The 50,312-nt window shown below is 63.8% G+C and carries 40 protein-coding genes and 1 pseudogene (1 of these 41 cut by a window edge); 13 read left to right on the top strand and 28 right to left on the bottom strand.

What is annotated here, in order from left to right:
* Positions 1-181 (bottom strand): annotated as a pseudogene (locus BUA05_RS01275) (IS630 family transposase); the annotation flags it as partial.
* Between the two features lie 527 nt (positions 182-708).
* On the opposite strand from BUA05_RS01275, the gene BUA05_RS01270 reads away from it, so the two are divergent.
* Entirely contained in the window at positions 709-2,244 is a 1,536-nt protein-coding gene (locus BUA05_RS01270; RefSeq protein WP_245790035.1) for a mechanosensitive ion channel domain-containing protein, read from the top strand.
* A gap of 181 nt (positions 2,245-2,425) precedes the next feature.
* Here the strand turns inward: BUA05_RS01270 and BUA05_RS01265 are convergent, their stop codons facing one another.
* Complete coding sequence (locus BUA05_RS01265) at positions 2,426-3,250, bottom strand: Nmad3 family putative nucleotide modification protein (protein WP_072672842.1); 825 nt, start codon at positions 3,248-3,250, stop codon at positions 2,426-2,428.
* 149 nt (positions 3,251-3,399) lie between these two features.
* On the opposite strand from BUA05_RS01265, the gene BUA05_RS01260 reads away from it, so the two are divergent.
* The 3 genes from BUA05_RS01260 to BUA05_RS01250 are packed head-to-tail and all read left to right on the top strand — an operon-like array spanning position 3,400 to position 6,075.
* Positions 3,400-3,765: an ArsR/SmtB family transcription factor gene (locus tag BUA05_RS01260; protein WP_072672841.1), complete on the top strand. Its 366-nt coding sequence runs from the start codon at positions 3,400-3,402 to the stop codon at positions 3,763-3,765.
* A 13-nt stretch (positions 3,766-3,778) separates the two neighbouring features.
* A complete protein-coding gene (locus tag BUA05_RS01255) occupies positions 3,779-4,459 on the top strand; it encodes a carbonic anhydrase (RefSeq protein ID WP_072672840.1) in 681 nt (226 codons plus the stop codon).
* A gap of 47 nt (positions 4,460-4,506) precedes the next feature.
* Positions 4,507-6,075, top strand: a complete 1,569-nt coding sequence (locus tag BUA05_RS01250) for a SulP family inorganic anion transporter (RefSeq protein WP_072672839.1) — start codon at positions 4,507-4,509, stop codon at positions 6,073-6,075.
* A 15-nt stretch (positions 6,076-6,090) separates the two neighbouring features.
* On the opposite strand, the gene BUA05_RS01245 is transcribed toward BUA05_RS01250, so the two are convergent.
* The 3 genes from BUA05_RS01245 to BUA05_RS01235 form a co-directional block, all read right to left on the bottom strand.
* Positions 6,091-6,456, bottom strand: coding sequence for an ArsR/SmtB family transcription factor (locus BUA05_RS01245; protein WP_072672838.1), 366 nt, complete (start codon positions 6,454-6,456; stop codon positions 6,091-6,093).
* A gap of 12 nt (positions 6,457-6,468) precedes the next feature.
* Positions 6,469-7,644, bottom strand: coding sequence for a hypothetical protein (locus tag BUA05_RS01240; protein WP_072672837.1), 1,176 nt, complete (start codon positions 7,642-7,644; stop codon positions 6,469-6,471).
* A 312-nt stretch (positions 7,645-7,956) separates the two neighbouring features.
* Positions 7,957-9,369 carry a M20/M25/M40 family metallo-hydrolase gene (locus tag BUA05_RS01235; RefSeq protein WP_072672836.1) on the bottom strand — a complete coding sequence of 471 codons (1,413 nt, stop codon included), beginning with the start codon at positions 9,367-9,369 and terminating at the stop codon, positions 7,957-7,959.
* A gap of 118 nt (positions 9,370-9,487) precedes the next feature.
* Here BUA05_RS01235 and ettA point away from each other — a divergent pair, with 118 nt between their 5' ends.
* Together ettA and BUA05_RS01225 are read left to right on the top strand one after the other, a co-directional pair.
* Positions 9,488-11,161 (top strand): energy-dependent translational throttle protein EttA, encoded by a 1,674-nt coding sequence (gene ettA / locus BUA05_RS01230; RefSeq protein WP_072672835.1) that lies wholly within the window; start codon positions 9,488-9,490, stop codon positions 11,159-11,161.
* 112 nt (positions 11,162-11,273) lie between these two features.
* On the top strand, positions 11,274-11,939 hold the full coding sequence (locus BUA05_RS01225) for a GGDEF domain-containing protein (protein ID WP_072672834.1): 666 nt from the start codon (positions 11,274-11,276) through the stop codon (positions 11,937-11,939).
* A gap of 9 nt (positions 11,940-11,948) precedes the next feature.
* On the opposite strand, the gene BUA05_RS01220 is transcribed toward BUA05_RS01225, so the two are convergent.
* A complete protein-coding gene (locus BUA05_RS01220) occupies positions 11,949-12,530 on the bottom strand; it encodes a PNPOx family protein (protein WP_072672872.1) in 582 nt (193 codons plus the stop codon).
* 188 nt (positions 12,531-12,718) lie between these two features.
* Here BUA05_RS01220 and BUA05_RS14830 point away from each other — a divergent pair, with 188 nt between their 5' ends.
* Complete coding sequence (locus tag BUA05_RS14830) at positions 12,719-13,846, top strand: RcnB family protein (RefSeq protein ID WP_245790034.1); 1,128 nt, start codon at positions 12,719-12,721, stop codon at positions 13,844-13,846.
* Positions 13,847-13,916: 70 nt separating this feature from the next.
* A complete protein-coding gene (locus BUA05_RS01210; protein WP_072672833.1) occupies positions 13,917-14,597 on the top strand; it encodes a prolyl hydroxylase family protein in 681 nt (226 codons plus the stop codon).
* Between the two features lie 15 nt (positions 14,598-14,612).
* Here the strand turns inward: BUA05_RS01210 and BUA05_RS01205 are convergent, their stop codons facing one another.
* On the bottom strand, positions 14,613-16,232 hold the full coding sequence (locus BUA05_RS01205) for a lysine--tRNA ligase (protein ID WP_178139124.1): 1,620 nt from the start codon (positions 16,230-16,232) through the stop codon (positions 14,613-14,615).
* 414 nt (positions 16,233-16,646) lie between these two features.
* Here BUA05_RS01205 and BUA05_RS01200 point away from each other — a divergent pair, with 414 nt between their 5' ends.
* Both BUA05_RS01200 and BUA05_RS01195 read left to right on the top strand, forming a co-directional pair.
* Positions 16,647-19,286 (top strand): ATP-dependent DNA helicase, encoded by a 2,640-nt coding sequence (locus BUA05_RS01200; protein ID WP_245790038.1) that lies wholly within the window; start codon positions 16,647-16,649, stop codon positions 19,284-19,286.
* Positions 19,283-19,822 carry a SixA phosphatase family protein gene (locus tag BUA05_RS01195; protein ID WP_072672831.1) on the top strand — a complete coding sequence of 180 codons (540 nt, stop codon included), beginning with the start codon at positions 19,283-19,285 and terminating at the stop codon, positions 19,820-19,822. Before BUA05_RS01200 ends, BUA05_RS01195 begins: the two co-directional genes overlap by 4 nt.
* Before the next feature lie 24 nt (positions 19,823-19,846).
* On the opposite strand, the gene BUA05_RS01190 is transcribed toward BUA05_RS01195, so the two are convergent.
* The 14 genes from BUA05_RS01190 to BUA05_RS01125 all read right to left on the bottom strand — a co-directional run bounded on the left by BUA05_RS01190 (position 19,847) and on the right by BUA05_RS01125 (position 40,557).
* Entirely contained in the window at positions 19,847-21,943 is a 2,097-nt protein-coding gene (locus tag BUA05_RS01190) for a M3 family metallopeptidase (RefSeq protein WP_425429502.1), read from the bottom strand.
* A 322-nt stretch (positions 21,944-22,265) separates the two neighbouring features.
* The gene (locus BUA05_RS01185) at positions 22,266-25,619 is read right to left on the bottom strand and encodes a TonB-dependent receptor domain-containing protein (RefSeq protein ID WP_072672830.1); all 3,354 of its coding nucleotides are present in this window, start codon (positions 25,617-25,619) and stop codon (positions 22,266-22,268) included.
* Between the two features lie 303 nt (positions 25,620-25,922).
* Positions 25,923-26,624, bottom strand: coding sequence for a hypothetical protein (locus BUA05_RS01180; RefSeq protein ID WP_072672829.1), 702 nt, complete (start codon positions 26,622-26,624; stop codon positions 25,923-25,925).
* 31 nt (positions 26,625-26,655) lie between these two features.
* Positions 26,656-27,663 carry a sterol desaturase family protein gene (locus BUA05_RS01175; RefSeq protein ID WP_072672828.1) on the bottom strand — a complete coding sequence of 336 codons (1,008 nt, stop codon included), beginning with the start codon at positions 27,661-27,663 and terminating at the stop codon, positions 26,656-26,658.
* Positions 27,664-28,027: 364 nt separating this feature from the next.
* On the bottom strand, positions 28,028-28,933 hold the full coding sequence (locus tag BUA05_RS01170) for a response regulator transcription factor (protein ID WP_072672827.1): 906 nt from the start codon (positions 28,931-28,933) through the stop codon (positions 28,028-28,030).
* Positions 28,930-30,450, bottom strand: coding sequence for an ATP-binding response regulator (locus tag BUA05_RS01165; protein WP_143150223.1), 1,521 nt, complete (start codon positions 30,448-30,450; stop codon positions 28,930-28,932). The genes BUA05_RS01170 and BUA05_RS01165 overlap by 4 nt, the downstream gene beginning before the upstream one ends.
* A 50-nt stretch (positions 30,451-30,500) precedes the next feature.
* Positions 30,501-32,267, bottom strand: coding sequence for an allophanate hydrolase (atzF, locus tag BUA05_RS01160; protein ID WP_072672825.1), 1,767 nt, complete (start codon positions 32,265-32,267; stop codon positions 30,501-30,503).
* Positions 32,264-35,848, bottom strand: a complete 3,585-nt coding sequence (uca, locus tag BUA05_RS01155) for an urea carboxylase (RefSeq protein ID WP_072672824.1) — start codon at positions 35,846-35,848, stop codon at positions 32,264-32,266. Before uca ends, atzF begins: the two co-directional genes overlap by 4 nt.
* The gene (locus tag BUA05_RS01150; protein WP_072672823.1) at positions 35,845-36,480 is read right to left on the bottom strand and encodes an urea amidolyase associated protein UAAP2; all 636 of its coding nucleotides are present in this window, start codon (positions 36,478-36,480) and stop codon (positions 35,845-35,847) included. The genes uca and BUA05_RS01150 overlap by 4 nt, the downstream gene beginning before the upstream one ends.
* 19 nt (positions 36,481-36,499) lie before the next feature.
* Complete coding sequence (locus BUA05_RS01145; RefSeq protein WP_072672822.1) at positions 36,500-37,339, bottom strand: urea amidolyase associated protein UAAP1; 840 nt, start codon at positions 37,337-37,339, stop codon at positions 36,500-36,502.
* On the bottom strand, positions 37,336-37,833 hold the full coding sequence (locus BUA05_RS01140) for a CopG family ribbon-helix-helix protein (protein ID WP_072672821.1): 498 nt from the start codon (positions 37,831-37,833) through the stop codon (positions 37,336-37,338). Before BUA05_RS01140 ends, BUA05_RS01145 begins: the two co-directional genes overlap by 4 nt.
* Positions 37,834-37,845: 12 nt before the next feature.
* Entirely contained in the window at positions 37,846-38,619 is a 774-nt protein-coding gene (locus BUA05_RS01135; RefSeq protein WP_072672820.1) for an ABC transporter ATP-binding protein, read from the bottom strand.
* Positions 38,620-38,622: 3 nt separating this feature from the next.
* Positions 38,623-39,438 (bottom strand): ABC transporter permease, encoded by an 816-nt coding sequence (locus BUA05_RS01130; protein WP_072672819.1) that lies wholly within the window; start codon positions 39,436-39,438, stop codon positions 38,623-38,625.
* Between the two features lie 33 nt (positions 39,439-39,471).
* Positions 39,472-40,557, bottom strand: a complete 1,086-nt coding sequence (locus tag BUA05_RS01125; RefSeq protein WP_072672818.1) for a putative urea ABC transporter substrate-binding protein — start codon at positions 40,555-40,557, stop codon at positions 39,472-39,474.
* Between the two features lie 208 nt (positions 40,558-40,765).
* Between BUA05_RS01125 and BUA05_RS01120 the strand changes: the two genes are divergently transcribed.
* The gene (locus BUA05_RS01120; RefSeq protein ID WP_245790033.1) at positions 40,766-41,680 is read left to right on the top strand and encodes a Vgb family protein; all 915 of its coding nucleotides are present in this window, start codon (positions 40,766-40,768) and stop codon (positions 41,678-41,680) included.
* A gap of 7 nt (positions 41,681-41,687) precedes the next feature.
* Here the strand turns inward: BUA05_RS01120 and BUA05_RS01115 are convergent, their stop codons facing one another.
* From BUA05_RS01115 to BUA05_RS01105, 3 genes are read right to left on the bottom strand one after another with little or no spacing between them, the layout of a single operon-like run.
* On the bottom strand, positions 41,688-42,317 hold the full coding sequence (locus tag BUA05_RS01115) for an SOS response-associated peptidase (RefSeq protein WP_072672817.1): 630 nt from the start codon (positions 42,315-42,317) through the stop codon (positions 41,688-41,690).
* Between the two features lie 6 nt (positions 42,318-42,323).
* Positions 42,324-43,232, bottom strand: coding sequence for a 4-hydroxybenzoate octaprenyltransferase (ubiA, locus tag BUA05_RS01110; RefSeq protein WP_072672816.1), 909 nt, complete (start codon positions 43,230-43,232; stop codon positions 42,324-42,326).
* Positions 43,229-43,615, bottom strand: coding sequence for a hypothetical protein (locus BUA05_RS01105; RefSeq protein ID WP_072672815.1), 387 nt, complete (start codon positions 43,613-43,615; stop codon positions 43,229-43,231). Before BUA05_RS01105 ends, ubiA begins: the two co-directional genes overlap by 4 nt.
* 39 nt (positions 43,616-43,654) lie before the next feature.
* Here BUA05_RS01105 and BUA05_RS01100 point away from each other — a divergent pair, with 39 nt between their 5' ends.
* Positions 43,655-44,413: a 16S rRNA (uracil(1498)-N(3))-methyltransferase gene (locus tag BUA05_RS01100; protein WP_072672814.1), complete on the top strand. Its 759-nt coding sequence runs from the start codon at positions 43,655-43,657 to the stop codon at positions 44,411-44,413.
* An 85-nt stretch (positions 44,414-44,498) separates the two neighbouring features.
* On the top strand, positions 44,499-45,869 hold the full coding sequence (locus tag BUA05_RS01095) for a glutamate--cysteine ligase (RefSeq protein ID WP_072672813.1): 1,371 nt from the start codon (positions 44,499-44,501) through the stop codon (positions 45,867-45,869).
* Positions 45,870-45,879: 10 nt separating this feature from the next.
* Here the strand turns inward: BUA05_RS01095 and BUA05_RS01090 are convergent, their stop codons facing one another.
* From BUA05_RS01090 to BUA05_RS01075, 4 genes are all read right to left on the bottom strand, one after another.
* Positions 45,880-47,292 carry a methyltransferase family protein gene (locus BUA05_RS01090; RefSeq protein ID WP_086616478.1) on the bottom strand — a complete coding sequence of 471 codons (1,413 nt, stop codon included), beginning with the start codon at positions 47,290-47,292 and terminating at the stop codon, positions 45,880-45,882.
* 71 nt (positions 47,293-47,363) lie between these two features.
* The gene (locus tag BUA05_RS01085; protein ID WP_072672811.1) at positions 47,364-48,710 is read right to left on the bottom strand and encodes a PQQ-like beta-propeller repeat protein; all 1,347 of its coding nucleotides are present in this window, start codon (positions 48,708-48,710) and stop codon (positions 47,364-47,366) included.
* A 24-nt stretch (positions 48,711-48,734) separates the two neighbouring features.
* A complete protein-coding gene (locus BUA05_RS01080; protein WP_072672810.1) occupies positions 48,735-49,514 on the bottom strand; it encodes a tetratricopeptide repeat protein in 780 nt (259 codons plus the stop codon).
* A gap of 183 nt (positions 49,515-49,697) precedes the next feature.
* Positions 49,698-50,312, bottom strand: the 3' portion of a protein-coding gene (locus tag BUA05_RS01075) for a glycosyltransferase family 4 protein (protein ID WP_072672809.1). The gene runs 528 nt beyond the window's last position; only the last 615 of its 1,143 coding nucleotides appear in the window; its start codon lies off the right edge, out of view; it ends in the stop codon at positions 49,698-49,700.

The raw sequence follows: 50,312 nt of genomic DNA, 5'->3' as shown, positions 1-50,312 counted from the left end.
AGTCGCGCACGATCTGCAGCCCCACACCGCCGATCCGCGCCGCCGCACTCCGACTGCCGCCGTCATAAATCTCGGCCAGGGCCAACAGCCTCCGCGCCTGGTTCGCGCTCCTCGTCATCCGCGACAATCGTCGCAGCGCAGCGCCGTCAAAATCTTCCCGCAAGCCAATCGCTTTTCCCATGGCGCCGATCTCCAATGTCACAGCGCCATTGAGTCAGATTTCCGCAGCCTTGGGAATCCCCGTGAGTCAGAAATTATGCAGGTTGGTATTATCCACCTTGTGACGCTGGCGGTAGAGCACGGCTTTGCGGGGGGACGCCGTGCGAGAGAGCGAAATGCGGCGCAATCAGGCGCATCAGCGCCGCGCTCAACATCCACACCCTGAATATAAGCCGCGCCTTCTCGATACCATCCTTGATTGACCCGATTGACACCGTTGAAAGCGATTGAATAAAATCCCGCGTTGATCTGGTGCAAGGGCGCGCAATACGGCGGTTGGCGGATCCATGCATGACTGCGGCACATGTCAGGGCATGGCGAGCCCTGCGATGGTCGTCTGAATGCCGCCTGCCGGTTTCGCGCAGTTTCACGACAGGATTCGCCAACCGGCCCGGTGGCGGACGTCCCGCTCGACGGCAGCGATCTTGTGCCAAGCTATAAATTCGCAGGAAAAAGCGTTACAATTTTCCGACGTAGATTGGCGATTGGTTGAAGCCTTCGACGCAGGTGGCGCAAGCTGACGCGAGTTCAGGCTCGTGCACTGCGCATTTACAAGGGGAGCAACCCGCCTTGGCACAGCCGCGACTGTTAAAGTTGCTCAAAGATAGGCAGCCGGACAACCGGCCCATCCCTTCGCTTCATTCGCTTGCGGCGTTGGTGGCCGGGCTTGCCTTTGCCGCGTGCATATTGATCATCCCGTCGACCGCGCTGCATGGCCAGAGCCTTCCCGATCCCGCATCCCTTGCCGGAATAGAACAGGACGCGGCCCCAGAATCGGAGCCGATCGACATTGCGGCCCTTACGCAGGAATCCGATCGCGATATCGCGGGCGGTCTGATGGACATCTTCGCTCAGATCGACGGGCTCAGCGATGTCGATGTGACCGTCCAGTCAGGCGTCGTCACCCTTGAAGGGACTGTGACCAACCAGGCAGACCGGGAACAGGCATCGAATATCGCACGGCGTATCGCAGGGGTCGTGACCGTCGAGAATTCCATCGAGCGTACGTTTGAATTGGACAGCAACCTGTCACCTGCAATTCAGGCGTTGAACGATGATCTTCGGACGTTCGTGGGTTCCTTGCCGCTGTTCGGGGTAGCGGTGCTGGTGGCCTTGCTTATCGCTGCTGCGGGATACCTGCTCGCCGCCCAGCGCTGGCTTTGGAAATGGGTTGCGCCCAATGCCTTTCTGGCCGAACTGCTTTCCGGCGCGATCCGGGTCATAGCCATCATTGCGGCGCTGATCGTGGCGTTGCAGATTCTTGATGCCGCCACCTTGCTCGGCTTTGTCCTGGGCAGCGCGGGTATCATCGGCATCGCCTTTAGTTTTGCAGTGCGCGATACCGTGGACAATTACGTGTCGAGCCTGATGCTCAGCCTGAGGCAGCCGTTCCGTGCCAACGACCACATCCTGATCGACGATCTTGAAGGCCACGTGATCCGGCTGACCTCTCGTGCCACGGTTCTGATGACCCTTGATGGCAACCATCTGCGGATTCCCAACAGCACGGTCTTCAAGGCGAACATTCTCAACTACACCCGCAACCCCCAGCGCCGCTTTGAATTCGATCTCGGCGTTGACTCGGCCGACGATCCGCTCGGCGCGATGGAAGTAGGGCTGCAAGCGATCAGGGCCCTGCCCTTCGTGCTGGACGACCCGCCCAGCCATTCGGTGATCTATGCTGTGGGGGAATCCAGCATCGTGCTGCGCTTCTTTGCATGGGTTGATCAGCGTTCGACCGATTTCCTGAAGGGCCGCAGTCTTGCCATTCAGGCGGCCAAGCATGCGGTGGAAGAGGCTGGCTATGAACTGCCCGAGCCGATCTACCGGATCCGTATGGACGATCGCGGAAGACAGCCGACACTGGCCGAAGAAGGCCGGGCCGGAACCCGAAAGCCGCGGCCCGCGCCCGCCCCTATGGACGAAAACGCCGCGCCCGACCGCGCGGTGGAGAAGCTGGTCAGCGAAGAGCGCGGCTTTACGCAGGAGGAGGACTTGCTCGACAACAGGAAGCCCATCGAATAGCGTCTAGGGCCTGTTGAACAGGCGGACGGCAGGCGAACGGGAGTCATCACGGCCTGCCGGATCATCCTGGATGTCGGGGTAAGGTTGCCGAACGCGCTGGCGGGCTGTCTGGCTCAAGGCATGGCAATTGCTCGCCCCTATGGATCGCCGCGATCAATCGCGACGGCCAGGATGTGAAGGCTCAAGCGTGAGCCTGCAGCAGATCGGCAATCCAGGTCGCGGCATCATCGCGCGCGGCAATATCGGCAACAAATTCCTGCCCGCGCGCGGCTGATCGCAATTGTCCTTGCCCCAGCCAGCGGCCCGGCGGGTGGTAGGTCAGGCCGACCCCGCCCGCTGACGGATCAAGCCAGCCGGGCACCTGCCAGATGCTTGGCAGGCGGCTGTCCGGCGCGGTCAGACTGAATGCCCGGGACAACACACCGCTTCCGGGAAACCGGCGTCCGGCCAGCCCAAACCAGTCCGAGGCGACATAGACAGCATTGGCTGCATTCCAGCCTGCACGGACATGCGGATGATCGCGCAGCCAAGGGTGCCGCCGGAGGGCGTCGATCCCGTCATCGGTGATCCTGCAGACCTCTGCGACATGGAGCCAGCCAAAGATCGCGTGGCGGCGCGGCCCGCAATATCGCCACCTGCCAGCGACCTGCTCGACCGGACGATACAGGCCCCAGAACAGGAACAGATCGCCCGCATCAACGCCCTGATTATCGAGGTGTCCGAGTGACGCGGAAGCCTGCCCAAGGGCGCCGCGCCAGCCTGCCGGGCGGGCGGACAATGCGCGATGATCGAGATCGGGATCGAGATGGCACGCCCGGCCCGCTGCGAGCTTACCGCGACTGAGATCATGCGCCATTGCCGCCAGGTCGGACCGCAGATCGCCATAGGTCACCGGAGCCGGCTCGTGCGTCGGGATCGGCAGGCTGACAGGCACCGCTCCGATTAGCGCACTGGCGCACCCGCCGGCTGCGCTATCGACACCTTTCCTGCTGAAAATCACTTTCATGACGGCCCTGATAGCATTGCTCCGGGCACACCGGGCAAGGCTGAAATCGGACAAGAACTGGTCGGGCCGCAAGCAGTCTTGACAATTCTTTGTGTGCATATAGGTTCACACACATTAATCTGCATATATACGCAGGTATGGAGAGAAAAATGCCGAGCCGGATTGTCGTATCCCGCGAACTGGCCGAGCTGCTCAAGCTGCTTGCTCACCCCGATCGTCTCCGCATGATCGAAGAATTGCGGCACGGCGAAAAGGACGTGACCAGCATCGCCGCTGCGCTCGACCTTCCGTCCACCCGCATTTCCCAGCATCTGGCCCCCTTGCGCGCGCACCGCCTGGTCGAAGACCGGCGCGAGGGGCGCAATCATTTCTATCGCCTGACCCAGCCGGCCATCGCCGCGTGGATCGTTGAGGCGCTTGAGTTTCTCGATGTCCGCAGCCGTCTGGACGAAAGCGCGCATATCGAGCGAGTCCGCGAATTGTGGACCGCAGACACCCCAGCCAGTTCCAGATGAGAGGACCATCCCCATGTCGCGATTTGCCCTAGGCGTCATCAAGTTCCAGCGGGAGGTCTTTCCCGAGAAGAAGAAGCTGTTCGAACGACTGAGCACCGGGCAAAGCCCCGAGGCGCTGTTCATCACCTGCTCTGACAGCAGGATCGAGACCGCGATGATCACCCAGACCGATCCGGGCGAATTGTTCATCTTGCGCAATGCGGGCAACATCGTGCCCCCGCACACCAACCAGACCGGGGGGATGACTGCCTCGATCGAATTCGCGGTCGGCGCGCTGCAGGTGCCCAATATCGTGATCTGTGGTCACACCGAATGCGGGGCAATGAAGGGCGCGATGCACAGCGAGGGGCTGACCAATCTGCCGCACGTGCGCGAATGGCTGGGCTTTGCCAAGGGTGCGGTCGACATAGTCGAGACGCTGGGCGCCGGCCTGTCCGAAGAGGCAAAGATGCGTTTGCTGCTCGAACAGAACGTGATGCTGCAATTGCAGCACCTCAAGACCCACCCCACAGTGGCGGTCGCGCTGGCACAGAAGGCAGTGCAGCTGCACGGCTGGGTCTACGACATCAAGTCCGGCGGGGTGTCCGCCTATGACGAGGCAAGCGAGAGCTGGGTTCCGATCGAGGAACGCTACGCCGCCGAAGTCGCCGCGTCGGCGCTGGCCGACCATGCCTGCGGCCACGCGGCCGGTTGAACCGGGCCAGTCCCTCTTCCTCCCTCTCCCGTCGGAGCCAGAAACGCATGAGCATCCTGTCCGCCAATCGCATGACTTCTGACATTGCAGGGAGGGATTTCCTCGCTTCAATTGTGGTGTTCCTGGTCGCCCTGCCGCTGTGCATGGGGATTGCGATCGCCTCGGGCGCTCCACCCGCGCTGGGACTGATCACCGGGATCGTCGGCGGACTGGTGGTGGGCAGCCTTGCAGGTTCCCCGCTTCAGGTCAGCGGGCCGGCGGCCGGAATGGCGGTGCTGGTGTTCCAGCTGGTCAATGATCACGGATTGATCATGCTGGGCGTGGTCGGTCTGATCGCCGGCGGGTTGCAGCTGCTGGCGGGCATTTTCCGTCTGGGCCAGTGGTTCCGGGCAATTTCACCCTCGGTGATCCACGGGATGCTGGCGGGAATCGGGGTGCTCATATTGGCCTCGCAGTTCCACGTGATGCTGGATGATGCGCCGCGTGCCAGCGGGCTTGCCAATATTGCCGCCATTCCCGAGGCCATCATCAAGGGTTTTCCGATCGATGATTCGGTGCACCATCTCGCCGCGATGGCCGGGATCATCACCATTCTCACCATCATGTTGTGGAACAAGTTCAAGCCGAAGCGACTCGCGCTTCTGCCGGGGCCGCTGCTCGGGGTCCTGGTCGGCACGCTGTTCGCCTTCGCTTTCGCGCTGCCGATCACGCTGGTCGAGCTGCCCTCCAACCTCACCACCGCGCTCAACATCCCGACCGTCGAAGTGCTGGGCGGGTTCCTCGATATGGAAATCCTCACGCTCGGTGTGGTATTCGCCTTCGTCGCCAGCGCAGAAACGCTGCTGTGCGCGACCGCGATTGACAAGATGCACATCGGCGCCCGCACCAATTATGACAAGGAATTGCGGGCACAGGGGATCGGCAATCTGGTCTGCGGGGCGCTGGGCGCGCTGCCAATGACCGGGGTGATCGTGCGCTCGGCCGCCAACGTCGAAGCCGGTGCGACGACCCGGATCTCCGCGATCCTCCATGGCGGCTGGCTGCTGCTGGCAGTGATCGCCTTCCCCTTCGTGCTGAACACAATCCCCACCGCGGTGCTGGCGGCGATCCTTGTCTATACCGGCTACAAGCTGGTCAACGTCGCCCAGATCCGCAGGATTGCCGAATTCGGCCGTCAGGAACTGGCGATCTATGTCGTGACACTGGTGGGCGTGGTAGCCATCGACCTGCTCACCGGGGTGATCCTCGGCTTCGCGCTGGCGACGCTGAAACTGGTCTACACCTTCTCGCATCTCGAGATCGAAACCAGCTACGACAAGGAGCTGAACCGGGTGGACATGTGGATGACCGGTTCGGCCACCTTCTTCTCGATCCCGCAGCTCAGCCATGCGCTGGAAAAGTCGCCCTTCGGTGCCGAAGTGCACATCCATGTCGAAAAGCTCGACTATATCGACCACGCCTGCCTGGAAATGCTGTCTTCGTGGGAAAAGCTGCACCAGAGCACCGGCGGGAGCCTGACCGTTGAATGGAGCGATCTGGTAAAGCGCTATGCGCGGCGCGCACAGGACCCTTCACAGACGGCGATTCCCAACCTGATGAAGCGGCCAGCCGCCTGATCCTGCCCGCAAGCGTCAGATGGTGGTGGTCGAGGCTTCCTGCTGCCACAGGTCCTTGGCGTGCTCGATATCCTTGGCGCTGGCCCGGCCCAGGCGGTGGGCGATGAAATCGATCCCGTCGATTAGCCACAGCGCGAGTTCGGGCTGGCTCAGGCTGTAGACCCGCTTTTGCCCCTGCGATTCCGTCTCGACCAAGGCGATCGCCCGCAGCACGCTGAGATGCTGCGAAACACGGGTCGGCGGAATTTCGAGCGCCTCGGCCAGATCGTTCACGGTCTGCGCGCCAGACTGCAGTCGGAGCAGCAGGCGGATGCGATCGGGATGCGAAATCTGGCGCAGGACATTGGCGAGTTCGGTCGCCACGATCTTTCGGCTGGGCATGGCAGAACTTTCTCAGGAATGGGGGGCGGACGGGCGATCAGCAACAAGGCTGAGCCGGACGGGGGCGCAAGGGGCCTCGGCGTGGGTCTCGGCATGGGCGGATAACGCACGCCATTCCGGAACCGGGCGAGCAATATCAACGATATCGCTGCAAACAAGGTCGATTAACACTGCAGCTTCCACCCGGTTCACATAGGGCGCCCGCGCGCCCCGCCCTTCGGTCACCACGCCTTTGTCGCGCAGCCTTGCCCAGGCGGCATGCAGACGCTGCGCGGCCTGCGTCATCCCGGCATGCTGCAGCGCAAGTGCCAGCGCATGAACCAGCAACGACCCGTCCAGCGCCAGAAGCCGGCCGCCCTGTTCGAGCGATTCGCCTGCCACCAGACCAAGGCCCCCGCCGCCATGCCACACCATCGGCCAGGGCGAGGTCACACCGCTCGACTGCACCAGCAAGGCCATCACGATCCCGCGCAGGTCGGGCATGACGATGATCGCATTCCAGCGCTCAGGCTCGGCCGCCAGCGGGGCGAGCGCTTCTTCAATCGACAGGATTTCCAGCGTGATCCCCTCGCGGGTCAATCCGCGATCGGCGAGCAGCAGCAGCTTCGCCATGGCGTTGCACTGACGGGCATGAACGATGATCGCCAGCTTGTCGCGCCCTTCGCTGCGGGCGGCGCCGATCATCGCCTTGAGCACCGCAAGGCGCGGCGTGGGCGCGGCACCATCCTCGTCCGGAGCGCACATGGCCGGATGCGGCGACATCAGCGCAAGATCACAGGCGCGCTGCCGGGCGATCTGGCCGGGGCCATGATCGATGAGATAGCTCGACACCCATTGAGCGCGCGGGAGGTTGGCAATTCCGCCGTTCTGAAGGGCCACCGGGGAAAAGCACTGCCACGGCGCAAATTCGGGCGCAGTCCCGGCAGCCGACGACGACATGGCCCAATGCGCAACCTGCTTGAAACCGGCCGCCTTCACCTGGGGAAGCTTTTCAAGCTCTATCCCGAGCCATGCCAGCAGCTGATCACGCCCAGCGTTCCAATCATCATGCCCGCAATCCGCAGGTTCCCGCAGCTGGAGCCTCGTGGCGACCAGCCGCAGGGCAGATGTGTTCGTCCGGCGTGCGGGAAAGGCAGCTGACAGGCCTGTGTCACCGGGCAATCCGGGCTTCTGCTTGGCTTTGTCCATGCTCCAGGCCTCTTCGTTTGAATGGGGGAGCCCATCTCCTAGACCAGCATTCATTCTCAGAAAAATTCAATATATCTTCAAATCCGTTCTGTATTATAGAACTATCATCCAGCCTTGCCCGGTGAGAGAAACCATTGCGGAATCGCTGCTTGCTGCAGCCCGGTCAGATCCAGACGCAGCGCATTGTGTCATGACGGCGGCACGAACCATGATCGGCAGGTCGCTGGCCAAACAGCGCGAACACGCCGTTCTGCCGCTTCAATCGCCAGCTTGCCGCCCCGCCCTTCTGCGCGGCCGCAGCCGAAACGCTGATTATTCCTGCATGATCGCAGGCGCGGCCGGGATCGGTCCGCCGGTGAGAATCGAGTTGCTTTCGTTCGCAAGGATACCGACCACCATCGTCCACACCGCGACATTCTGGCGCAGCTGGGCCTTGTCGATCTTGTCGAGCGTGTCGTCCGGGGTGTGATGCAGATCGAAATAGCGCAGCCCGTCCTGCTGCAGATCGACAAGCGCACCTTGCTGGTCGCGCACGATATTGAGATCCGCCCCGCCGGTCGCGACATCACTGCCGTTCGACACCCCGAAACGCGCGACAGCGGCGGCGATGCGCTTGTGCAGCGCGGGATTGCTCTGACGAAAATTGCTCTCGAAGCGCCAGATGCGGTCGGCGCCGAAATCGCTCTCGATCCCGACCGCGATCGGCTCGTCGATATGGGCCTCGCTATAGGCCTTGCTGCCCCACAGCCCGGTTTCCTCAGCGCCGGCCAGCAGCACCCGGATCGTGCGCAGCGGCTGGCCCGATTGCCTGACATGGAGCGCAGCGGCGGATATGATCGCGCAGCCCGCGCCATCGTCAAAGGCGCCCGGCGCATTCCACCAGCTGTCGATATGGCAGGCAAGCAGCACTGGCGGGAGCAATGGATTGCGCCCGACAATCTCGCCGACCACGTTCCCGCTTTGAGTCTGGCCGATCTGGCGCGGGTTCATTTCAAGCCTGAGCGTTACAGAACGCCGATCGGCGCGCGCGAACATGCGTTCAAGGTTTTCGGCATCGGGCAGGCTCAGCGCGCCCGCCGGAATTGCCGCGATGCCTTCGGGAAAGCTGGTGCCGCCGGTATGCGGATTGCGGTGGTGATCGGTGCCGACCGACTTGATCACGGCCCCGATCGCGCCCTTGCTCGCCGCAATCCCCGGCCCCACCCAGCGCGCAGGCCCGGCAAAGCCGTAATGCGATCCGTCCTGCGCTGGACGCATCTGGTGGCTGATATAGGCGATCTTGCCAGCAAGGCTGCCTGCGGGCGCTGCGCGCAATTCGTCAACCGTGCGGAAGAACACCGCCTCGGCCTCGATCCCGCCTGCCGGGGTCGCGCCCGAATTGCCAAGCGGCAGGACGACCAGATCCTGCGCAAATGGTGCCGTCACGCGGGCTCTGGCGATATCGCCGGGGATCCACGTATCCATCATGAACGGCTCGTCGGCAATATTGGCAAACCCCTTGGCCTTGAGCCATTGCATTGCCCATGCCCGCCCGCGTGCCTCGGCTTCGGTCCCGGCCTGACGCGGGCCGACTTCGGTGGTGATCCCTGCAACGAAATCCCATGCGTGGGGGTCCCCATCCAGAGCCGCGCTCGCCTGCGCTTCGAGCGCGGGAGTTTCGCCGGCTGCGGCGGTGGTGACGGTCACGAGCGAAAGTGCGGCCAGCGCGGTAAGGGTGCGGTTCATGGCACGCGGTGCTATCGCCCGCAAACAGCGAAGTCTAGCGGCTTGCCCTTGGCCATCCCCTTCCCTATCTGCGCTGCGAACTTTCTCAGCTTTTACCGATCCTCGAAGGACCCATCCGATGGCCGCGCAATACGCCTTTGTCATGAAGGGCATGACCAAGAGCTTCCCCGGTGCCCAGAAGCCGGTGCTCTCCAATATCTCGTTGCAATTCTATCAGGGTGCCAAGATCGGCATTGTCGGCCCCAATGGCGCGGGCAAATCGACCCTGATGAAGATCATGGCCGGGATCGACACCGATTTTACAGGCGAGGCATGGCCGGGGGAGAACATCACCGTCGGCTACCTCCCGCAGGAACCCGAGCTTGATCCGACCAAGACCGTGCTCGAAAACGTCAGGGACGGCGCGCGCGAAACCGCCGATCTGGTCGAACGCTTCAATGCCATTTCTGCCGAAATGGCCGAACCGGACGCCGATTTTGAAAAGCTGGGCGATGAGATGAGCGATCTCCAGACCAAGATCGATGCGGTCGATGGCTGGACGCTCGACAACCAGCTCGAAATCGCCATGGAGGCCTTGCGCTGCCCGCCATCCGACATGGGCGTGGACAGCCTGTCAGGCGGGGAGAAACGCCGCGTGGCGCTCACCCGGCTGCTGATCCAGAAGCCTTCGATCCTGCTGCTGGACGAGCCGACCAACCACCTTGATGCCGAATCCGTCGAATGGCTGGAAAACCACCTCAAGGAATATGCGGGCGCGGTGCTGATGATCACCCACGATCGCTACTTCCTTGATAATGTGGTGGAATGGATCCTCGAACTCGATCGCGGCACCTATTATCCCTACGAAGGCAACTATTCGACCTACCTGGAAAAAAAGGCGAAGCGTCTGGAGCAGGAAAGCCGCGAGGAAAGCGGCAAGCAGAAAGCACTGCAACGCGAATTGGAATGGATCCGGCAGACGCCCGCCGCGCGCCAGACCAAATCCAAGGCGCGTATCCGCAAGTTCGAGGAATTGCAGGACGCACAATCCGGCCGTTCACCGGGCAAGGCGCAGATCGTCATCCAGGTACCCGAACGCCTTGGCGGCAAGGTGATCGAAGCCAAGAACATCACCAAGGCCTATGGCGACAAGCTGCTGTTTGAAAACCTGTCCTTCATGCTGCCGCCCGGCGGAATCGTGGGCGTGATCGGCCCCAATGGGGCGGGCAAATCGACGCTGTTCAAGATCATCACCGGCAAGGAAGAGCCCGACAGCGGCACGGTCGAAATCGGCGATACGGTGCGGCTGGGTTATGTCGATCAGTCGCGCGATGACCTGAACCCCAAGAACAACGTCTGGGAGGAAATTTCGGACGGCCACGATTACATGCAGGTCAACGGCCACGACATGTCGACCCGCGCTTACGTGGGCGCGTTCAACTTCAAGGGCGCCGATCAACAGAAGAACGTCGGCAAGTTGTCGGGCGGTGAACGCAACCGCGTGCACATGGCCAAGATGCTGAAAAAGGGCGGCAATGTGTTGCTGCTGGATGAGCCGACCAATGATCTCGACGTCGAGACGCTGGCCGCATTGGAAGACGCGATCGAAAACTTCGCGGGCTGCGCGGTGGTGATCAGCCACGACCGCTTCTTTCTTGATCGGCTGGCCACCCATATCCTCGCCTTCGAGGGCAACAGCCATGTCGAATGGTTCGAGGGCAACTTCGAAGCCTACGAGGAAGACAAGCGCCGCCGGCTGGGCGATGCCGCCGATCGTCCGACGCGCCTGGCTTACAAGAAACTGACGCGCTAACCGCAGGAAACGGTGGGCGTTTTGTGCCGCGTCCGCCGCACATTTACGCTCTCTTAACCAGACTGCCTCACTCTCATTCGCGATAACAGGGTCGCACAAGGATGACAGGGGCGTGGTCACGGGAATCGAAGTGCCGCTGGGAGCGGCGATGGCGGCGTGGCTGAGCGCGCTTGCGCTGGGGACGTTGGTCGAGCGTATTCGGCAGCGCCGCAGGAAAGTGGCTGGTGCCAATCCGCTCGCCGGGCTGTTTGCGCCATCCGCCCTCACAGGTGCGATTGACAACGCCAACCGCCATGCCGCAGGCCAGCCCGCGGCACAGGCCGTGCTTCGTGGCCGGATCGACCAGACCGCCGTCTTGCGCACCGGCTGGGATGCCACGACCCGCGAGCAGGTGCTTGGTCATGTTGCAGGGGTGATGAGAGCCGGAATCCGGCGCGACGACAATTTCATGCAGGTCGAAGGCGACGGCTTCGCGATTATCATGTCCGGCGCGGACGAACGCGCGGCCAAAGGCGTCGCTGACCGCTTGCGCCGCGCACTCACACAAATGAAACTGCCGCAATTTGGCGGCGACAACCCCTTCACCGCCAGCTTCGGCGTTGCAGCTGGCGGAACCGCGGACAGCAGCGCGGCTTTGGTGGCGCGGGCGCTGGCCGCGCTCGATGCGGCGCAGAAATCGGGCGCGGATCATGTCGTGGCCGCAAGCGAGATCGAGGAAATCATCTTCCTGCCCGCCCCCGATCCTTCGCCCGCCGGCTGCTCGTCCGAAGGCTCCTGATGGCAGCCTTCAGGGCGCAACCCAGCGCGCCGACCAGCCCTCGCCCGCGCGGGTGAATTGCGCGCGGACATGGCCGGTGTGGGCAAGATGGAGCCAGTCCACTTCATTTATCTCGATCAGCAGCACGGCAAAATTCTCGCGCGCCGGGAGCAGCTGCGCATCATCCGGCTCCACACCCTCGAATTCGGACGGCAGGCCCGATGTTGCCACCTGCGAAACAGCGCCCGGCCCATCGCCAAGATAGCAGCGCCGGGCAAAATTGGTGCTCGTCGCCCACGCTGCATCCGCAACCGGCCCTTGCACCTCGATCCGCGCCGTACCGCGCAGACGCAGCTGGATCTTGGCAGCCTTGTCATACAGTACCGCTGCGACACGCGGATCGGCGGTGATCGCGGCTGCCTTGGGAGCGCGGCTGTCCGTGTGCAGCCGCAGCGTCCAACTGGCCGGATCGAAGGCTCGCAGCACCATCACCCGCGCATCAATATCAGCGGTGACGATCACCGGCGTATGCATCGGTGATCTGCGGTCACGCGCGGCGCGGATCAGGCGATTGGCGCAATCGGTGCGGATTTCGTCGAGCTGTTCCAACATGATATCATGCGCATTCGGAGCCAATGCCGCGCGCGTCAAGCCGGAGCTGCGCGCAGACCACGCCGTTCATCAAATCGGATATTTTTCTGAATGTCGGCGAAGCGGTTCATCCTTGCGACAGTTGCCAGAGCCTATCAGTGATTCATCAAATAGCCGCTTGTGGTGGGCGGGCGTCACTGGAGGCACTTATGTCCAAATCCCTGTTTGCCAGGGGCGGTGCGCTTTCGGCTCTCGCCCTTGCCCTGCTCCTTCCGACGATGCCGCTCGCAGCGCAGGAGCGCAATATGCGTCCGCAGTTTCAGGCAGAAAATCGCGGCGGCCCGCAGGCCCAGCGCCTTGAGCGCCGAGCCGGGCGTCCGGAGCGCGCCCGCCGTGCACCCGAGCGCGGTGGTTTCGGGTCAGGCGTGGTCCGCCGCGCCCAGCGTGCGGAGCGGACGCAGCGCACCGAACGCCGCAGCGAGGCGCGGGCCCCGCAGGTCGAGCGCCAGAGCGAGGCCCGCGTCCAGCGCAGGGATCGCCGCAATGAGGCGCGTGTCCAGCGGGTCGATCGGCGCAGCGAGTTCCGCGCTGATCGGGCCGATAACCGCGGCAATATTCGCGCCGAGCGGTTTGACCGGGGCGGACGCACTTCGGCCGCCGACCGGATCGACCGCCGAAGCGAAGCGCGTGCCGGTCGTATCGGCCAGCGCGGTGACATCCGCACCAACCGCAGCGAGAATCGCGGCAACATCCGCGCTGACCGCGCAGGTAATCGCAGCGATCGCGGCGCCATCAGGGTGGAGCAGCGCGGTAACGAGCGCTCCGGCCGGATCGACAGGCGTGAAAACTGGCGCGGCGATCGCGGTCAGAATTTCCGCGGCGACCGGGGCAACAACTGGCGCGGAGATCGCGGCGGCAATTTCCGCGGGGATCGGCGTGACGTGCGCCGTGACCGCAACAATTGGCGGCGCGATGACTGGCGCTGGAATTATCGCGGCTGGAATGGCTGGGACAATCGCGACTTCCGTCGCTGGAATCGTGGCTGGCGAGGCAATCGCAACTATGACTGGGTCGATTTCCGACGCGGCAACCGCTTTGCCTTCCGCCCCGGGCCGTATTTCGCCCCGTTCCGCGCGCACCGTTACAACAGACTGCAGACCGGATTCTTCCTCGACAGCCTGTTTTTCCAGCCGCGCTTCTTCATCAACGACCCCTGGGCGTTTCGTCTGCCGCCGGTCTATGGCCCCTATCGCTGGGTGCGCTATTATGACGATGTCATGCTGGTCGATATCTATACCGGCGAAGTGGTCGACGTGATCCACGACTTCTTCTGGTAGGCGGTCTGCCGTGCGGTGCAAAACGGGACTCCGGCTTGCACCGCGCGCGCCGCTTGCTAACAGTCTGGCCATGCACGCGCCTGAATCCGCCCCCGATAGTGTTCCCGATCAGCAGGCCCTCGCCCGCGTCGGGACCATGGTGCGCGAACGGCTGGCCGCCGATCCCAGCGTCTACCGGATCGAAAACGACCGGGTCGAACTGTTCGCGGTCGGGGATTTCCTGAGCCTTGCCGAATGCAAGACGCTGTGCACCATGATCGACGAGGTCGCGCGGCCTTCCTCGCTGCACGAGCTTGATTATGCTGCGGGCTTCCGCACATCCTATTCGGGCGATCTCGACCCGAGCGAAAGCTTTGTGAAGGGCATCTCGCGCCGGATTGACGACCTGATGGGGCTGGATCCGGCGATTGGTGAGGCGGTGCAGGGTCAACGCTACCTGCCTGGCCAGCAGTTCCAGCCGCATAATGACTGGTTCTACACCTCCGAGAAATACTGGAGCCTCGAAGAAGCGCGCGGCGGGCAGCGCAGCTGGACGGCGATGGCCTATCTCAATGAGGTTGACGCAGGCGGCGCCACGCACTTCACCGATCTTGGCTTCCAGATCGAACCCAAGCCCAGTGTGCTGCTGATCTGGAACAATGCCTTGCCCGATGGCCGCCCCAACGAAAGCACCATGCACGCCGGAATGCCGGTGCTGAAGGGCGCGAAATACGTCATCACCAAATGGTATCGCACCCGCCAGTGGCGCTAGGACAAGGTTTTCCTGTCAGGCCTTTGCCAGCGCCTCTGCGATCAGCTGGCGGGTGGGCGCAATGCCATACAGCGCGATGAAGCTGCCCATGCGCGGGCCTTGTTCGCTGCCCAGCAGGGTTTCGTAGAGCGCCTTGAACCAGTCCCGCAGGCTCTCGAACCCGAACGCTTCCTGCTTGCCGATTTCATAGACGATGGTCTGCAAGTCCTCGGCGCTGGTCGCCGGATCGGCGTCTGCCAAAGCAGCATCAAGCGCTTGCAAGGCCGCCGCCTCGCTGCCCGAAGGAGCGCGTTTGGCCAGCATGGGCGCGACAAAATCGCGGTTGTATGCCAGCGCCTTGCCCACCAGCACATCCAGCGCGGGGTGCGCTGCCGGATCGGCATTCTCGACATAATTGCCGAGGTATGACCACACCGCCTCGCGCGTCGCGCCCGCGCCCAGCACGCCGACCAGATTGAGCAGCAGGCTGAACGGCACAGGCAGCGTATCGCCTGCGCCCGGAGCCTCTGCGCCTTCGTGGCTTTGGTTGGCGCGGGCCAGATGCCACACCGGGTTGCCCAATTGCTTGTCGATGTCCTGTCCCGGCAAGGCGGCACGGAACTGCCAGTAGTCGTCAATCGCCTTGGGGATCACACCAGCATGCAATTGCTTTGCGCTGCGGGGATTGGCGAAGATGTAGTAGCTCAGCGATTCCTCGCTGCCATATGTGAGCCAGTCATCGATCGACAGGCCATTGCCCTTGGACTTGGAGATCTTCTCGCCCTTGGCATCGAGAAACAGTTCGTAGATCAGGCCTTCGGGCTTGTGGCCGCCCAGCACGCGGGCGATCTTGCCCGACTGGATGCCGCTGTCGGTCAGATCCTTGCCGTACATCTCGTAATCGACGCCCAATGCCACCCAGCGCATCGCCCAGTCGACCTTCCACTGGCACTTGGCCATCCCGCCCAATGCCGATTGTTCGACGACTGCGCCGTTTTCGTCGGTGAAGCGGATGATCCCGGCGGCAGCGTCCACCACGTCAATCGGCACCTGGAGCACGGCCCCTGTGGTTGGGCTGATCGGCATGACCGGCGAATAGGTCTGGCGCCGTTCCTCGCCCAGCGTCGGCAGCATGATATCCATGATCGCGCCGAAATTCGTCAGCACGCCCTTCAGCGCATCATCGAACTGGCCCGAATTGTAGCAATCGGAGGAACTGACGAATTCATATTCGAACCCGAAGCGATCCAGAAAATCGCGCAGCATCGCATTGTTGTGCGCGGCAAAGCTTTCGTAATCGGTGCCGAACGGGTTGGGAATGCGTGACAGCGGCTTGCCCATGTGCTGTGCCAGCATATCGCGGTTCGGCACATTGTCCGGCACCTTGCGCAAACCGTCCATGTCATCCGAAAACGCCACCAGCCGGGTCGCTGCGCCGCCGGTCAGCGCTTCATAGGCGCGGCGCACCAGCGTCGTCCGCAGCACTTCCTGAAAGGTGCCGATATGTGGCAGGCCCGACGGGCCATAGCCTGTTTCGAACAAGACGCCGCCGTCCTTGCCCTGCGGCAAGCGCTTGGCGAGGCGCTGCGCCTCCTGAAACGGCCAGGCCTTGGAGTTCTGCGCTGCGGCGATGAGGGCGTCTTGGGTTATCGTCATAGTTCGGCGGCTATTAGGGATGGCGGGGCGGCTTGCAAGCGGAATGGGGTGGGCGAAGCATACAAAGGTGACAGGGTGTATACTTGGCAGTCACACAACTTCTCATTTTTGATCAACGTATTATAATCCTGGGGTGATGATGGACGAATAGCGGGACGAGGCGCGAAACTTGGCTGCGGGTGCGGATCATACCGTCCGTCTACGTCGCCGGAGCAATGTAGAACAGCGCGCCGGGCAAAGGCGCGGGCATGCGCGTTTACAAGTCGCGCCGGCTCCCCCATCGTAGGTCGCGTGACTTCTCCCGAAGCCCTTCCCGACTCCGTCAGCCTGCCTGCGCTCCATGCGAGCCATGGCGGGCACTGGCTGCGCGGCGGTGGCGGCGCGACCTCGGCTGTGTCCAAAGGCGATGCGATCATGGCCGCCGCCGATACCCCGGTGCTACTGATCAACGCGCCGCTCGTGGCGAGCCGGCTGGGCTATCCCGATCTGTCCGGCCTCGATCTGCTGGAAGTCTTTGCCTTCGTGCACCCCGCGCGGTTCTGCGTGCCGACCCCGCGCGGGCTTGCCGAAGCGCTGGGCCTGCCGCTTCCCCAAGGCGACGAGGCGGTGCCCGAACTGCTTCAGCTTGCGGCAGGTGCGCTGATCGCGGCAGTGCAGGATCCCGAATGGTTCGAGCGCGAAGGGGCATGGAGCGCGCTGCAATCACTGGAACGGCTGCGCTGGCCGTGGGCGCAGGTGCTGAAGCCCCATATCGCCAAGCCGGAACGCGCCGAACGCTGGCTGTTTTCCCGCTTGCCCGAATGGGAGGAAGCCAATGAACGCCCCGCTCCGCGTTCCGTCGATCTGATGGATGAAGCAGTGCAGGCACAGCTTGCCCGCCTTACCGGCGAAGGTGCCGAGAGCCGCGAAGGCCAGCGCGCCTATGCACAGGACGTCGCCCGCATCTTCGCCCCGCGCCCGAAAGAGGCCAACCCGCATCTCGCCCTAGCACAGGCGGGAACGGGAATCGGCAAGACGCTGGGCTATCTTGCGCCCGCCTCGCTGTGGGCAGAGCAAAGCGGTGGAACGGTGTGGGTGTCGACCTTCACCAAGAACCTGCAACGCCAATTGCGCGCCGAAAGCCGGCGGGCATGGCCGGCCAGACGCGCCGACGGTACCCCCCCGGTGGTGGTGCGCAAGGGGCGGGAGAATTACCTGTGCCTGCTCAATCTGGAGGATGCGCTGCAAGGCGGGTTTGCCGGGCGCGCGGCAATTCTTGCGCAGTTGGTCGCACGCTGGGGCGCCTATACCCGCGATGGCGACATGGTGGGGGGCGACTTGCCCGGCTGGCTTGGCACCCTGTTCCGCAAGCGCGGGATCGCGGCGCTGACCGATCAGCGGGGCGAATGCATCTATGCCGGGTGCCCGCATTATCGCAAATGCTTCATCGAACGCGCGGCAAGGGACAGCGCGCAGGCCGATCTCGTCATCGCCAATCACGCGCTGGTGATGGTCAATGCGGCACGGGCAAGAGACCCCGCCCAGCGCCCGACCCGGCTGATCTTTGACGAAGGCCACCACGTGTTCGACGCGGCGGATTCGACCTTCGCCGCCACGCTTTCGGGACAGGAAGCGATCGAATTGCGGCGCTGGATCATCGGGCCGGAACGCGAGGCACGCGGGCGCAGGCGCGGTCTCGCCGCCAGACTTGCGGACGTGGCCAGTTACGATGAAGCCGGGGCCGAGGCGATTGCCGCCGCCTGCCGGGCCGGGCAGCAACTCCCTTCCGACGGCTGGCTCCAGCGGATCGCCGAAAATGCGCCCTTGGGCCCCGTGGAGGCGCTGCTGGCGGCCGCGCGCGCAGCGACCTATGCCCGCGACGAAAGCGGCGGGATTGATGCAGGCTATGGCATCGAGACTGAAGCTTCGGGGCTCCCCGGAGAAGTGATCGAGGCCGCCGGGGCCGCTACCGAAGCGCTGGCCAGCATCCGGGTGCCATTGATCCGGCTGGGCGGACGGCTGGAGGCGATCCTCGCCGATCCGCCCGACTGGCTCGACAGCCAGGGCCGCGCCCGGATCGAAGGCGCGCGGTTTGCGCTGGCGTGGCGGATCGATCTGATTGCGGCGTGGGAAGCCCTGCTTGTCCGGCTCGGCGGCCCGGTCGACCCCGAATTCGTCGACTGGCTCGCGGTCGACCGATCCGATGCGCGCGAATTCGATGTGGCGATCCACCGGCGCTGGCTTGACCCGATGAAGCCGTTTGCCCGCGTGGTGCTGGAACCCGCGCACGGCGTGCTGCTGACCAGCGCGACCCTGACTGACCGCAGCACCGAAGCCGCAACGGCTGATGCCCAGTGGGCCAGCGCGATTGCCCGATCAGGCGCGGCGCATATCGAAAGCACACCGCTGCTTTCGGCGGCGACCAGCCCGTTCGATTACGCCGCCCGCGCCGAGGTGCTGATCGTCACCGATATCGCCAAGGGTGATCTGCCCGCGCTGGCCGGGGCTTACGCGCGGCTGATCGAGGCGTCGGGCGGCGGCGTGCTCGGCCTGTTCACCGCGATCCGGCGTCTGCGCGCAGTCTATGGCCGCATTGCCGACCGGCTCGCCCGGGCAGGACTGCCGGTCTATGCCCAGCATGTTGATCCGATCGATACCGGCACGCTGGTGGATATTTTCCGCGATGATCCGCGTGCCAGCCTGCTTGGCACCGATGCCCTGCGCGACGGGGTGGACGTTCCAGGCCATTCCCTGCGCTGCGTGGTGCTGGAGCAGGTGCCCTGGCCCCGCCCCGACATTCTGCACAAGGCGCGCCGTCTGGCAGGTGGCGGGAGCCAGTATGATGATCGCATCATCCGCGCCAAGCTCGCCCAGGCTTTTGGGCGGCTGATCCGCAGCAAGGATGATGCGGGTCATTTCGTCGTCCTCTCCCCTGCTTTTCCCAGCCGGTTGCTGTCCGCCTTTCCGCCCGGCACTCCGGTTGTGCGCCTGACGCTCGAACAGGCTTTACAACGCGTCGCGGCTGGTGTTGGAGGCACGCAATCCCTCCCCGCGCAAGGAGCCTTGCTACCGTGAAAATCCTGGGTCTCCTGCGCCACGCCAAGTCCGACTGGGACGATACCAGCCAGCGTGATTTCGATCGGGGACTGAACGCCCGCGGGCGCAAGGGCGCACGCCTGATCGGCAAGCATATCCGCGCGCACGGCATCGCTTGGGACAAGCTGATCGCCAGCCCAGCGGTGCGGGTCAAGCTGACGCTTGAAGCCGCACTGCCCGAAATGAGCCCGGAATTCGACCAGAAGCTTTATCTGGCCAGCTATGACACCATCATCGAAACGATTGAGGCTCATGCCGAAAGCGGCGCGGAGGAGGCCGACGCAATTCTGATTTCAGGCCACAATCCCGGCCTGCAGGACGTGCTGCTGGAACTGGTCGCCCCGGGCAAGGAAAACGCCTTGTTCAAGGAGGCCGTGGTCAAGTTCCCGACCGCTGCCTATGCCGTGCTCGAATGCGACATCGAACATTGGTCGCAATTGAAGCGCTACTGCGCCGAGATGGTGCATTTCGCCCGCCCGCGCGATCTTGATCCGGAGCTGGGACCCGAAAACTAGTCCCAGCCCCGGCCCCGCGCCGGTTTAATCGCCTTCGCCCTCGGCCCCACCTCCGGCCAGCCCGCGCGCTTCCAGCATCGGCTGCACATCGGGCGCACGACCGGCGAAATTTTCGAACATTTCGAAATAGTCCATCGTTCCGCCGCGGCTGAGGACGGTGGCGCGATAGTGATCGCCGTTGGCGCGGGTCAGCCCGCCGTTTTCATGGAACCATTTGCGGCTGTCACGGTCGAGCATTTCAGTCCACAAATAGCTGTAATAGCCCGCCGAATAGCCCGCCGGATCGCTGAAGATGTGGTTGAAATAGGTCGAACGATAACGCGGCGGCACCAGATCGACTTCCAGCCCCAGCTCCTCCAGCGCCTTGCGTTCGAAGGCATCGACCTTTTCCGGCGTATCGATTGCGGCGGCGGCTTCCGGCGTCAGCGCGGCCCATTTCATGTCGAGCAGCGCAGCGGCCACCACTTCGCCGAAATCATAGCCCTGGTTGAACTTTGACGCAGCTTCGATCTTTTCGACCATCGCCATCGGGATGGTCTCGCCGGTCTTGTAGTGCCTCGCATAGTTCTGCAGCACAGCGGGATCGGTCGCCCACATCTCATTGACCTGGCTGGGATATTCCACGAAGTCGCGCGCCGTCGCGGTGCCGGAAAGGCTTTCGAACTTCTGGTCGGCAAATAAGCCATGCAGCGCGTGGCCGAATTCGTGGAAGGTGGTGTTCACATCATCAAAGCTGACCAGTTGCACCTCGCCCGGCGCGGCCTTGGGAATGTTGAGCACGTTGTAGATCACCGGCTTGGTGCCCCACATGTCGCTCTGATCGACAAAGTTGCTCATCCACGCGCCGCCACGCTTTGACGGGCGCTGAAACGGATCGAAATAGAACAGGCCAAGCTCCGATCCGTCGGCATCGAACACGGTATAGACCCACACATCGGGGTGATAGACGGGGATGTCGCTGCGGCGCTCGAAAGAAAGGCCGTAAAGCTTGTTGGCGGCATGGAACACGCCATCCTCCAGCACCTTGTCGAGCTGAAAATACTGCATCACCGCATCTTCATCGAGGTCGTAGCGTTCGGCCTTGATGCGATTGGCGTAGCGATACCAGTCCCACGGCCTGACCGCATAATCACCGCCGTCCTCTGCAATCGCAGCTGTCAGCATGGCTGCCTCGCGCCGCTGGGTTTCAGCAAGCGAGGGAACCATCTGCTGCATGAAATTCAGCGCGGTTTCCGGCTTCCTGGCCATCCGGTCATACATCGCGTAGCTGGCCCAGTCCGGCTGACCGAACAACGCCGCCTTTGCACTGCGCAGGGCCGCGATCCGGGCGGCCAGCATGCGCGTGTCATATTGCGGGTCAACCCCGTCGGCGCGGTTATAGCTGAGCTTGAACAGCGCCTCGCGGGTGGTGCGGTTTTCAAGGGCAGGCAGCAGCGGCTGCTGGGTCGTGTTCTGCAGCGCGATGGCATATTTGCCGGGGAAGCCCTTTTGCGCGGCAAGATCGGCGGCGGCCTTGACATCGGCATCGGACAGCCCCGCCAGTTCAGCGGCGGTATCAACGATCAGCGGCTGCCCGTTGGTGGCGGCCCGTACCCTCTGGCTGAATTCGGTGGTGAGCGTCGACAATTCGCCGTTGATCGCCTTCACCTGCTCACGCTCGGCCTCGGTCAGCAGCGCCCCGGCATGAACCATCTGGTCATACCGTTCTTCAAGCAACCGGGTTTCCTCGACCGACAGGCCCAGGCTTTCGCGACTGTCATACACCGCCTTGACCCGCGCAAACAGCGCCGGATCGAGATCGATCGAATCCGCATGGGCCGAAAGTTTCGGGCTGATTTCGGTGTCGATCGCGTCCAGCCCGTCGGTGGTGTTAGCGCCGGTCAGGGCAAAGAATACCCGCGCGACCCGGCCCAGCATCCGGCCTGTTTTTTCAAGCGCAACAATGGTGTTTTCAAATGTCGGGCCTTGCGGATTGGCGATGATCGCGGCGACTTCGGCCTTCTCGATTGCCATGCCCTGCTCGAAGGCGGGGATATAGTCATCTTCGCTGATCTTCGTGAAATCGGGCGCGAGGAACGGCAGGTCGCTGTCGGCAGCGAAATAGCCGGTGCCTTGCGCCATCGCCGCGCTTTGCGCGTGGGCAGGTTCGGCCCAGACGCCGCCCGAAAGGGTGGTCAATCCCGCCAACAGCGCGGCGGCCGAGACGGAGGACAGAACGGGGGCAGGCTTGCGGGTTTTCATGAAGGCATTCTTTCTCTGTTCAAACCGGGCCGCCGGATCAGGGCAGCTTCGCGGCAGGTCATGCATGGCCGCGTTTGAACAGGGAATGAGCGGGAATTGCAACACGGCAATCCGGCGCAAGTGCGCACAGTCGGCCGCGGGCAGTCCCCGGCCGGGGCCTGTCCACGCGAGAAGACAGGCAATCCGGCCGGGGGAGGCGCTGTTACAATGTCCAGCGCACACCCAGGAAGAACGAACGGCCAATCGGGCTGGCCGGATAGGCGCGTTCGGTGATGAACGGCTTCACGTCGGACAGATTGTTGATCCCGCCGAACACCTCGAGCCCGAGATCGGGGAAGCTGTGGTTCGCCCCGATATTGTGGGTCCAGGTCTCGCCGGTCAGGCCTGCCGGGCCAAACTGAGCGGCGAGGGTCTCGATCTCCACCCCTCGCAGGCCCATCGAGCCAAGATAGGTGACGGTGTAATTGAGATTGAAATCGCCGATACCGTAGGTCGCCGTGGCCCGGCCCGACCATTCAGGCCGCTGAATTTCACCCAATTCGGGATCGATCCGGGTCGAATCGGTCGGATCGAAGAAGAAATCGATCTTGTCGACCCACGATGCCGTCGCGCTCAGGCCAAGACGGTGATTGCCGATATTGGTCCGATAGGACAGCGAGGCATCGACCCCGGCGGTTTCGATCCGCACGAAGTTGATGGTCGTCAGGTTGAGCGAGTTGAACCCGAGGAACTGCGCCGAGGTCGCATCGCGGTTGCGGGTGAAGCTGCCGCAGAAATCATTCGGGAAGGCGGTGCTATCATAGCAGTTGTCGACCACGTCCTGCGCCGCGATCGTGCTGATCGCATCCTCGATCCCGATGTTGTAATAATCTGCCGTGAACGCGAGGCCGGGGATGAAGCGCGGCTGCAACACCACGCCCACGGTATAGGTGTCAGCCGTTTCCTCGCGCAGGTCGGTATTGCCTGAAATCGTCCCGGCAAAACGCGCGCTGAGCGGATCGGAGAACCCTTCGGGAATGCCGTCCGCTCGGCAATTGGCGATGCGGTTCGCAATATTGGCGAACCCGTCAGCCTGCAGCCGGTCGATCTCGGTCTGGTCGCACGGATCGAACGGACGGAAGAACGCGGCCTGCGCCGGCGCGAAGAGTTCCGAGATATTCGGCGCGCGCACCGCCCGCGAATAGGTGCCGCGGATGCGCAGATCCTCGATCGGCGACCAGAAGCCATTCACCGCGTAGGTGAAGACCGATCCGATCGTGCTGTAGTCTGAGAAACGCCCGGCCAGTTCAAGCCGCAACTCGTTGATCAAGGGCACATCCTGGATCAGCGTGGTGCCGATTTCGCCGAAAATATCGACGACGTCATATTTGCCGCCCGAATTCTGGAAGAAGCCATCCGGCGGGGTGCCGAGCGAGGTCTGCGAGAAGCCTTGCCCGTTGAAGCCCGGCGCATCGCCGACAAACTGGCCCGCGGTGCCATCCGCCGTGGTGACCGGCAGAATGCCGCGCACCAGTGGATCGAAACCGGAACGACTTTTTTCCTCGCGATATTCGGCGCCGAACGCGAACTGGATGTTGTCATAGGGCAGATTGAAGAAGGCCGAAGTGTCCCCGCTGACCAGCGCGTGAATCTCGAACAGCTCGGTGCGGAAGGTGTTGACGGTGGTGGTGGTGATGAAATTCACCGCTTCCGGGCTGATCGAACCCACCCCGAAAAGATTGGCCGGGCTGCACTGGCCCTGTCCCGGAACGAAGGTGAGATAGCCAAACTCGCCAGTCGGGATGCCAAACGGCGTGGAGGGCGAGCGCACCGTCGGATCAAGCTCGCTGCGGCACACGGGATTGCCCTGCGCATCGCTAGTCACATCGATCGCGGCGAGGAACCGGTCATACAGCACGTTATTGCGGTTGATCGACTTGAGGTCGTAGCGGCCCCAGTTGGCCGAGACATCAAAGTCGATCTCGTCCGAAAGGGAACCCTTCAATCCGCCAACGAAACGGAACGTCTCGGAGATGTTGGTATCGATATTGGCACCAAGATCGGTCGGGTCGCGGGTGATGAACAGACCGCCCGAAGCATCGGAAATCGGCCGCAGCACATCAGGGATGAAGGGGTTGTCCGGAGCGATGGTCAGCAAGTCGTAGAATGAGTTCTGGTTGCTCCCGAAGGTGGTTTCTTGGCGGAAATATTTGCCTTCGAAATAGGCGTTGAGATTGTCGTTGATGTCGAAATCGCTCAGCAGGTTGATGCCGTAACGGTCGGTCTGAGGGATCAGGAAGCCATTATTGTCGAAGATGACCCCGTCGCCGCCGAACGAATTGAAGTTGCTGGCGATAAGGCCGTCATCGATCACTTCAATGCCGGTTTCCGTCGCAATGTAGCATCCGCCGACCGCGCCGAAGCCATTGTAATCGAACAGGCCGTTGAAGCCGACGAAGCTCTCGGTGCAATCGCTTTGGCCGTTGCCGTCGATGTCGGAGAAGGGATCGGCAAAATTGCCCGGAATGATGATCCCGCCCGCCGAAGTGATCGAGAACTGGTATTGCGATCCGATCAGGCGGGTGGGGGCTGCCAGCGCACGGTCGATCAGCGCCTGTTCGGATCCTGTAGGCGTCGTTCCGGTGGGGAAGATCGCATTGAAGCGCGAGCTGCCCGGGGTCGGGATGACAAAGCCATAGGGAAAGAATCCGTTGCCGACATTGAAGAAATTGCTGAAATTAGGGGTGTCCGTCCCCAGGTCGCCGCGCTGGAACCGCAATGCGGGGTTGGGCCCGTTGGAAGCGATGTTACCATCGCGGAACTGCGCCCGGTCGCCAAAGCGCAAGCCATCATCGCGGCTGTATTCGCCCACCAGAGTGACATTGCCGCGGCCATCGGCGAAGTTCTTGCCGAACTTCACATAGCTATCGAAATTGAGCCCGTCGCCATTGTCGGACAAGCTGCCGGTCAAGCCCAGCTCAAGCCCGTCGAATTCGCGATCGAGGATGAAGTTCACCACGCCGGTAACCGCGTCCGCGCCATAGATCGCCGAGGCGCCGCCGGTGAGGACTTCGACTTCCTTGATCAGCGAGGCGGGAATGGTGTTGATATCGACCACCGATGTCTCGGCCACGCCCGCAACATGGCGGCGTCCGTTGACCAGCACCAGCGTGCGTTCCGCGCCCAGACCGCGCAGGTTGAGCGTCGCCGTGCCGATTGCTCCGCCTGAATCATTTTCGCCCGGAGCAACCGACTGCGCCGAACTGATCGAGGCCGAAAGCGCCGGGATGGTGCGCAGGGCATCGGCAACTTCCTGCTCACCGCGGAAAGCCTCGGAGGAGATGCTGACGACTGGCGAAGGGGAATCAAGGTTGGAATCACGGCGCAGGCGCGATCCGGTGACGACAATCGCTTCTTCATCGGGGCCATCGACCGCGTCCTCGGCCGCCGCACTGGACGCCAGGATTGCGGCTGTCACATCATCATCCGCACTCGCCGGCGCAAGGCCTACAACACCAGACAGCAGCGTGGTCGAAAGCAAGGCGCGCCGGATCAATACGTTCTTGGAAATGTTCATCAATGCCCCCGAAAAGTGGGTGAATACAGCCCTCCCCTTTTATCAGCGGCCCCACGTCTTTAATCGCGCAGGTTCCCAGAAAACAAATGCACGGTTCCCCTGATGTGCAATGCCTCTTTCACGTTGATGCGACTTTCATGTTTTTCCTGCTATGCGCCATTTGACTTATGACTATAACGGCCTTCATCGCCTCGAATCCCATAGGGATTGATGACGAGAATCATTTATATTTCATAAGCCAATCAGATACTGGAGATCTTCACAGGGCGGCACTATTTGCCAGCCCGCTTCACAGCCGGATCGCTAACGCGCGTCGCCCTGCGTGAAGTTGGCTCCCAAGGCGACCATCTCTTCGCCATCGGCTACTGCCGATTCGTCCGGCCTTCTGGCGAGCGCGGCGCGCAAGGTCCGTTTGAGCAGCCACGGTTCAAGCACGCGGCCGACCAGATAGATCACGAAAAACAGGCCCGCCAGCACATAGGCACGCGTAGGAGAGAACTTCTCCTTCTTCTTGCCCTTGTCCTTTTCCTTCTTTTTCGCCGGATCTTCAGGCTCAGGAGCGCCAAGCAGCTTGTCGAGCGGATGGAGCTCGGCTTTGACCTTGGGCTTTTCCTCTTTCTTCTTATCCGGCTGCGCGGCCTCGGTGTTGGCCTGTTCCCAGCCGTTGATCGTCACCATCGCCTGCGCAAAACCGAGAAACAGCAAGGGTGCGAGAAAGACCAGCAGCAGTGCAGCGCTCGACACGTTGAAGGACAATAACGACCTGCCATTGTCCTGTTGGCTGATCCGCAGCGTGCCGCTGGTGAAAGTGGCAAGCTTGTCCTGCGCAGCGGGATTGCGCTTGGAATAGGCCAAGGTGTCGCCATCGACCGCATAGTCGGTTCCGGGCGCCTGGAGCAAAGGCTCGATCCGGGCAAAGGCCTCGTCCGGGCTCAGCGCCTCGTCAAGCGGGAGCTCGCCTCTGGCCCGCCAGATCCGGTCGATATAGGGGAAATGAAGGTTCACGCGTCGCTTGCCTGCCGGAGGAGGGAGACCCTCACTCCGCCGGTTCCGCCTCGCGCACGACACCTTCGGGCAATTCGACCCCGCCGCGCATCCACGCCCTGATCGACTTGTAACCTTCGACAAACGGGAAGACCATAGTTTCGCGGATATCCATCCGGCGGCCGCCTTCCATGCCCAACAGCTCAGCCTCGCCATCGACACAGGTGCCGAAAATGCGATCCCAGATGATCCACGTGCCCGAATAATTGCTGCGGGTCGCCTCGTAGTCCTGCGAATGGTGGACGCTGTGATGTTCGGTGGTGTTGAAGATGAACCGCCACCAGCGCGGCGTGTTGAAACGCACGTTGATGTGCTGGTAGGTTCCCACCGCCATGCCGAACGCGCCGGCCAGCAGGAAGGCGCGCGGCAGGAAGTCGAAGAACCCGCCGATCCCAAGCCCGATCAGGAACAGTTCCACCGGATTGCCGACCGCGCCCTTGTTGATGTTGAGCTGGGTGATGTAGTGGTGCGGTGCGTGGGTCAGCCACAGCGGATACCAGTTGTGCATTCCGCGGTGCATCCAGTACTGGCCGAAATCGAAGATCATCGAGATCAGCACCGCCTGCATCAGCAGCGGCAGACCGGTGAACCACGAAAATTTGCTCCAGTCGAACGCGCCCTGGACTGCGGCGATGATCACGCCGTCGCCGATATAGGCATCGACCATCCTGAGCAGCGTATAGCCCATGCCGACATAGAACACGTCGGTCGCGAATTCTTTCCAGGTCAGCTGCCAGCTGCGATAGCGCGGGTTGACCCATTCCAGCCCCAGCAGCAGGACCTTGAAACACAGCCCGATGGCGATCCCGATCGAGGCCAGCGCCCATTCGTTGGGCGCATAGTACCAGAAGGCAATCAGGCCAAACAGCACCGCCGGCTGGAAGTGGGTGAACACAAACTGCTTGATCGGCCCGCCTTCGACCCGGCCGATGTTTTCCCAGCCGACCGTAACGGGGGAATCAGCCCCGATGATCCGATTTCCGACTTGCACTCCGGGCATTGCGCACTCCGATCATTGGTTCACGTCTGTTGTCTTGCCCCGGTATCGAGGCTCAACCGGGTACGACGTCCCCGGCTGCTATTGCTTCAGCGGTCATGACCACCCGTCGCCCCAGCCACGCCGCATTCCTGAAGCTGCTGTTCGTGCCTCGCGTTGCCCCGATGTGATTGTTTCGGTCGATTGGCCGAACCGTCAAAAAAGCGTCAATTGCCGACACTTTGTTGCATCAACAGATCGATGGGCGCCGTGTGGACAAAAATGCTGCTGACAGGACTGTCATAAAGTTCGTTATCTGCGGCCCATTTGCCGAGGAAGTGGCCGAATGACGTAGGGCCGCACGCACCTGTGCAGAACCCGCCCGCTTTCATTCGGAAAGATATCGCACCGCAATGGCGGTCGCAGCAGCGCGGGTTTCGACGCCGAGCTTGCGAAACACCTGTTCAAGATGCTTGTTCACCGTCCGCGGACTGATCCCGAGAATCTCGCTGACAGTGCGGTTGGTCTTGCCATAACTGACCCACAACAGCACCTCCGTCTCGCGCCGGGTGAGGCCGGTCTGGGCCTGCAGCAGATCCACCTTCGATGCTTCGCCGACCTCGGTGATCTTGAACAATGTCTCGTCCGGCCGGTCGCTCTCGGCAAGGGCAACCTCCAGTTCCAGCCCTGCCGCCACCACCTGCACCGCCGCGTTCGGGCCGGTCTCTGCCAGCAGCCGCAGCACCGACGCTGCGAGCGCGGCGGGCAGCGCCGCACTGTCGATTTGCCACGCCGGATCGATCCGCTGGAACAGGCTCTCGGCCTGCGGCGTGCACCAGATCAGTCCGCCCCGGCGACCGACCGCGGCAAGGCTGCGCCCCGCCCGCCCCAGCGCGAGGCGCGAACGGTAGGACGCGCGGGCATTGGCGAGATGCACCCGGATGCGCGCCAGCAATTCATCGACCACCACCGGCTTGCGGACATAATCCACCCCGCCCGTTTCAAGCGCGGCGACGACATGTTCGGGATCGGTCAGCCCGGTCATGAAAATTACCGGGATATGCCCGGTCGCCGGGTTGTGCTTGATCTGGCGGGTGGTCTCCAGTCCGCTCATGCCGGGCATCAGCGCATCCATCAGGATTAGATCGGGCGCAGCCTCCGCCAGCAACCCGAGCGTCGCTTCGCCGCTACGCGCAATCAGCACGTCCATGCCTTCTGCTTCGAGCGTATCGACCAGGAACCGCAGCGATTCCGGATTGTCGTCAACCACCAGGATGCGGTCACGCGAACTCATGCTCCGGTCTCCGTCCGGTCATCGCCCTGCCCTGCCCTGGCAAGGGTTGCCAGCGCCTTGAGGTCAAAGGCATCAAGGCGCTGGCGCATTTCGTCTGCCAATCCTGCCGCCTGCGGCCCGAGCGCCGCGATCGCATCGATCCGGGCCTCGATCGCGCGCACATGGCCGATCCGCACCAGACGCTCGATCTCGGCAAGATGGGGCTGCGCCTCGCATGCCATCAGCGCCGGCAGGCCGGTTCGCGCCGTTGGCTCTCCGGTCGCAGCCGTAGATCCGGCCTGCGGCCATTCAAGCCCGAGCTGTTCGCTGATAACGTCAAGCAGAATGTTGAAATCAAATGGCTTCATGATAAATACATCATTGGCTGGCCCCGTCCGTCCGGGCGGCCCGGAACCGGCAGTCTCACCCGACAGCATCACGATCCTGAGCATCGGGCCGTGGCGTTCGCGCAGCTTTGCGGCAATTTCCCAGCCGGTCATCGCCGGCATGGAAACATCGAGCAGGACGAGATCGGGCTGCACCTCGCCCGCCAGCACCAGACCTTGCGCCCCATCCGCGGCGGTGAAGACCCGGAAGCCGCGCGGCTCAAGCAGGCCTCGCAGCAGATCACGATGCGCGGAATCATCATCGATCAGCAGCAGCTTGCGTTCACGCCCGAGGTAGAAATTGGTGCCGCCGGATGCGGGAAGATCGGTCGGCGGCGACAGCGGCTGCGACAGCATCAGCCGCACGATGAAGCGCGAGCCTTCGCCCGGCTGGCTCTCCACCCGCATTTCGCCGCCCATGATATGCACCAGCGCCTGCGTGATCGCCAGCCCCAGCCCAATTCCGGCACGCTCGGCAGAGACGCCACCGGCGCGTTCGAACGGCAGCAGGATGCGGGCAATATCCGCTGGTGCAATACCGATGCCGCTATCCGTTACTTCGAAGGTCGCCAGCTCGTTGCGGTAATGCACCTTGAGCGTAACTTCGCCATGGTCGGTGAACTTGATCGCGTTGGACAGCAGGTTGATCAGCACCTGTCGCAGCCGCTTGGGATCGGTGCGGACGAATTCGGGCAGGGTCGGCGGCACCTCCAGCCGGAGCGCCAGCCCCTTCATCGCCGCCTGGGGTGCAAACATGTCGATCAGCTGTTCGAGAAAAGCCGGCAAACGGATCGTGTCACGTGCCAGCTTCAATGAACCGCTTTCGACCTGCGCGATATCGAGCAGCCCTTCGACCAGATTGGAAAGATGTTCGGCGCTGCGGCGGATCACCTTGCCCGCCTTCACCGCATCGCGCCCTTCGCCGCGTTCAAGCAGCTGCGCATAGCCGTAGATCGCGTTGAGCGGCGAGCGGATTTCGTGGCTGACGCTGGCGAGAAAACGGGTCTTGGCCTCGTTCGCCGCCTCGGCTGCATCCTTGGCGCGGGCAAGCGCGGTGTGATCTTCCAGCAGCTGCGCAAGCGCCTGCGCGTGCGACGTTTCGTCGCTCTCGCGCAGCCACGCCAGCAGAGCTTCGGGCGCAGGCGTATTCACGGCTGCGATCTCCGCTGGCGGCACAGGCAAGGCGCGGCGAATTCCGGCAATTACAGCCCCCCGATATAGGCCCGCCAGCCGCCGAGGTGGGTGATATCCTCCGCCCCCTCAAGCGCGCGCGGTTCGGCGACGAAACCCTTCACACTGGTGCCGTCTTCCAGCGTGACCGTGCCGATGGCAAGCGGCGGCGGCACTTCGGCGACGAAGCTGCCGAACGCTGCCATGCCCAGTTCATAGACCTCGATCGCGATGGCTGCCCCGTCGGGGCTGTGCACCAGTGCAGGCTTGGGCGGAACGGAATCGGCCATGGCATAAAGGCGATAGGTCGGCGCAGTGGTGAAGGCACCGACGAATGTCGCCTCGCGGCTGGTCAGCTGCCAGTGCAGCGGCATGCCTTCAAGATGCGCGCCGACGACAGCGAGTTTGATTTTGTCCATGTGATCTCCGGTATCGAGCGGGGGCAAGGCTGGTAAAGCTGCGGCGTCAAGGTAGGCTTCGGCCATGGCGATCAGCGCAAGGTCGCTATGTGCCGGGCCGATCAGGGTGATGCCGAAACCGGTGCCATTGGTGCGCGCCCCCGCCGGGACGGCGACCGCCACCATGTCGAGCAGGTTCACGAAATTGGTGTAGCGCCCCAGATTGCTGTTGAGCGCGACGGGCGCAGCGGCCAGTTCGGCAACACGGTAGGTGGTGCCGGTGGTGGGAAAGGCGAGCGCATCGACATCCTGCCACAAAGCCTCGGCATGGCGGGCCAGCTCGGCGAGGCGGTAGATGCCGTTCCAGACCTCGACCGCGCTGATATCCATCCCCGGTTCGACCACGCTGCGAACGACGGGATCAATCGCTTCGGGGGCTTCCCGCAGCAAGGTTTCGATCGCGGCGGTGCGCTCTGCCACCCACGGGCCGCCATAAAGCAATTGCGCGGCTTCGAGCAGCGGGGTGATGTCCACCTCGACCAGTTCGGCACTTTCAGCCAGCACGCCGAGCGCGCGGGTGTAGAGTTCCTCCGCTTGGAGGTCGCCGAAGAACACGCGCTGATCGGGCCGGGGCACGCCGATGCGCTTGCCGGTGATCGGCACATCGGCAAGCAGGCGCGAGAACGGGTCGGCGGCGTCGAAGCCCGCCACCACGCTATCGACCAGCCGCGCATCGGCGAGGCGGTCGGTGAACACGGTGATGCAGTCGATGCTGCGGCAGGCAGGCACCAGCCCGCGCGTGCTCCAGCGGCCCTTGCTGGGCTTCAATCCGACAAGGTGATTGAAGGCGGCGGGCACGCGCCCCGATCCCGCCGTATCGGTGCCGAGCGCGAAAGCGACCAGCCCCGCCGCCACCGCAACCGCCGAGCCGGAACTGGAACCGCCGCTGACAAAGGCGAGGTTGGAGGCATTGCGCGGGATGCCATAGGGGCTGCGGGTGCCGACAAGGCCGGTAGCGAACTGATCGAGATTGGTCTTGCCGATACAGATCGCGCCGGCGCTCTCCAGCCGTTCGATCACCCCGGCCGATTGTTCGGGCTGATAGGCAAAATCGGGGCAGGCGGCGGTTGTGGCAAAGCCTGCCACGTCGATATTGTCCTTCGCGGCAAACGGCACACCCGCCAGCGGCAGGTGCTCGCCTGCGCCCACGCGCGCATCGATAGCGCGCGCGGCTGCCAGCAGGGCTTGCGGCTTTTCGCGGCTGATCCACACTTGCGGCTGCACCGCGTCATAGGCGGCAAGGCGTGCGAGCGTGTCCTCGATCACCGCCACGGCGCTGGTTTCGCCTGCGTTGACGGCAGCGGCAATGGCGCTGGCGGAAAGCCGTTCGGGCGCGGTCATGGCGCTCTCCGCAAGGCCAGCATCGGCGCGCCGGGCTGAAGCGACTGGCGCTCTGTGATGTAGAGCGCGGCAATGGTGCCGCTGGTGGGGCTTTCGAAGGGGCATTCCATCTTCATCGCCTCGATCACCGCAATCACGTCGCCTGCTTCCACTTCGTCGCCGGGGCCGACCAGCAGCTTCCACACCGACCCGCCAAAGGGCGCTTCGATGAGGTCGGCGCCTTCGGGGATGTCGATCGCCGCCGCTGCGAGGGGCGCTTCTTCGGCGAGGAGGTCGCTGACCCGGTCGAATTCGCCGCTAGCCTCCCACGCGGCGCGCTCGGCATCGAAGGCGGCCTGACGCGTGGTTTCGAAGGCGGTGATGCTGTCGGCGTTTTCGGCAAGGAAGGCGCGGTAATCGGCCAGCCGGAAGGTGCTGTCCTCGACCCGGATCGAGCGCCTGCCATTGGGGAAATCGCGCCGCCAGTCGGCCAGTTCCTCTGCCGACACCGGGTAGAAACGGATCTGGTCGAAGAACCGCAACAGCCACGGCTTGCCATCGACGAAGGCGTCGGTCTGGCGGTGGGTGTTCCACACCTGAATGGTGCGCCCGAACAGCTGGTAGCCGCCCGGCCCCTCCATCCCGTAGATGCACATATAGGCTCCGCCGATCCCGACCACATTGGGCGGAGTCCAGGTGCGCGCCGGGTTGTATTTGGTGGTCACCAGCCGGTGGCGCGGATCGACCGGGGTGGCGACCGGTGCGCCAAGGTAAACGTCGCCCAGCCCGAGCACGAGGTAGCTCGCATCGAAGATCAGGCTTTCCACCGCGTCGCTATCCGCCAGGCCGTTGATGCGGCGGATGAATTCGATATTATCCGGGCACCACGGCGCATCCTTGCGCACGGCGGCCATGTATTTTTCGATGGTCTCGGTGATCGCCGGATCGCGCCAGCTCAGCGGCAGATGGACGATGCGCGAGGGAATCGTGAAGTCATCGAGATCGCCCATCGCCGCCTCGGCCTGCATCAAGGCTGCCAGCGCACGGGGTTGATCGAGCACCTTGCCATCGAAATGCAGTTGCAGCGAGCGGATGCCGGGGGTGATGTCGATCACGCCGGGGAGCGCCATATCCTCCAGCGCCTGCATCAGCGCATGGACGCGGATGCGAAGCTCGATATCCAGCACGATGTCGCCATACTCGACCAGAATGTTGCAGTCGCCCTGCTGACGATAGGTGGTGCGCGGGCGCGCACCATCGGCGGCAAACTCCGCGAGGATCGGCGAGAGGTCGGCGATTGCGCGGGCCGGGGTCGGCGCGGGGGCGACTGTCAGCGGGGCGGCGTCTGCCGTAATGGCGTCATCAATGCGGACCGGCACGAACCGCACCCGGTCATCGGGCGCAAGCTGGCCGATCATCCAGCGGTCTGCGGCAATCACGGTAAAGGGACACACAAACCCACCCAGCGAAGGCCCGTCCGGCCCGAGGATGATCGGCATGTCGCCGGTAAAATCCACCGCGCCGATGGCATAGGGATTGTCGTGGATGTTCGAGGGATGCAGCCCCGCCTCGCCCCCGTCACGCCGCGCCCATTCGGGCTTGGGGCCGACCAGCCGCACGCCGGTGCGGTTGGAATTGTAATGCACCTGCCATTCTGCCTCGAGGAAGCGGGCGATATCATCGGGCGTGAAGAAATCAGGCGCGCCGTGGGGGCCGTAAAGGACGCGCATCTCCCAGCTTTTGCCCATCTCGGGCAGGCTTTCGGCCACCGCACGCGTGGCCGTTTCCGCCTGCCCCAGATGCAGCACATCGCCCGCCACCAGCGCCCGCGCCGCATGGCCGCCAAACTGCCCGAGGGTAAAGGTGCTGGCGCTGCCGAGATAGGCCGGAATGTCCAGCCCGCCCGCAAACAGGATGTATCCGCGCATCCCGCCCCCCGAGACTCTGCCCATGGTGAGCGTCTGTCCCGCCGCGATATCGAGTGGCTGGCCGAGCGCGACAGGCTGACCATCGAGCTTCGCGCCGAAATCCGCGCCGGTCAGACAGATGCGTGCGGCGCTTTCGAACAGCAGGCTTGGCCCGCTGGCGGTGATCTCCAGCCCGGCGGTCCCTTCGGGGTTGCCGAGCAGCAGGTTGCCGAGCCTAAGCGAGCGATCATCCATCGGCCCCGAAGGCGGCACGCCGACGTCCCACAGGCCCAGCCGTCCGGGCCAATCCTGCACCGTGGTAGAGGTGCCACCAGAAATCACACGGATGCTGGCTGGCCCATGTGCCACGCCGGCGAGCAGCCGCGTGGTCACCGCGCCGCTGATGAAGCGTTCCTCGCGCAGCACATCGCGCAGCCAGCGCAGGTTGGTCTCGATCCCGTCGATTCGGCTGGCGGCCAGCGCATTCTGCATGGCGGCAATCGCATCTTCGCGCGTTGCGGCATAAGTGATCAGCTTGGCGAGCATGGGATCGTACCACGCGCTCACGTTGGTGCCTGCCATCACCCATGTCTCGGCGCGAATATCGCCGGGGAAGACGACATTGGTGAGCGTGCCGGTGGTCGGACGGTAGTCCAGCGCCGGGTCTTCGGCATAGAGCCGCACCTGCACCGCATGGCCCTTTGGCGTGGGCGCTGGCGCATCGAGGAAGGCAAAATCGCCGCCCGCGCCGCGGATCATCCATTCGACCAGATCGATCCCCATCACTTCCTCGGTGACGCCGTGTTCGACCTGCAGCCTTGTGTTCATTTCAAGGAAGAAGAATTCCGCCCGGTCGGCATCGAACAGGAATTCCACCGTTCCGGCGGAAAGATACCCCGCCGCCTCGCCCAGCCGCACCGCCGCCGCGATCAACTCGCCGCGCTTGGTGTCGGCGAGGCAGGGCGCTGGCGCTTCCTCCACCACCTTCTGGTTGCGGCGCTGCAGCGAACAGTCGCGTTCCCCCAGCGGCATGACGCGGCCCTTGCCGTCGCCGAAGATTTGCACCTCGATATGGCGGGCGTTGGCGATGTAACGTTCAAGGAACACGCCTGCATCGCCGAAACTCGCCTCGCCCTGCCGCACCACGGTGGCAAAGCCTTCGCGCACCGAAGCTTCATCGCCGCAGATCCGCATCCCGATCCCGCCGCCGCCCGCTGTCGCCTTGAGCATCACCGGATAGCCGATCCTCGCGGCGGCCTCGGCGGCTTCGTCTTCGCCGGTCAGCAGACCGGTGCCGGGGGCAAGCGGCAGGTCATGCGCCGCAGCCAGAGCGCGGGCGGAATGCTTGAGACCGAAGGTGCGGATATTGTCGGGCGTCGGGCCGATAAAGGCGATCCCGGCGGCCGCGCAGGCTTCGGCGAATTCGGCGTTTTCGGCAAGGAAGCCATAGCCCGGATGGATCGCGCCTGCGCCGGTGTCCTTCGCGGCTTTCAGGATCGCAGGCACGTTCAGATAGCTTTCGGCTGCAGGCGCGGGGCCGATGCACACCGCCGCATCGGCCTGCGCCACATGAAGCGATCCTGCATCTGCCTCGGAATAGACCGCCACGACACGCAATCCCATCCGCTTGCACGTGCGGATGATCCGGGTGGCGATCGCGCCCCGGTTCGCCACCAGAACCGTGTCAAAGTTCATGCGGCGACGATCATGCGCACGGGCGTGGGGTTGAAGGCGTTGCAGGGATTGTTGATCTGCGGGCAGTTGGAAACCACCACGATCACATCCATTTCGGCGCGCAGATCGACCGTCAGGCCGGGCGCGGAAATCCCGTCGACAATGCCCAGCGTCCCGTCATCCTCGACCGGCACGTTCATGAAGAAGTTGATGTTGGGCACCATGTCGCGCTTTCCGCGGCCTTCCCACAGGTTGGCTTCGAGGAAGTTTTCAACGCAGGCGTGCTGCGACTTGGTGTGATGGCCATAACGCAAAGTATTGGATTCGCACGAGCACGCGCCGCCGATGGTGTCATGATATTCGACCGCGCTGCCGGTGATGGTCATCATCGGGCGGCCTTCGTTCGACAGCAGCACTGTGCCAGTGCGCAGGAACAGGTTGCCCTGTGCCGCCACGGTGTCCTGCGCCGAGTAACGCTCGGCATCGTCGGCGGCGGCATAGATCAGGAAATCAACCGCCTGATTGCCTTCGACATCGACGATCCTGAGCGTCTGCCCGGCCGCAACATGGTGCAGCCACGGCGCGCGGGCGGGGACGATTTCGTCATGGACGATGCGTTCGGAAAGGCCGGAGAGGGCCGGGTCTTCAGTCATTGCTATGAATGCTTCCTGCTCAGCGGCGGTAATAGTCTTCGACATTGAGGAAAGCGCGCTGCCCTTCTGGCGTGGCGTTGCGCAGCGTGTCTTGTTCGGGGGTGAGAGCGCCGCGCCATGCGGTGGCGCGCAAGGGTGTCGAGTGCCATTCGGGGCGCGGATCGCGCACATGGGGGCAATTGGCGATCGCCACGATCACATCCATCTCGGCGCGCAAGGTCAGCGCGCGTCCCGGCGCGAAGGGGCCGATGATCGGTGCGATCGCGCCATCGGCTTCGATCCGGGTGCCCTTGAACAGGTTGACGCACGGATGGACATCGCGCCGGGTCAATCCGTGCTTCGCTGCGCCAAGGATCAGCCGGTCGCGCCCGTTGGGATAATCCCCGCTGTTGCGCCCTTCCCCGTATTTCGCGGCGTTGGTCGCGGCATTGGAGGTGCCGCAGAAGGCATCATGGGTTTCGGCATCATCGGCAAGGATGCTCATCATCACCCGCCCCATATCCGACAGCAGCAGTTTGCCGACACCGAGATAGGCGTTCCACTGAACCTTCACGGTGTCGGCAACATTGAGCCGTTCGGTCGGCAATTCTGCGTTGAAGATGTTGAGGCTGGCACAGGCATCGCCGCGCGTGTCGATCAGGCGCAGGCGCGTGCCGCGCGCAATCCGGCGCGAGGCATAGCCGCCAGGCGCGATGGTTTCTTCCCACAGCAGATCGGCAGGCGCGACGCCATCGGGCAGATCATCGGCGGCAGGCGGAAGGATCGGCATTGCATCGACACGGGTTCCCCCTTGCGCACGGGCATGGTCGCGCGCGGCCTTCGGATCGCCCAGAACTTGAGCAGAGGGTGTCTGGCTCATTCGGCGGCCTCCCGTCCGGCGGTCTCGTCGGGCCCGTCTTGCTCGTGCAGCGGCGGCAGCAGCGCGGTGGTGGTGACCAGCTGCAATTCCTGCACGCCGCGGATGGTGCGCAATGCATCACAAAGCTGCTTCAGCCGCACCGCCGGGCCCTGCACCAGCAACACTTCCAGTGACTGGTCCTGTTCTAGGAACACGTGCTGCGAGGAGATCACCTCTTTCAGGTAATCAGATTGTGTTTCAGCCAGTTGCTGACGAACCCGCCCGCCGCCGCCGGCGTAGACGATGGTGACAGTGCCTGCCAGCATGTCTTCAGGACGGGTCAGCGCCTCATGCTCGGCCAGCGCATGGCGGATCAGTTCGGCGATCAGCTGCGAACGCGACGGCAATCCGCGTTCCTCGACCATCACGTCGAGCTGGCGGAACAGCTCGGCCGGAAGGCTCATCGAAAGACGGGCAAGTCTGGCGGGTTCGGGGCGGGAAGGCTCGGTGCTCATCGGTAGACTATCTCAATTATTACCATTCTTGTCAATCGTAATACCCGCTTCCATTTCCGCCTCGGCCGCCATTCTGCGCGTCAAGGCAATGTCGTAAATCACCCCCGCGCCATAGCGGTGCGGCGCGTGCGGATCGTGGCGGCGCTTGTCGAGCGTGAGCACCCGCGTGCCGAGGCCGAAGGCTTCCTTGATGTCATGCGTCACCATCACGATGGTCAGCCCGAATTCGCGCCACAGCCGGGTGATCAGCGTGTGCATATCGGTGCGGATGCCCGGATCGAGCGCGCCGAAGGGTTCATCCAGCAGCAGGATGCGCGGCCGCTTGATCAGCGCCTGCGCGATGGCGAGACGCTGCTGCATTCCGCCCGACATTTCGGTGGGGTAGAGGTCGAGGCTGTCTGACAGGCCGACCGCTGCGAGCATCTCTTCCGCCTGGGCAACGGCAGCCTTGCGGGCGCTGCCGAACAGGCGGGCGGTAAGCGGTGCCTGCGCAAATTCCAGCCCCAGCAAGGTGTTGCCCAGCACTGTCAGATGCGGGAACACCGAATAGCGCTGGAACACCACCCCGCGATCCGGCCCGCATTCCGCCGGGAGCGGCTTGCCGTCGAGGGTGATATTGCCCCGGCTCGGCTGATCCTGCCCGAGGATGACGCGCAAAAGGCTGCTCTTGCCCGCGCCCGATGGCCCGATGATTGATACGAAGGCGCCCTCGGCAATGTCGAGCGAAATCCGTTCGAGCACGACCTTTTCGCCATATTCGACCCAGACGTTTGTCAGGCTCAACATGGCTCAGTGTCCCGCCTTGTGCGCCCAGCCGAACAGGCTGCGGCTGGTGCGGGTGAGCAGGAAATCGATGGCAACGGCCAGCAGCGCGATCCACGCGACATAGGGCAGGATCACGTCCATCGCGAGGTAACGCCGGACAAGAAAGATGCGATAGCCAAGGCCCACGTCCGCCGCGATGGCCTCGGCCGATATCAGGAACACCCACGCCGGGCCGAGCGACAGCCGCAAGGCCTGGATAAGCCGCGGCATCGCCTGCGGCAGCGCAACGCGCAGCAGCAATTGCCAGCTCGACGCGCCCAATGTCAGCGCCTTTACCACCTGTTCACGCGGAAGCGCGGCGATATGCCCGGCCACATCGCGGATCATGAAAGGCGCGATACCCACCACGATCAAGGCAACTTTGGCGGTTTCGCCCAGCCCGAAGGTGATGAACAGGATCGGCAACAGCGCAATCGGCGGGATCACCGCAATGGCCGTGACCGTCGGCCCGAAGGTCGCCCGCACCGGCGGCAGCGCGCCCAGCACCAGCCCCACCAGCAGCGCCGAAAGCGTCGCAATGCCAAGGCCCATGCCCAGCCGGCTGAGGCTGGCCAGCGTATCGGCCCAGAACAGATACTGCCCCGAAAGCGGATCGGGCTCGAACACCAGCGCCGCCATCGCGCTGGCCATCGCGCCGGGCAGGGGCAGGATCTTGTCGGAAGGATTGGCCGCATGGCGGCTGGCGGCGGCGATGACATAGGTCAGCGCCAGCACCGCCAGCGGCAGCGCGCCCAGCAACAGCGCATTGCCGCGCCCGATCGTGCGGTTTACCCAGCGCATCCGCGTTTGCCTGCCGCTATCCGCCCGGCGCCCTTACAGCGCCCCTTCCGCTGCCAGCTGCATGAAGGTTGGGTCGAAACGCAAGGTGATATTGCCTTCATCGCCCAGCGTCTTGCCGCCGGGAAATTCCATGCCCACCGCATCGGCAGAACGCGCGCCCTGCCCGAACAGGCCCTGGGCAAAGCTGAAATCGCGCACCCGGGTCATGGTGGTGACCAGATCAGGCGAACCCATCGCCGCCACGGCGGCTGCCGGGTCAGTGTAAAGATAGGTCGTGGCCAGCTGGCCCTCAAAAGCTTCGGATGTCGTCCCGGCAAGCTTCGCCATAGCCGCGCGTGCGGCGGCACCCTCGGCATCCTGCTTCGCCATCAGGGTCATAGTTTCATACCAGATCCCCGCCAGCGCCTTGCCGAGGTTGGGATTGGCCTTGAGCGTGGCGGTATCGACCACCAGCAGATCGAGAATCTCGCCCGGAATATCGGCCGAAGTGAACACCGCGGTCGTGCCCGGCACGCCCTTCATGGTGGTGACCTGCGGGTTCCACGCCACCGCCGCAGTGATCTCCGGCGAGGAGAACGCCCCGGCGATATCCGCGTCCGAGGTGTTCATCGTCTTCACGTCGGTCATCGCCAGGCCATTGGTCTCCAGCGCGCGGGCGAGCAGATAATGCGACACCGAAAGCTCGACCAGATAGACATCGCGCCCCTTGATCGCGGAGGTCTTGCTTGCGTCTTTCAGCAGCACCGCATCATTGCCGTTGGAATAATCGCCGAGGATGATCGCGCTGGTATCCTTGCCGCCCGCTGCCGGAATGGTCAGCGCATCCATGTTGGCGACCGTCACCCCGTCAAGCTTGCCTGCGGTGTACTGGTTGACCGATTCGACATAGTCATTGACCTGCACGAAGTTGATTTCGAGCCCGTATTTGTCGGCCCACTTCTTCACGATTCCGGACTGTTCGGCATAGGGCCAGGGCATCCACCCGGCATAGATCGACCAGCCAATGTTGAATTCAGTCCGAGGTTCTGCTGCTTCATCGCCCGAAGGCGTGCAAGCTGCCACCGCCAGCGCGCAGGCAATGAGGAACAAACGGGCCGCGCGGTTCGCCAAGTGAAGCATGAATCGGATTCCTTTCGCAAGCGCAGCATCACCCCATCGGCAGCATTTGTCTATGGGGAATTATTACGATTGCCAAGAAATGTAATATGCCTATCCTTCACGTCACACTGGCCGAAAGTTGCGCCTGCCTGCGCAGCGTCGCGTCCAGCGCCTCATGGAAAGGAATGCGATGGCCAAACGCCCGGCAGCACGCCCCCTCTCGTTAATAATGGCCTCGGCCCTGATGGCATCCTGCGCTGCCGAAGAGCCGCCGCCGCCCGCGACCGGCGCTGCGCCCGATCTGGTGGAAAAGGCGCTCGAAGTGCCGGGTTTCGCCGATTTCATCGCAATCGATGGCGATACGGCATGGGTCACCAATGATGGCCGGGTGGAGCAATGGTCCACCACCGAAAAGCTCGCCAGCTTCGCCGTCCCGCGCCCCTGCGGCACGATGGCGATTGCCGAAGGGTCGCTGTGGGTCGCCAATTGCAAGGGCGCGGAAATCTATCGCATCAATCTTCAAAGTGCCGAGCTGGAAGCCAAGGTCGCCAGTGGTCTGGCCAACCCGAAGGGCGAAACCAACGTGGTCGCCGGGGCTGGATCAGTCTGGGTCGCGAGCGATCCGGCCGGAAAGGTCGCCCGCATTGACCCTGCCACCAACGCGGTGATCGCCACCATCGATGTCGTGCCCGAGACCTGGTATCTCGCCTTCGGGTTCGATGCGATCTGGGTGGTCAGCAGCGAAGGAAAGCTGCTGCAGAAGATCGATCCTGCCACCAACACCGTGGTCGGCACGGTCGCGCTGGGCGCTACGCCGGGTTTCCTTGCCGCAGGCGAAGGCGCGGTCTGGGTACAGGAACAGGGCGATGGCACGGTCGCCAAGGTCGATCCGGCGGCGCTGACGGTGGCGGGCCGCACCAAGGTTGGCGACAATCTCAAATGGGGCGATATCGATACCGGCGACGGGGCGGTGTGGCTGCGCACCACCGATGATCAGACCATGGTTGTGATCGACGCCGCAACGCTCGAAATCCGGGCGCGGATGGGTGATGCGGTGGGCAGCGGCGCGCTGCGCTACACGCCGGCGGGCGTGTGGACGTCGGCGCATGATAACCAGACCCTGTCGTGGTGGAGCGCGCCCTAAGGCGGGGTTACAGCAGTCCCGGCTGGGCGGCGCTTCCCCGCGCCCACGGCTGCTCGGTGTGATCGACGGCAAGCAGGCCGTCCCATGCGCGGCACAGCATCAGCGCCGCCTCGGGTTCGGCGGTGAGCCAGCGGGTCTGATCCTCCGGCCCGAGCAGCACCGGCATCCGGCTGTGCACCGCTTCGGCAGCCGATCCGGCGCTGTCCGTCATCACCATGGAATGGCACGCGCCCCATTCGTCCGATTCCCGCCACACCCCGGCGACGGCGAACAGCGGCGCATCGGGCACCGAAATCCACGTGCGGGTCATCCGCCCCTTGGCCCCTTGCGCCTCGGCCCAGCCAGTGAGCGGGATCAGGCAGCGGCGCTGCAAAAAGGACTCGCGCCAGAAGAAGGTGGAAAGCTTGTCAGCCCGCGCGTTGTTGACGGGTTTGGGCTTCAGTGGCTGGCCCTGCTTGCCCTTGAGCACCAACGGAAAGCCCCAGGTCATCGCCCGCACTTCGCCCCCGGCGACGACCAGTCCGGGGTAGCCGGGATAGACCTCCGCCCCGAAATTCGCCCCGCCCGCCACATCCACCGCATCAAACCACGCGGCGACCTCGCTGGCGTTTTTCGTCATGCGATAGAGGTTGCACATCGCCGCTCAGGCTCCGGCGTTCCCGACCACGAAACAGGCCGCCGCCATCAGTGCTCCGGCCCAGCGATTGGACCGGAACCGGGCGAGCGGGTTGGCGGGATCGTCGGCATCGAGGCTCGCAATCTGCCACGCCAGATGCCCGGCCACCGGCAGCAGCGCGAGGCAAGCCAGCGGATCGGGGCGATAAAGCCAGAAACCCAATGCCCACAGGGCTACCGCTCCGCCATAGAACCCGGCAATCCCCGCATGCACCCTTGCCCCCATCGCCAGCGCCGAGGAACGGATGCCGACCATTGCATCATCCTCGCGGTCTTGCAGGGCATAGATCGTGTCGTAGCCGATCACCCAGCAGATGCACCCGGCGTAAACACAGGCCAGCGCATCCCAGTTGTCCCAGCGCAGTTCGGTCCACCCGACCAGCAGGCCCCAGTTGAACACCATCCCCAGCCACGCCTGCGGCCACCAGGTGATCCGCTTCATGAAGGGATAGGCCGCGACCAGCGCCAGACTGCCAAGCGCAACCACCTGCGCCTGCCAGCGCAGTTGCAACAGCACCACAAGCCCGACGAGGCACAGGCTGACCAGCCAGCCCCACGCGAGCTTCTTCGACACCCGCCCACTCGCCACCGGGCGGGCAGCCGTGCGGGCCACTTGCCGGTCAAGATCGGCATCGACAATGTCATTATAAACGCACCCCGCCCCGCGCATCGCGATGGAGCCTGCCAGCAGCCAGCCGAGCAGCGCAAGTTGCGGTCCCGCGCCCGCCAGCCACACGCCGAAAACGCAGGGCCAGAACAACAGCCACCAACCAATTGGCCGGTCGAACCGCGCCAGCATGGCAAGATCACGCGGCAACTGCGGCAGGCGTGCGATCAGGCCGCGGTGTTCGCTGTCGGGCACGATCTGCTCGCTCATGCCCGCTTTTCCTCGGCCCGCGCTGCACGCCAGCCCCACAGGGCCAGCGCGAACATCGTGATGTTCCCGGCGAAATCGAGCATCCCGATCGACGTCAGCACCGGCACTTCGAAATGGAAGTACCAGTTGAAACCGAAGAACGGCAGCAGCAAAGCCGCAAAGACCAGAAAGGCGCGGGCGCTCCAGCGCGTGATCAGCGCCATCAAGCCGAACAGCACGGCCTGCGAGCCGAAGCAGGCCATGGTGAACCGCGTGAGGTAATTGCTGTCGCGATAGCCTTCGGTCACGGCCAGTTCGATCACGCTCGCCGGGGCGAACAGCGCCCAGCCGCCCAGAGCCAGAAACACGGCAGCGATCAGGAATTGGGCAATGCGTGCGGACATGACTTGCTCCCTAGCGGGCCGAGCGCCTAGTGCAAAGCCATGCCCGCCACGCACCAACCAAGGGTTCCGGCCTGGCCCCCGAAAAGCGCCCCGCGCCTGTTTGTGCCTGATGAACTGGGCACAGGCCGCCTTGTCGCGCTCGATGGGCCGCAGGCGCATTATCTCGGCAAGGTGATGCGGGTGCGCGAAGGCGAGATCGTGATCCTATGCGACGACATCACCGGCGAATGGGCGGCGCGGGTCGGACAGGTCGGCAAGCGCGACGTGGTGCTGGAAGTCGGCGAAATGCTCCGCCCGCGCGAAGCTGTGCCCGATCTGTGGCTGTGCCCGGCGCTACTCAAGAAAGACCGCTTCGACTTCGTGCTCGAAAAGGCGACCGAACTGGGGGCAGCGCGCATTCAGCCGCTCGTCACCCGCCGATGCGTGGCCGACAAGCTCAACCTCGAGCGCGCCCGCGCCATCACCATCGAGGCTGCCGAACAATGCGCCCGCACCGCGCTGCCAACGCTGGCCGAGCCGGTAAAGTTGGACGCGCTGCTGGCGACTTGGCCGCCGGAACGTGCGCTTTATTTCGCCGATGAAAATGGCGGCGAACCTGCCGCCGCCGCCTTTGCCGCCCATTCCGGCCCTGCCGCGATCCTCACCGGCCCCGAAGGCGGCTTCGACGAGGCCGAACGCGCGGCGATCCGCGCCCGCCCGCAAGCGCGCCCGATCACCCTCGGTCCGCGTATCCTGCGCGGTGAGACCGCCGCCCTTGCCGCGCTCGCGGTGTGGATGGCACAAGCGGGCGACTGGTAGCGCCGCTTCGCCCCCGCAAACACGTTTTGCGCTTCCCACGGCTGAACCGGTTTTCTAAGGCAACCGGCCAAAGAGGGCACCTTCGATGAGCACACGCGAAACCAGCACCGCAGATGATCCGGTCATCGAAAGCTTCGACCAGCTCGTCGCGCCGATGGTCGGCGGCGAAAAGCCTCCCGCCGACTGGCGCATCGGCACCGAGCACGAAAAGCTGGTCTACAAGCGCGATGATCACCGCGCCCCGTCCTATGACGAACCCTGCGGCATCCGCGACCTGCTGAAAGGCCTTGAGCAATTCGGCTGGGAACCGGTCGAGGAAGGCGGGAATGTCATCGCCTTGAAAGGCACCGATGGCGCGGTCAGCCTGGAACCCGCCGGACAGCTCGAATTGTCAGGCGCACCGCTGGAAAACCTGCACCAGACCTGCGCTGAAACCGGGCGGCATCTGGAACAGGTCAAGGCCGTCGGCGAAAAATGCGGGGTCGGCTATCTCGGCCTCGGAATGTGGCCTGACAAGACCCGCGAAGAATTGCCGATCATGCCCAAGGGCCGCTATGACATCATGCTGCGGCACATGCCGCGCGTGGGCAGCATGGGCCTCGACATGATGCTGCGCACCTGCACCATTCAGGTCAATCTCGACTACCAGTCAGAAGCCGACATGGTGCAGAAATTCCGCGTCGGTCTCGCGCTGCAACCGCTGGCGACGGCGCTGTTCGCCAATTCGCCGTTCACCGAAGGCAAGCCCAACGGGTTCCTGTCCTACCGTTCGCATATCTGGTCGGATACTGATCCGGCGCGCACGGGGATGCTGCCTTTCGTGTTCGAGGATGGCTTCGGCTACGAACGCTGGGCGCGGTATATGCTCGATGTGCCGATGTATTTCGTGTTCCGCGACGGCAAGTATATCGATGCAGCGGGGCTTTCCTTCCGCGATTTCCTCGACGGCAAATTGTCCGTCCTGCCCGGCGAACGCCCGACCCAGAGCGACTGGTGGGATCACCTCTCGACCGCCTTCCCCGAAGTGCGGCTCAAAAGCTTCCTCGAAATGCGCGGCGCGGATGGCGGGCCGTGGAACCGGATCTGCGCGCTACCGGCCTTCTGGGTCGGTCTGCTTTATGACCAAGGCGCGCTCGATGCGGCGTGGGATCTGGTCAAGGGCTGGACGATGGAAGAACGCGAGGCGCTGCGCAGCGCCGCGCCCCGGCTGGCGCTGGATGCGCCCGTCCCCGGCGGCGGCACCTTGCGCGATATCGGGCGCGAGGCACTGGCCATTGCGCACAAGGGGCTGGCGGCGCGCGCGCGGCTCAATTCGTCAGGCGACAATGAAACCGGCTTCCTCGATACGCTCGATGAAATCGTGGCGAGCGGCAAGGTGCCCGCACAGCGCCTGCTTGATGCTTACCACGGGGAATGGAACGGGGATGTCAGCCGGGTGTACGAACAGTCGTTCTGAAACGCAGCGCTTACTCTGCCGGGAAGGGGTGCGCGGTCGGCTGGGGGACGCTGCCCCGCCCGTTCAATCGCCGCGCCAGCCGGGTGAGCGGCGCGGTAATCAGCCCGTGCTCCGCCATCCACGCGTGATATTCGCGATATTTGGGGTCCTCTGCCAGCAGATGCGCTTCTTCGGTGCGCGCCCGCCAGTAGTAGATCCCGTTGACGACCAGCAGGAAAAACGTGTTGCGGATCGCATCCGCCATTGATCCGGAGATGACCAGGAACGGCAGCACCGATGCCCACCAGAACAGGTTCTTCGACAGGTAGGCAGGGTGCCGCGTGAAGCGGTACGGTCCATTGGTGAGAACGCCGCGATAGGTGAGGTTGGAAAAGCGGATGCCGAACACCACGGTCGCCCAGGCATAAATCCCGGCCAGCACCACCAGCACCCCGCCCCACAGCCACAGCAGTGCCTCCTGCCCGGCGAACCAGTGCGCCCAGCCGGGGGTGCCGACCTCGTAGCTCAGCACCTGATCATTCGGTCCGATGATGCCCCACACGAAGGGCGGATAGCACAGCAGCGCCGCCAGCCATCCGGCAAGCAAGGGGTTGCCAGATCGGATATGCGCATCCAGCGGGCGCAAGGTCAGCAGATAACCGACCGTGCCGATCTGCACGTCGATCACGAACAGCAGGGTCACCAGCAGCATGGCGAACTGCACCGGATTGCCCATGATCTGCGCCGGATCGGCTTCGACCACCTGCGCAAAGCCGGGCGGAAGGATCGAGATCATGAAGGCCCCGAAAAAGCCCTTGATGATCCACGCCCGCCAATGCTTCGCGATCTGCGCACTGTCCCATGTCTCGCGGCCGATCACTCCGCCGCCGAGCACGAAGGCCCCGAAATGCCAGGTGCCGTCGCGCGGGCTCACCAGATAGCGGTCAAGCCAGATGACATAGGGAACCGACAGCGCCACCAGTGGGACAATGGCAAAGCTCAGCACCTCCATCGCGAACAGGTAGGAGCCGTTCCAGTACCAGCGGCAAAGGCCGTAGCAGGCGGCAAGGATCGCCCAGGTCGCCCACAGGCCCGACAGCTTGATGACCGAGACCGGCAGGCTTTCGGCAAGCGGGCGTTTGCAGCCCCAGTCGAGGCCGGTCGAAGGGCGCAGGTGGACCTTGTCCGCCAGCACCGACCACAGCATCATCGGCAAGGCAGTGAACAGCATGGCGGCGAGCGCGGCATAAGGGCCGGACAACACCCCGCGCGCCGCCGACAGGCCGCCGCTCAGGCCCAGCGCGGCGGCGATTTCCGGATAGGAACGGCAAAAGGCAATCCACGCAAACAGCCCGGCCAGCCCGGCAAGCCCCACGCCCGCCGACACATCACTGGGCGGCAGGGCAGGTCTTGCGGCATGGCGGGATGAAGAAGGCGCGCTCATCACCTGCCCGCCCTATCGCAAAAGGGTTAACGCCCTGCTGAGCGCGGCATGCGAAGTGCGAACCGCACGCCTCAGCGCCAGGCGTGGATCCTGCCGCTGTCGTCAAGAATGTAGAGATAGTTATCGGCCACCACTGGCGGCAGGCTGACCGGCTGCTTGATATCATCGAAAAACTCAGCCGAACCATCACTGGCGCTGATCTTCCACACCTCGCCGCGCGAGCTGGCGACCCACAGATTGCCTCCCGCCAGCACCGGCCCGGTCCAGAAAATCGGGCCTTCCTTTTTCTTTTCCTTCCTGAAGCCCTGCAGCTGGGTGATCCAGCGCACCCGGCCCGATGACCGCGCAATCGCCAACAGGCGCGCATCGTCGGTCAGGGTGAAGATCCACTCACCCGCGATCGCCGGCATGGAGATGCCTGCAAGGTTCAATTCCCAGATGCGCTGGCCGGTGACCAGTTCATAGGCCGCCATGCGCCCGCCCTGCCCCAGTGCATAGACGCGGCCCGAATCGATGATCGGATCGGCATCAATGTCGGTGATCGAGCCCACGGTGGTCGAAATACTGGTGCGCGCCAGCGCGTCCGACCACAGGATGCGCCCGTTCTCGTATCGATAGGCGGAAAGCTCGCCGCTCGAATAGCCTGCAATGACCGTGCCTTGCCCGGCCGAAGGGGCGGCCACGCCGAACACGCCCGCTTGGGTGGTCGATCCGGATTCGTCCCATATCTGCGAACCATCCTGGATATTGAGCGACACGATCTGATTGTCCTGCGTCATCACGAACAGCTGGCCAAAGGCAATGGTGGGCGAACCCCGCAGCGGGCCAGCAGGCGTAACCTTCCAGATCACCTCGCCCGTGTCGGCGTTAACCGCCTTGACCTCGCCAATGCCGTTGGTGGCATAGATCCGTCCGTTTTCGTAACTGACCCCGCCACCGAAAGCCGAGGGTCGCTGATCCTTGGTCATGTCGCCATCGCCGCGGGTCCACAACCGCTCACCGGTTTTCTTGTCGAAGGCGTGAATGACCCCGTCGGTCCCCTCTGCGAACAGCTTGTTGCTGCCGATCACCGGCGCTGCGGCCAGCCGTTCACGGTTGGTCGAACCGGAAATCTGCGCGGTCCATGCCTTTGTCGGGTTATCGGCCAGCGCGAGGTGGCCATAGGACTTGCTGGCAGAGCCACCGACCTGCGCCCATTCGATGTTGGGGCGCGCCGGCGGCAGCACCACCGATATCGCCGCCAGCGCCGGATCGACCTCGGCCCCGCTCTCGATCCGCGAAAGGATCGGCGTGCGGTTGCCGATCGTCGGGGTGGTTTTTTCATCTTTCCCGCCGAACAGCCCGCCCTTGCAGCCGGTCAGGGCAACCGCCAGCATCCCTGCCAGCAGCGTGGTTCTTGCAATTCTGAAATGCGTCATAACCGTCCGTCCAAACCTGATACCTTAATTGGCAAGCGCAGCGCCGCCATTCCCCCCGGACGCGACCACCCCTTCGTCTTCCAGCAGTTTCTCGACATCGACAATCGCATCGACCCCCAGCAGCCCCGCCATCTGGCGGGCCCGCGAGCGCAAGGTTTCGGGCTGTTCCTCGTCCTTGGAAATATCAGCGAACAGGCGCCCGGCCTCGGCCTTGTTGCCGGCCTCCATCTGGGCCATCGCTACCAGTTCGCCAGCGCTGCCGAAAAAAGGATTGCCCGGCTTAGCAAGATCGCCAAGCCGCGCGATCACATCGGCCGGCTTCATGCTGTCATAACGCGCCGCGACATCGCGGATGCGCGCCAGATCGCGCAGCGCCGGAGGGGCATCGGCATCATCGGAGACCTGCTGGAAAAGCCCGGCGGCCTTGTCGATCTCGCCCGCTTCGAGCGCCGCACCAGCCTGTATCAGCCGCGCTGCGGTACGTGCCCCCGGCGATCCGTCATCTAGCAGCGGCGCAACCTTTTCACCCGCGGTTTTGAAATCGTTCTGGTCAGCATAATCGAGCGCGGAGATCAGCGTTTCGGACTGCCCTTCAAGCTCGCTCTCGCGGACATTATCCCACAACAGATAACCGCCCAGACCGGCGATCAGCACGATGATTGCGCCCAGCAGCTTGATCCCGTGATTGCGCAGGAATGCAAGCGCGTCATCCTGACGCACGGCCTCGTCGATCTCGCGGATCAGGATGTCATCCTCGGCTGGAACCGCCAGAGTCGGGGAAGAGGTGGTCGGAGTGCGCGCCATTCGGCCTTGTGTTCCTTGTCTCAAACATTGCCTTGCGATGTGGCAAGCATCTGCGCCGCGCTCTTTAAGCGGGCATGGCCGCTTCCGCAATGGCGGGTAAGCCCAAGCCGGGCAAGCGCGAACCTGCCAATCTGCAAAGCCATGTGCCTGTGCGGATTTGAACCTCAGATGAAGCAACAGACCTCAGAAGCCGTGTCCCAGCGCCTGACCATAGGCGGCGCGGTATTGTGCGACCATCTGCGCGGCATCGTAATGGGCCCGCGCCCGCTCGCGATTCGCCGCGCCGAGCCGGGCGCGCAAACCGGAATCCTGCGCCAGCTCGGCCAGCATCACCCCAAGCGCGCGCGGGTCATCCGGCACGGCGATGAAAGGCCGGTTGGGCTCTGCCACCATCTGCCGGATATCCCCGACGTCGGGCGCGGCCACGGGCAGGCCGGCCGCCATCGCCTCCACCACCGACAGCGGGAACTGTTCGGAAGCCGAGGACAAGGCGAAGATATCGAACAGGCCCGTAACCTGCACCGGATCGTCGATGGCGCCGGGCAGATGCACCCGGTGGCTGACCTCGCAGCTTTCCGCCGCAGCGCGGATCCGATCGCGTTCCGGCCCTTCGCCCAGAATGACGAGATGCCATTCCTCGGGCAGGCCCGCCATTGCCTCGACCAGCTGCGGCAATTGCTTGACCGGGCGCAGCCCCGCAAGCGTGCCGATCCAGCGTTCGCCCTTGCGTTTGACCACCCGCAGCGCGCCCGGCTTCGGTTTGGCCGCAAAGGCGGCGGTATCGATCCCGTTGGCGAT

Origin of the sequence: Erythrobacter sanguineus (genome assembly GCF_900143235.1) — a bacterium.
Classification (GTDB): domain Bacteria; phylum Pseudomonadota; class Alphaproteobacteria; order Sphingomonadales; family Sphingomonadaceae; genus Erythrobacter; species Erythrobacter sanguineus.
The sequence above is the reverse complement of the archived record's forward strand: the minus strand, read 5'-3'. Positions and strand labels throughout refer to the sequence as shown.

Coding starts and splice junctions, on each gene's coding strand:
- BUA05_RS01245 (WP_072672838.1), bottom strand. CDS start 6,456: ATGCCCAGCCGAAAGATCGTGGCGACCGAACTCGCCAATGTCCTGCGC.
- BUA05_RS01120 (WP_245790033.1), top strand. CDS start 40,766: ATGGCCTCGGCCCTGATGGCATCCTGCGCTGCCGAAGAGCCGCCGCCG.
- BUA05_RS01140 (WP_072672821.1), bottom strand. CDS start 37,833: ATGAGCACCGAGCCTTCCCGCCCCGAACCCGCCAGACTTGCCCGTCTT.
- BUA05_RS01105 (WP_072672815.1), bottom strand. CDS start 43,615: ATGTCCGCACGCATTGCCCAATTCCTGATCGCTGCCGTGTTTCTGGCT.
- BUA05_RS01125 (WP_072672818.1), bottom strand. CDS start 40,557: ATGCTTCACTTGGCGAACCGCGCGGCCCGTTTGTTCCTCATTGCCTGC.
- ettA (WP_072672835.1), top strand. CDS start 9,488: ATGGCCGCGCAATACGCCTTTGTCATGAAGGGCATGACCAAGAGCTTC.
- BUA05_RS01135 (WP_072672820.1), bottom strand. CDS start 38,619: ATGTTGAGCCTGACAAACGTCTGGGTCGAATATGGCGAAAAGGTCGTG.
- BUA05_RS01145 (WP_072672822.1), bottom strand. CDS start 37,339: ATGAGCCAGACACCCTCTGCTCAAGTTCTGGGCGATCCGAAGGCCGCG.
- BUA05_RS01200 (WP_245790038.1), top strand. CDS start 16,647: ATGGCCGCCGCCGATACCCCGGTGCTACTGATCAACGCGCCGCTCGTG.
- BUA05_RS01100 (WP_072672814.1), top strand. CDS start 43,655: ATGCCCGCCACGCACCAACCAAGGGTTCCGGCCTGGCCCCCGAAAAGC.
- BUA05_RS01095 (WP_072672813.1), top strand. CDS start 44,499: ATGAGCACACGCGAAACCAGCACCGCAGATGATCCGGTCATCGAAAGC.
- BUA05_RS01240 (WP_072672837.1), bottom strand. CDS start 7,644: ATGGACAAAGCCAAGCAGAAGCCCGGATTGCCCGGTGACACAGGCCTG.
- BUA05_RS01115 (WP_072672817.1), bottom strand. CDS start 42,317: ATGTGCAACCTCTATCGCATGACGAAAAACGCCAGCGAGGTCGCCGCG.
- BUA05_RS01250 (WP_072672839.1), top strand. CDS start 4,507: ATGAGCATCCTGTCCGCCAATCGCATGACTTCTGACATTGCAGGGAGG.
- BUA05_RS14830 (WP_245790034.1), top strand. CDS start 12,719: ATGTCCAAATCCCTGTTTGCCAGGGGCGGTGCGCTTTCGGCTCTCGCC.
- BUA05_RS01205 (WP_178139124.1), bottom strand. CDS start 16,232: ATGACGATAACCCAAGACGCCCTCATCGCCGCAGCGCAGAACTCCAAG.
- BUA05_RS01175 (WP_072672828.1), bottom strand. CDS start 27,663: ATGCCCGGAGTGCAAGTCGGAAATCGGATCATCGGGGCTGATTCCCCC.
- BUA05_RS01260 (WP_072672841.1), top strand. CDS start 3,400: ATGCCGAGCCGGATTGTCGTATCCCGCGAACTGGCCGAGCTGCTCAAG.
- BUA05_RS01080 (WP_072672810.1), bottom strand. CDS start 49,514: ATGGCGCGCACTCCGACCACCTCTTCCCCGACTCTGGCGGTTCCAGCC.
- BUA05_RS01085 (WP_072672811.1), bottom strand. CDS start 48,710: ATGACGCATTTCAGAATTGCAAGAACCACGCTGCTGGCAGGGATGCTG.
- BUA05_RS01235 (WP_072672836.1), bottom strand. CDS start 9,369: ATGAACCGCACCCTTACCGCGCTGGCCGCACTTTCGCTCGTGACCGTC.
- atzF (WP_072672825.1), bottom strand. CDS start 32,267: ATGACCGCGCCCGAACGGCTTTCCGCCAGCGCCATTGCCGCTGCCGTC.
- BUA05_RS01185 (WP_072672830.1), bottom strand. CDS start 25,619: ATGAACATTTCCAAGAACGTATTGATCCGGCGCGCCTTGCTTTCGACC.
- BUA05_RS01255 (WP_072672840.1), top strand. CDS start 3,779: ATGTCGCGATTTGCCCTAGGCGTCATCAAGTTCCAGCGGGAGGTCTTT.
- ubiA (WP_072672816.1), bottom strand. CDS start 43,232: ATGAGCGAGCAGATCGTGCCCGACAGCGAACACCGCGGCCTGATCGCA.
- BUA05_RS01190 (WP_425429502.1), bottom strand. CDS start 21,943: ATGGCGCAAGGCACCGGCTATTTCGCTGCCGACAGCGACCTGCCGTTC.
- BUA05_RS01220 (WP_072672872.1), bottom strand. CDS start 12,530: ATGTTGGAACAGCTCGACGAAATCCGCACCGATTGCGCCAATCGCCTG.
- BUA05_RS01170 (WP_072672827.1), bottom strand. CDS start 28,933: ATGAGTTCGCGTGACCGCATCCTGGTGGTTGACGACAATCCGGAATCG.
- BUA05_RS01265 (WP_072672842.1), bottom strand. CDS start 3,250: ATGAAAGTGATTTTCAGCAGGAAAGGTGTCGATAGCGCAGCCGGCGGG.
- BUA05_RS01090 (WP_086616478.1), bottom strand. CDS start 47,292: ATGAGCGCGCCTTCTTCATCCCGCCATGCCGCAAGACCTGCCCTGCCG.
- uca (WP_072672824.1), bottom strand. CDS start 35,848: ATGAACTTTGACACGGTTCTGGTGGCGAACCGGGGCGCGATCGCCACC.
- BUA05_RS01130 (WP_072672819.1), bottom strand. CDS start 39,438: ATGCGCTGGGTAAACCGCACGATCGGGCGCGGCAATGCGCTGTTGCTG.
- BUA05_RS01150 (WP_072672823.1), bottom strand. CDS start 36,480: ATGACTGAAGACCCGGCCCTCTCCGGCCTTTCCGAACGCATCGTCCAT.
- BUA05_RS01210 (WP_072672833.1), top strand. CDS start 13,917: ATGCACGCGCCTGAATCCGCCCCCGATAGTGTTCCCGATCAGCAGGCC.